This window comes from Streptomyces sp. NPDC046215, assembly GCF_040646215.1.
GTDB classification, from domain to species: Bacteria; Actinomycetota; Actinomycetes; order Streptomycetales; family Streptomycetaceae; genus Streptomyces; species Streptomyces stramineus.
On sequence record NZ_JBEYZW010000022.1, the window covers coordinates 1 to 57,671 of the forward strand.

Below are 57,671 nucleotides of genomic sequence, written 5' to 3' on the forward strand. Positions count from 1 at the left end.
TGCAGCCACACCTTGCGGCCGCGGTCCGGCGCGGCCTCGACCGGGGCGTCGGTGCGCAGGGCGATGAGCTCGGTGACCTCCGCCTGCGGCAACCACGCCGACGAGGTATCAAGGAGCCTTGGGGCCCGTACCACCGTCCTTGCCATCCTTCTCGGCGAGACGGTCGATGGCGTCCTTGGCCTTGCCGGTGCCCGACTGGATCTGGCTGCTGTACTTGCCCTTGGTCTTCTCGTCGACGACCTTGGCGGCCTTCTCGAGCCCCTGCTCGATCTTGTCCCCGTGCTGCTGCGCCAGGTCGCCGACCTTTGCCTTCGCAGGGGCGAGCTTGGCCTTGAGATTGTCCAACAGGCCCATGGCGCCTTCCCTCGTCTTTCTTGGTTCAGTACTTACTTACGGGCGCCCTCACCGGCCTCGCTGTCGGCCGCCTTCTCCGCGGACTGCTGCTTGGGAATCTCTACTCCCTCGCCCGCCGCGGCCTCCGCCTCGGCCTCGCCGGACTTCTCCGGCTCCGCCTCGGCGGCCTCGGTGGTCCCGGCGTCGTCGGCCGATTCCGCCGTCAGAGTGGCTGTCGCCGCCTCTTCCGTTGACGCTTCGGCCTTCTTACGGCGGAACTTTGAAAACACGCCCATATCTACTCCATTTACCTTACTGGTGTGAGCGAAATCCCGCGTCGTCCGGTGCGTCGTGTTGCGCCGTTCCCGGACACCGACCGTGAACCGGCTCTCGGAACCTCGCAACAGGCAACGAAACCGGCAGCGTCGCGTCACGTCGCTCGTTCGAGGGTCATGGCAAAGGTTTGCGAGACTGATCCGGTGAAAAACCCGGTGAAAAACGCAGTTCCCGCCCCGCGGGTCATCGCCGTCGTCGGCCCCACGGCGGCGGGCAAGTCCGACCTCGGCGTCGCCCTCGCCCAGCACCTGGGCGGCGAGGTCGTCAACGCCGACTCCATGCAGCTCTACCGGGGCATGGACATCGGCACCGCCAAGCTGACGCCCGAGGAGCGGCAGGGCGTGCCGCACCGCCTCCTCGACATCTGGGACGTCAAGGAGGCCGCGAGCGTCGCCGAGTACCAGCGCCTGGCCCGCGCCGAGATCGACCGGCTGCTCGCCGAGGGCCGCACCCCCGTGCTCGTCGGGGGCTCCGGGCTCTACATCAAGGGCACGATCGACGCGCTCGACTTCCCCGGTACCGACCCGGCCGTGCGGGGGCGCCTGGAGGAGGAGCTGGCCGAGCACGGCCCGGGCGTCCTGCACGCCCGGCTGGCCGCCGCCGACCCGGCCGCCGGCCGGGCCATCCTGCCGGGCAACGGACGCCGGATCGTCCGCGCCCTGGAGGTCATCGAGCTCACCGGCCGGCCCTTCACGGCCAACCTCCCCGGCGAAGAGCCCGTGTACGACGCGCTGCAGATCGGCGTCGACGTCGAACGCCCCGAGCTCGACGAGCGCATCACCGCGCGGGTGGACCGCATGTGGGAGGCCGGGCTCGTCGACGAGGTGCGCGCGCTGGAGCGCGAGGGCCTGCGCGAGGGCCGCACCGCGTCACGCGCGCTCGGCTACCAGCAGGTGCTCTCCTTCCTCGCGGGGGAGTGCACCGAGGAGGAGGCCCGCACCGAGACCGTGCGGGCCACCAAGCGGTTCGCGCGGCGGCAGGACTCGTGGTTCCGGCGGGATTCCCGGGTCCACTGGCTCAGCGGCGCGGCCGACCGGAGGGCGGAACTCCGCGGAAGTGCGCTGGCGTTGCTCGAACGGGCGGTCACAGCCTGATCACGTGATGGCATCGGGAAGCTATGCACGCCATTCCGGCATGCGTGAGCGTGCCATCATCAGGTTTCGATCGAGCCGTGAAGTCCGAGTTGGGAGGGCGCGTGGCGATGGAGGCCGGCCCTCGTGACAGACCGCAGCAGCCGCCGCAGAGCGAGCCGGAATCGCTGACTCCGGATGGCCTCGAGGACAGCGCGCCCGACGACGACACCGCGGCCGGCACCACCGCGCCCGCCTCGTTCCGCGAGCTGCGCCCTCCGCGCAGGCTGCGCGCCTGGCAGATCGCTCCCATCGTCGCCCTGGCCGCGACGGGCTCGCTGATGTTCGCCTTCCCGCTCGCCTTCGAGTTCGGCGACGGCGGGCCGGTCGTCGCCATGCTGGGGCTGCTCATCAGCTGCTGCGCCGCCGGCTGGGGCGTGACGGCCGCCCGCCGGGTCGGCTACACCTGGCCCGGGCTGCCGCCCCGGGGCTCCGGCAGCCGACCGGACTGGCGCTACGTCGCCCTGTACACCGCCGCGGTCGCCGTGGTGGTCGTGCTCGCCGTCTGGCGGGTGGCCCGCCTGCGCTAGGGCGCGTCCGGCGGCCTTCGCGGACTGCCGCCGCCCGGCACCACGGGGCACCTCCCGGCGGCAGCCGGGGGAGCGCCTGGTCGGGCCCGCGCGAGGGGCGCCCCCCCGCCTTGTGAGCGCCCGCACCGGACGCCGCTCGCGGGCCGGGGCTCACCAAGGGGCTGTCAGCGGTGCCCCGTACCATCGAACCGTGAGCACAGCACAGATCGCCTTCCTCAAGGGTCACGGCACCGAGAACGACTTCGTGATCATCCCCGACCACGAGGGGCGCATCGAGCTGTCCCCGGCCGCAGTCGCCCGCCTGTGCGACCGCCGCGCCGGCCTCGGCGCCGACGGAGTGCTGCGGGTCGTGCGGTCCGCCGCCCACCCCGAGGCGCGCGCGATGGCCGGTGAGGCCGAGTGGTTCATGGACTACCGCAACAGCGACGGCACCGTCGCCGAGATGTGCGGCAACGGCGTCCGCGTCTTCGCCCGGTACCTCCAGCGGGCGGGCCTCGCCGAAGCCGGCGATCTGGTGATCGCCACCCGCGCCGGGGTCCGGCGCGTCCACATCGCCAAGGAGAGCGCGGGCGGCGGCGTCACCGTCTCCATGGGCAGGGCGCAACTGCCCGCCGGGGACGTCACCGTCACGGTCGGCTCCCGCGTCTGGCCCGCCCGCAACGTCAACATGGGCAATCCCCACGCCGTCTCTTTCGTGGACGACCTCGCCGACGCCGGCCATCTGTACGAGGCCCCCGCTGTCGCCCCCGCCGCCGCGTACCCCGACGGCACCAACGTCGAATTCGTCGTCGACCGCGGGCCGCGCCACGTGGAGATGCGGGTGCACGAGCGCGGGTCCGGCGAGACGCGCTCCTGCGGCACGGGCGCCTGCGCGGTGATGGTCGCGGCAGCCCGCCGTGACGGCCTCGACCCCGCGGTCACCGGGCTCCCCGTCACCTACACCGTGGACGTCCCCGGCGGCCGCCTGGTGATCGGCGAGAGCCCGGACGGAACGATCGAGATGACCGGCCCCGCGGTGATCGTCGCGGAGGGCGTGTTCGACGCGTCGTGGCTGGACACGGTCCTTCTCTGACCCCCGGGTGACCCTCGCGCATTACCCCGGTCCGGCCCGTTCGCCGAACTCCTGGCTGTGTGGCTCGCTCGAATGGGTGATCCGTTTCACTCTGGGCGAGAGCGGGTGAGCAGCGCGTGATGGGCTCGGTAGCATCAAGCACCGGTCCGGAGGCGCGAGCCGACCGCCGGTCGACGCTGCCGGAGGTGCCCATGAGCGCAGAGGCCACGAACGAAGGTGTTCCCGGCCGCTGGCGCGGCCGAGCCCGCATCGACCTGAGACGCCTGGGCCGCGCGGCCCTCAGCGGATCGGGGGCGCGCGGCCGGCTCCCGGACGCCATCGACCACGTGGCCAAGGTCCACCGCGGCCACCACCCCGGCGCGGATCTCGACATCCTGCGCAGGGCCTATCTGCTCGCCGAGTCCTCGCACCGCGGGCAGACGCGCAAAAGCGGCGAGCCCTACATCACCCACCCGCTGGCCGTGACGCTGATCCTCGCCGAACTGGGCGCCGAGACGACGACGCTGACGGCCTCTCTCCTCCACGACACCGTCGAGGACACCGAGGTGACCCTCGATCAGGTGCGCAGGGAGTTCGGCGAGGAGATCCGCTTCCTCGTCGACGGCGTCACCAAGCTGGAGAAGGTCGACTACGGCGCCGCCGCCGAGCCGGAGACGTTCCGCAAGATGCTCGTCGCCACCGGCAACGACGTGCGGGTGATGTCCATCAAGCTCGCCGACCGGCTGCACAACATGCGCACGCTCGGGGTCATGCGCCCCGAGAAGCAGGTGCGGATCGCCAAGGTCACCCGCGACGTGCTGATCCCGCTCGCCGAGCGGCTGGGAGTGCAGGCCCTCAAGACCGAACTGGAGGATCTGGTCTTCGCGATCCTCCACCCCGAGGAATACGCCCGCACCCGTGAGCTCGTCCTCGCGCACGCGGGCCGGCCCGACCCCCTGCAGGCGACCGCCGGGCGCATGCGGGCGGTGCTGCGGGAAGCGGGCATCGCCGCCGACGTGCTCGTGCGCTCCCGGCACTTCGTCTCCGTCCACCGGGTGCGGCTCCAGCGGGGCGGAGTGACCGGCTCCGATCTGGGCCGGCTGCTCGTCCTCGTTGCGGAGGACGCCGACTGCTACGCGGTCCTCGGCGAGCTGCACACCTGCTTCACCCCGTTCATCTCGGAGTTCAAGGACTTCATCGCCGTACCGAAATTCAACCTCTACCAGTCGCTGCACACCGCCGTGGCGGGTCCCACCGGCGAGGCCGCGCAGGTCCTCATCCGCACCCATCAGATGCACCGCGTCGCCGAGGCGGGCGTCATCGCCCTCGGCAACCCGTACGCGGCGCCTGAGACTCCGGACGCGGCGGACGGCGAGCGCGTGGACCCCACCCGCCCCGGCTGGCTCTCCCGGCTGCTGGAGTGGCAGCGGGCCACACCCGACCCCGACACCTTCTGGACCTCCCTCCGCGACGAGCTGGCCCAGGACCGCGAGGTCACCGTCTTCCGCGCCGACGGGGGGACGCTCGGCCTGCCGGCGGGCGCGAGCTGTGTCGACGCCGCCTACGCGCTGCACGGGGACGGCGCCCACGGCTGCATCGGCGCCCGGGTCAACGGCCGGCTGGCGACCCTCAGCACGGTCCTCAGCGACGGCGACACCCTGCAACTGCTGATGTCCCGCGACGCCGTCTCCGGGCCGTCCCCCGACTGGCTCGACCACGCCCGCACGCCCGCGGCCCGCATCGCCATCGAGCGCTGGCTGGCCACCCACCCGGCACCGGACCCGGCCGTGCCGCCGGTGCCCCTGGGCCCCGGGCGCCCGTGTCCGCCGCCCCGGGCCACCGCCCCCGCCGCGGGCCGGCCCGTGGCCGTCACGACCGGAGGCGCGGAGCTGGCCGCGGCGAGCGTGCGGCTGGCGGGCTGCTGTACCCCCGTCCCACCCGACGAGGTCACCGGGTTCGCCGTGCGCGGGGGCACGGTGACCGTCCACCGGGCGCAATGCCCGGCGGTGGACCGCATGGTCACCTCGGGGCGCGAGCCGGTGGGCGTGCGCTGGAGCAGTCCGGAAGGCGCCTGCGACTACCGGGTCACGCTCTTCGCGGAGTCCTTCAGCAGGCCGCACCTGCTCGCCGACCTCACCGAGGCCATCGCCGCGGAGGGCGCGGCGGTCATCTCCGCGGCGGTCGAGCCCCCGCACGAGCAGCGGGTGCGCCACACGTACACCCTCCAGCTCGCCGACGCCGCCCGGCTACCGGAGCTGATGCGGGCGATGCGGCGGGTCCCCGGGGTCTACGACGTCGACCGGGCGGGGCGCGCGGTCGCCGGCGCACCCCTGTGAGCGCGCCGCGGGCGTGAGGCTCGTACATCCGCCCGAAACGCTCGTACGGGTGGGGTGGCGTCGTGCCGCCGACGGTGGGGGCACCCGCGCTGATAGCGGTGGACGCATGCCGCACACATCCGGGAGACGCTCCCCGAAGGCCCGGTGCTCCGCACGCCGCCGGGTCGCCCTCACCGCAGCCGCCACGGCCCTTCTCGTGGGTGCCGCGGCCCCGCCGGCCGCCACTCCGCAGGGGATCGGTGACCGCCTCTTCCCGGACCTCGGCAACCCCGGCTACGACGTCTCCGCCTACGACATCACGTTCACCTATCACGGCAACGACAAGCCGCTCGATGCCGTCACCACCGTGGAGGCCGAGGCCACCACCTGGCTGGAACGCTTCAATCTGGACTTCTCCGGCGGCACGGTCCGCTCGGTCCGCGTCAACGGGCTGCCCGCGGAGTTCACCCCGGTCAAGGAGGACCTGTCCGTCACCCCGGCCGTGCCCCTGCCGGCCCACGGCCGGTTCACCGTCACCGTGCACCACACCAGCGACCCGCGCGGGAAGGGCGGCGGCTGGGTGCCCACGAGCGACGGCCTGGCCATGGCGAACCAGGCCGACGCCGCCCACCGGGTCTTCCCCGGCAACGACCACCCGGCGGACAAGGCCCGCTTCACCTTCCGCGTCACCGCGCCCAAGGAGCTGACCGTGGTGGCCAACGGGCTGCCCGAGGGCCGGGTCACCCGGGGCGCCGCCACCACGTGGACGTACCGGAGCAGGCATCCCATGGCCACCGAACTCGCCCAGGTCTCCATCGGCCGCTCCGCCGTCCTCCGCCGCACCGGGCCGCACGGCCTGCCCCTGCGCGACGTGGTGCCCGCGGCGGACCGCGAGGCCCTGGAGAAGTGGGCGGCGAAGACGCCCGGCCAGATCAGCTGGATGGAGAAGAGGGTCGGCCGCTACCCCTTCGAGACCTACGGGATGCTGCTGGCCGACGCCTCCACCGGCTTCGAACTGGAGACGCAGACGCTCTCCCTCTTCGAGCGCGACCTGTTCGCCCGGACCGACATGCCCGCCTGGTACCTCGAATCGATCATGGTGCACGAGCTCGCCCACCAGTGGTTCGGCGACAGCGTCAGTCCCCGCACCTGGTCCGACCTCTGGCTCAACGAGGGCCACGCCAGCTGGTACGAGGCGAAGTACGCGGCGGAGCGCAGCGGCAAGAGCTTCGACGCCCGCATGCGCTTCGCCTACGAGCACTCCGACGAGTGGCGCGCCGACGGCGGCCCGCCGGCCGCACCGAAGCCGCCCGACCCCGGCCGGAAGATCAGCATCTTCCGGCCCGTCGTCTACGACGGCAGCGCGCTGGTGCTCTACGCCCTGCAGCAGAAGATCGGGGCGCCCGCGTTCGAGCGGCTGGAGCGCGAGTGGGTCACGGCCCACCGCGACGCGACGGCCACCACCGCGGACTTCACCGCGCTCGCCTCCCGGATCGCCGGCCGGGACCTGACGGGCTTCCTGCACGGCTGGCTGTACGAGCCCACGACCCCGCCCATGCCCGGCCGGCCCGACTGGAAGGCCGCACGGAAACCCGCGTGACGCTCCGGCGGCGGCGTGGGACCATCGACGGGTCGGCACGGGCGCCCCGCCCCGGGAATCTCCGGGGCCCCCGGCGCGTTGTCGACGGTGCGGCCCCTCTGACGGGGCCGGCACCTCCCAACGACGCAAAGGATCAAATGACCTCCTCTTCTTCCCTTCCCCAGGACCGGCAGAGCCTCCCGGAGAGCCTTCGGGCCGACGCCCTGATGGAAGAGGACGTCGCCTGGAGCCACGAGATCGACGGAGAGCGCGACGGCGACCAGTACGACCGCTCCGAGCGCGCGGCCCTGCGCCGTGTCGCGGGTCTCTCCACCGAGCTGGAGGACGTCACCGAGGTCGAGTACCGGCAGCTGCGCCTGGAGCGCGTGGTGCTGGTCGGCGTCTGGACGTCCGGCACGGCCCAGGACGCGGAGAACTCCCTCGCGGAGCTCGCCGCGCTCGCCGAGACCGCGGGCGCCCTGGTGCTCGACGGAGTCGTCCAGCGCCGCGACAAGCCCGACCCGGCCACCTTCATCGGCTCCGGCAAGGCGCGCGAGCTTCGGGACATCGTCCTGGAGAGCGGCGCCGACACCGTCGTCTGCGACGGCGAGCTCAGCCCCGGCCAGCTCATCGCCCTCGAAGACGTCGTCAAGGTGAAGGTGGTCGACCGGACCGCCCTCATCCTGGACATCTTCGCTCAGCACGCCAAGTCCCGAGAGGGCAAGGCGCAGGTCGCGCTCGCGCAGATGCAGTACATGCTGCCGCGCCTGCGTGGCTGGGGTGCCTCGCTGTCCCGGCAGATGGGTGGCGGCGGCGGTGGCGGCATGGCCACCCGTGGCCCCGGTGAGACCAAGATCGAAACGGACCGGCGCCGCATTCGCGAGAAGATGGCGAAGATGCGCCGGGAGATCGCGGAGATGAAGACCGGGCGCGACATCAAGCGCCAGGAACGCCGGCGGAACAAGGTGCCCTCGGTCGCCATCGCCGGGTACACCAACGCCGGCAAGTCCTCCCTGCTCAACCGCCTCACGGGCGCGGGCGTGCTGGTGGAGAACTCCCTGTTCGCCACCCTCGACCCCACCGTCCGCCGGGCCGAGACGCCCAGCGGGCGGCTCTACACCCTGGCCGACACCGTCGGCTTCGTCCGGCACCTGCCGCACCACCTCGTCGAGGCGTTCCGCTCCACCATGGAGGAGGTCGGGGACTCCGACCTGATCCTGCACGTGGTCGACGGTTCGCACCCGGCGCCGGAGGAGCAGCTGGCCGCCGTGCGCGAGGTGATCCGCGAGGTCGGGGCGGTCGACGTCCCCGAGATCGTCGTGATCAACAAGGCGGACGCGGCCGATCCGCTCGTCCTGCAGCGGCTGCTGCGCGTCGAGAAGCACTCCCTGGCCGTCTCCGCGCGGTCCGGCGAGGGCATCGAGGAGCTCCTCGGCCTGATCGACGCCGAGCTGCCCCGTCCCGCCGTGGAGATCGAGGCGCTCGTGCCGTACACGCAGGGTGCCCTGGTCGCGCGGGCGCACGCCGACGGTGAGGTGCTCTCCGAGGAGCACACCCCGGAAGGCACGCTGATCAAGGCCCGCGTCCACGAGGAGCTCGCCGCCGAGCTCCAGCGGTACGTCCCCGCGGCCCGCGGCTGACCTCGGCCGCCCGCGGATGCGCGAAGGCCCGCCCCCGTCGTCGACGGGGGCGGGCCTTGTCCGTGCGGTCAGCGGTTGGCGAACTTCCGGCTGAGCGCGTCGTAGACGCCCTTCGCCTCCGGGCCGAGCCGCGGCCCGGCCAGCCAGGTGCTGTTGGACGGGCCGATGGAGGTGTTGGAGACCAGCACCGTCTTGCCGTCGCGCACGGCGAACCAGCCGCCGCCGGAGGAACCACCGGTCATCGTGCAGCCGATGCGGTACATCGTCGGCTGGGACGGCTCGATGGTCAGCCGGCCCGGCTTGTCGATGCAGTCGTACATCTTCTGCCCGTCGAAGGGCGGCGCGGCCGGGTAGCCCCAGGCGCCCATGGAGCGGATGGACTTCACCTGCGGGGCGTCGAAGTCCACGGTGAGGGCGTTGCCCACCGTCTCTTCGAGCGACTTGCCGGAGCCGGCCTCGGGCTTCACGTGCAGCACGGCGAAGTCGTACGGGGCGCCCGCGCCACCGGTCTCGGCGCCCTGCGAGATCCACTGCCCGGACGTCTGCGCCCAGTCCGCCCACCACATGCCGTACGGAGCGACGTCCTGCACCGGCGCGGTGTTGACCTGCGAGCCGGGCAGGCCCTTGTCGTTGTAGGAGGGCACGAAGGCGATGTTGCGGAACCAGCCGCCCTTCTTGCCCGAGTGCACGCAGTGGCCCGCGGTCCACACCATGTTGGACTTGCCGGGATGTGCCGGGTCCTTGACGACCGTCGCCGAGCACACCATGTGGCCCTGGGGGCTGTCGAAGAAGACCTTCCCGACCGGCGCCGCGTTCCGGTGGTACGGCAGGGCGACCGACTTGGCCTTGACGGGGCTCGGCTCGGGGTCGGTGATGCCCTGGTCGCCGGAGGCGCCGGGGGCCGAGCCGGCGGCACCCTGCGTGGCGAGCGTCTTGTCGCTGGAGCGCGCGTCCTTCATCATCTCGGGCTTCCAGTGGCCCTTGATGATCGGATTGACGAAGTCACGGGCCTCACGCAGCCACTGGTCCTTGTCCCAGTTCTTCCACTCCCCGTTCTTCCACTTCTCCAGGTCCTTGAGCGAGGCGGGGAGGTTCTTGGGGAGCTGGAGACCGTCTGCGCCCGACTGCGTGGCGGACGCGCTGGGCTGGTCGCCGCCCGCGGCCTTGTCCTCGGTGGGGCCGCACGCGGTGGCGGTCAGCGCCAGCGCGGCCGTCAGAGCGGCGGCGGCCAGCGCAGGCCGGCGGAAGGATGGCATGGAGTGGGTTCCCCCTGATCGATCTGAAGACGGGCTTGTGCCTGCTGAGCGCGCCTGCACGGGTACTGAAAGTTGTCATGCACCGCCCCGGCGAGGGGGCGGAGCCACACTATGCCGGTGAGAGGGGGGACGGCGGACGGAGGGTCCCCGGTTCCGCCGCAAGGATCTTGACGCCGGGCCGTGTTCCGCCGCTCCCGGCGTCGTTGGTACGTACGGGGGAGAACCGACCGGCGTTCAGCAGCAGGAGGTCCCAAAGCCGTGGCCGTGACCCAGCTCCCGCCGACGGCGCCGTCGTCAGCGGCTCACCAGGGCACCGTCCGGCGGCAGTCCGCACGGGAGCCCGCGGCCCGCGCCTACGCCCGCTCCCTCCCCGTCGTCCCCGTGCGCGCCCGGGGGCTGACCATCGAGGCCGCCGACGGCCGCCGCTACCTCGACTGCCTCTCGGGGGCCGGTTCGCTGGTCCTCGGCCACCATCACCCGGTCGTGCTCGAAGCCATCCGCGCCGCCCTTGACCCGGGCCCGGCACCGGGCGTGATCACACCGGTGCAGGACGCCTTCACCGACGAGCTGTTCGCCACGCTCCCCCGGGGGCTGGCCGATACCGCGCACGTCCGGTTCTGCGGTCCCGCCCACGCCGACGCGGTGGAGGCCGCCTTCCACCTCGTACGCACCGCGACGGGCCGTACGGGGCTGCTCGCCTTCACCGGTTCCGACCACCGCGCCCCCGGCACCCGCGTGACCCGCCTGCCCTACCCGCAGGACTACCGCTGCCCCTTCGGCGTCGGCGGCCGCCTCGGCGCGCAGCTGGCGGCCCGCTGGGCCGAGAGCCTCCTCGACGACGCCTGCGGCGGTGCCGGGGCCCCGGCCGGGATGGTCGTCGAGCCCGTGCAGGGCGAGGGCGGAGTGATCCCCGCGCCGGAGGACTGGCTGCGCCGGCTGCGCGCCCTCACCGAAGCACGGTCCGTCCCGCTCATCGCCGACGAACTGCAGACCGGCGTGGGCCGCACCGGGCGGTTCTGGGCCGTCGAACACAGTGGCATCGAGCCCGACGTCATGATCCTCTCCAAGGGGATGGGCGGCAGCCTCCCGCTCGCCGTGATCGTCCACCGCGAGGGGCTCGACGCCGGCCCGCCCGGCGACCGCGCGGGTGTCTCCCGGGGCAATCAGCTGGCCATGGCGGCCGGCGCCGCGACCCTGCGCCACGTCCGGGAGAACGGCCTCGCCGAGCGGGCCGCGCTGCTCGGCGAGCGCATGCTGCGCCACCTGCGACAGCTGGCGCGCGAGCACGACTGCGTGGGCGACGTGCGGGGCCTCGGCCTGATGATCGGCGTCGAGTTCGTCGATCCGGACGGCGACCCGGCGGGCAGGGGCGAGCCCCCGGACGCCCCTCCGGGCCCCCGGCCCCCCGCACCCGCCCTGGCCGCCGCCGTGCAGCAGGAGTGCCTGCGCCGCGGCCTGATCGTCGAGCCGGGCGGCCGCCACTCCTGCGTCGTCCGCCTCCTGCCGCCCCTGACCATCACCGACGAGCAGGCACACGCGATCCTCGACCGCTTCTCCGACGCCGTCTCCGCGGCCGCCCGGAAGCACAGCCGCCCCGCCACCCCCAGCACGCCGAAGGAGGCAGGCGCCGCGTCCCCGGCCTGACACCGCCGTGACCCGCGCGCCGTACCCCGCATGAACGCAGCCCTGTCCGGAACCGATGCGTCCGCCACCGGCCGGGAGCACGAGCCCGACCGGCCGCCGGCGGCCTCCCCGGTGCCGCGCCAAGGGGGCCGCGGCGGGAACCCGGCCGCCGGCCCGGCCGCCGACCCGCTGGAGCACCCCGACCCGGGCACCGCCGCGGACGCCGCCACCGTGGAGAACCTCCTGCGCTGCTGGATCCGCGAGAACGACCTCCCCCGCCCCGACGGCGACACCCTCCGGCTGCCCCTCGCCGCGAGCGGCACCGCCCTGCGCGTCCCCCTGCGCTACTGGTCCGCGGCCGGCTGGCACCGCCTGGGCGCACCCACCCTGGCCGGCGGCCCGCCGGACGCCCCCGCCGTCGACGCCGTGACCCTGGCCGCGCTCCTCGCCCGCGAAAGCGCCCACCGGGCCGCACGCGCGGGCCAGGGCCCCCTCGCCCCCGGCGCCGAGCTCGTCGGCAGGGTCGCGGACTCCGTCCGCCGCACGGCCCAGTTCCTGGCCGACCGCCGCGAACGGCCCGCCGACCCGGCCGGAACGGCTCTCTTCCTCTACGCCGAACAGTCCCTCCTGCTCGGCCACCCCCTCCACCCCGCGCCCAAGAGCCGCGAGGGCCTCTCCGACTCCGAGTCCCGCCGCTACTCCCCGGAGACGCGGGGCTCCTTCCCCCTGCAGTGGCTGGCCGTCCACCGGTCCCTGCTCGCCACCGACTCGGCCTGGACCGAGCGCGGCCGGGCCGTCGACGCCGCCACCCTGGCCGCCCGCCTCGCCGGCCCCGCCCTGCGGCTGCCCCCGGACACCGTCCCCCTGCCCCTGCACCCCTGGCAGGCGCGCGACATCCGCAGCCGCCCGGCCGTCGCCCGGCTCCTGGACGCCGGACTCCTCCAGGACCTCGGCCCGCTCGGCGACCCCTGGCACCCCACCTCCTCCGTACGCACCGTCCACCGCCCGGGCGCGCCCGCGATGCTGAAGCTCTCCTTGGGCCTGCACCTCACCAACTCCCGGCGGGAGAACCTCCGCAAGGAGCTGTGCCGCGGCGTCGAGGTGCACCGGCTGCTGCGCAGCGGCCTGGCCGAGCGGTGGCGGGCCGCCTGCCCCGGGGGCCTGGGTTTCGACATCGTCCGCGACCCCGCCTGGCTCGCGGTCGACGCACCCGACGGCACGCCGGTGACCGGGCTCGACGCCGTCATCCGGCACAACCCCTTCGGCCCCGGAGACGACGCCGCGTGCCTCGCGGGCCTGCTCTCGCCCCGCCCCTGGCAGCTCGGCGAAGAGCGGCACGGCCACCTCACCATGCGCTCCCGCCTCGCGGAGATCGTCACCCGCCTCGCCCTGCGCACCGGCCGCCCCGCCACGGCCGTCTCCGCCGAGTGGTTCCTGCGCTACCTGGAGGCCGTCGTCCGGCCCGTGCTCTGGCTCGACGGCGAGGCGGGCATCGCCCTGGAGGCCCACCAGCAGAACACTTTGGTCCTCCTGGACCGCGACGGCTGGCCGGCCGGCGGCCGCTTCCGCGACAACCAGGGCTACTACTTCCGGGAGTCCCACCGGGCAGCCCTGGACGCACGGCTCCCCGGAATCGGCGCGGAGAGCGGCACGTTCGTCACCGACCAGGTGGCCGACGAAAGGTTCGCCTACTACTTCGGCATCAACAACATCCTCGGTCTGATCGGCGCGTTCGGCGCACAGCGCCTGGCCGACGAGCGGATCCTGCTGGCCGCCCTGCGACGGTTCCTCCAGCGCGCCGCCACCCGCTCGACCCTTCCCGCCCACCTCCTCGGGGCATCCACCCTGCGGTGCAAGGCGAATCTGCTGACCAGGCTGCGCGGCCTCGACGAACTCGTCGGCCCGGTCGCCACCCAGTCCGTCTACGTCAGCATCGCCAACCCCCTTGCCCCACCAGCCGGATGACCGGCGGCCCTCCCTTCGCGGGGAGGGCGCCGCGGTGCCGCCCGCCGACCCGGAGGACACCCTCGAACTGGAGCTGCCCGGCGAACCCGCCGCGTTCGGCCCCCGGGAGTGGCCGGCGGCACCCGGCGGCACGGGCGGCCGCACGGCCGACGACCCGCTCGACGCCCTCGCCGACTGGGGCCCCGCCCGGACCGGGGCGGGCACCTTCCGGCTCCTCCCCGCCCGGCCCGAGTGCGATCTGACGCTCATCGCCCGCTGGATGAACGACCCCGCCGTCGACGCCTTCTGGGAGCTCGCCGGCCCCGAGGACGTCACTGCCGCCCACCTCCGCGCCCAGCTCGACGGCGACGGCCGCAGCGTCCCCTGCCTAGGCCTCCTCGACGACGTTCCGATGAGCTACTGGGAGGTCTACCGCGCGGACCTCGACCCCCTCGCCCGCCACTACCCGGCCAGGCCGCACGACACCGGGATCCACCTGCTGATCGGCAGGGTCGCCGACCGGGGCCGGGGCCTCGGCACCCGGCTGCTGCGCACCGTGGCGGACCTCATCCTGGACCACCGGCCCGCCTGCGCCCGTGTCGTCTCCGAGCCCGACCTGTGGAACGTCCCCTCCGTCGCGGCCTTCCTCGGCGCGGGCTTCCGGCTGTCCGCGGAGATCGAACTGCCGGGCAAGCGAGCGGCCCTGGTGATCCGCGACCGTGCGCTGCGCGGCGTCCTCTAGGGGCGCACGGGGTTCTCGATCCGCTGTACTTTCCGTGAGGGCTGCGGTGATGTCAGTGCCGCCCCTTAGGCTGGAACAGCTATGACTGCCACCTCCTCGCCCTCCCTCGCCGACCTGCTGCACGCCGCCGTCACCGCCGTCGGCGGCACGGAGCGGCCCGGTCAGGTCACCATGGCCGAAGCCGTCGCCGAAGCCGTCGACGGCGATGCCCACCTGCTCGTCCAGGCGGGCACCGGCACCGGAAAGTCCCTCGGCTATCTGGTGCCCGCCCTCGCGCACGGCGAGCGCGTCGTCGTGGCCACGGCCACGCTCGCGCTCCAGCGGCAGCTCGTCGAGCGTGATCTTCCGCGCACGGTCGACGCCCTCCAGCCGCTGCTACGCCGCCGCCCGCAGTTCGCGATGCTCAAGGGCCGGTCGAACTACCTGTGCCTGCACCGGCTGCACGAGGGGGTGCCGCAGGAGGAGGAAGAGGGGCTGTTCGACCCCTTCGAGGCGGCGGCCCCCTCCAGCAAGCTCGGCAAGGACCTCCTGCGCCTGCGCGACTGGTCGGACGAGACCGAGACCGGTGACCGCGACGACCTCACCCCCGGAGTCTCCGACCGCGCGTGGTCCCAGGTCTCGGTCACCTCGCGCGAGTGCCTCGGGGCGTCGAAGTGCGCGTACGGTCCGGAGTGCTTCGCCGAGGCCGCCCGCGAGCGGGCCAAGCTCGCCGATGTGGTGGTCACCAACCACGCCCTGCTGGCCATCGACGCCATCGAGGGCGCGCCCGTGCTGCCCGGCCACGAGGTCCTGATCGTCGACGAGGCCCACGAGCTGGTCTCCCGGGTCACCGGCGTCGCCACCGGCGAGCTCACCCCGGGCCAGGTCAACCGCGCGGTGCGCCGGGCCGCCAAGCTCGTCGACGAGAAGGCCGCCGACGCCCTGCAGACCGCGTCCGAGAGCTTCGAGCGGCTGATGGAGCTCGCCCTTCCGGGCCGCCTGGAGGAGATCCCCGAGGACCTCCTGTACGCCTTGACGGCCCTGCGGGACGCGGCCCGCACGGTCATCTCGGCCATCGGCAACACCCGCGACAAGTCCGTCCAGGACGAGGACGTCGTCCGCAAGCAGGCGCTGGCCGCCGTGGAGAGCATCCACACGGTGGCCGAGCGCATCGTCGAGGGCTCGGAGTACGACGTCGTCTGGTACGAGCGCCACGACCGCTTCGGGGCGTCCCTGCGGGTCGCGCCGCTCTCGGTGTCCGGCCTGCTGCGGGAGAAGCTCTTCAGCGAGCGTTCCGTCGTCCTCACCTCGGCCACGCTCAAGCTCGGCGGCGATTTCAACGGCGTCGGCGCCTCCCTCGGGCTGGCCCCCGAGGGCACCGGCGGCGAGGACAGCCCGCAGTGGAAGGGCGTCGACGTCGGCTCCCCCTTCGACTACCCCAAGCAGGGGATCCTCTACGTCGCGAAGCACCTGGCCCAGCCCGGCCGGGAGGGCAGCCGCACGGACATGCTCGACGAGCTGGCCGAGCTGGTCGAGGCCGCCGGAGGCCGGACGCTCGGGCTGTTCTCGTCGATGCGGGCCGCCCAGGCAGCGGCGGAGGCGCTGCGCGGGCGGCTCGACGTCCCGATCCTGCTCCAGGGCGAGGAGACCCTCGGCGAGCTCATCCGGAACTTCGCCGCCGACCCCCGTACCTGCCTGTTCGGCACCCTGTCCCTGTGGCAGGGCGTCGATGTCCCGGGGGCGAGCTGTCAGCTCGTCGTGATGGACCGGGTGCCGTTCCCGCGCCCCGACGATCCGCTGATGAGCGCCCGGCAGAAGGCGGTGGAGGAGGCAGGCGGCAACGGCTTCATGGCCGTCGCGGCGACTCACGCGGCGCTGCTGATGGCCCAGGGAGCGGGCCGCCTCGTCCGGGCGACCGGTGATCGCGGTGTGGTCGCGGTGCTCGATCCCCGGCTGGCCACCGCCCGCTACGGCAGCTTCCTGCGCGCGTCCATGCCCGATTTCTGGTACACGACGGACCGTAATCAGGCGCGTCGCTCGCTGGCCGCCATCGACGCGGCGGCCACGGCGGACGGGAAGTAGCGGCCGGGGACGCAGGCCGGGCAGCAGCAGGCCCCGGAACCGGCGCAGTGGTTCCGGGGCCTGGTCTTGCGACGCGCCGTCAGACCCGGCGCAGTACTGCGACCACCTTGCCCAGGATCGTCGCCTCATCGCCCGGAATGGGCTGGTAGGCGGCGTTGTGCGGGAGCAGCCAGACATGGCCGTCCTCGCGCTTGAAGCGCTTGACCGTGGCCTCGCCGTCGAGCATCGCGGCCACGATGTCACCGTTCTCGGCGACGGGCTGGCGGCGCACCGTCACCCAGTCGCCGTCACAGATCGCGGCCTCGACCATGGAGTCGCCGACCACCTTCAGGACGAACAGCTCGCCGTCACCCACCAGTTGGCGGGGGAGGGGGAAGACGTCCTCGACGGACTCCTCGGCGAGGATCGGCCCACCGGCGGCGATCCGGCCGACCAGGGGGACGTAGGAGGCGGCCGGCTTCCCGGTGGTGTCGGTGGGCTGCGAGCTGGGCTGGTCCGAGCCGCGCACCTCGTAGGCGCGGGGACGGTGCGGGTCCCTGCGCAGGAACCCCTTGCGCTCCAGGGCCATGAGCTGGTGGGCCACCGACGAGGTGCTCGACAGCCCCACCGCCTGGCCGATCTCCCGCATGGAGGGCGGATAGCCCCGGCGCTGGACGGAGTCCCGGATGACTTCGATCACCCGGCGCTGCCGATCGGTGAGCCCCGAGCTGTCCGCCCGGATGCCTGGAGGTCGTCCTGGAAGCGCGCGAGCGGGCTTCGGCCCCTCGGCGTTCATGCCTGCGTCATTCATCGGGTGTGCCTGGTCGAGTCGGTTCTGGGAGCGGTCCTGGGCGGTGATGGTGGCGCTGTCTGCGGTGGTGGTCACGTCGGCCCCTCTCGAGATGTTCTCCCTAGCTGGACAACGGTAGTTGCTTTCGAAAGGTTGCGCCAAACACACGTTCGAGTGAAATATCGAAGATTGGCTGACGTGGTCGAGCGGGAGGGTGTACGGCTGAAGATCAATTCGGGCTATTACGGTACCCTTCGGAAACAGCTTCCGAGGGTTCCCCGCGGCCCGGGCCCGGCCCCGCCGGGCGCTGCCGGGCCCCGTCGGGGCCTGACGCCAGTGTGGCACCGGCGCCCCCGGCAGGCTGCGCCCGGGTCCGCTCGCGTAGGCTCGTGCCCCGTTGCAGCGGCCCGACACGCGTTCGCGGCGCTTGACCCCCTGGCACCAGATCTAGTGGTTTGATGGCGGCAGCCACCCACAGCTTGTGGTCGCGGACCATCGCCGGTCATTCCTGGTCGCGGTCATCGCCTATGCTGGGGGCTGCTTCACGAGGCCCGAACGAGGGTCTTTCGAAGCCGGAGATCGTGCACAGTCCTATGAGGGTGAGGAGGGTGGAGAGCCATGCACTGCCCCTTCTGCAGGCACCCCGACAGCCGGGTCGTCGACAGTCGGACCACCGATGACGGCTGCTCGATCCGCAGGCGCCGCCAGTGCCCCGACTGCTCGCGCAGGTTCACGACCGTAGAGACCGCGTCACTGATGGTGATCAAGCGCAGCGGGGTCACCGAGCCGTTCAGCCGCAACAAGGTCATCTCCGGGGTGCGCAAGGCGTGCCAGGGCCGCCCGGTCACCGAGGACGCCCTGGCCCAGCTCGGTCAGCGTGTCGAAGAGGCGGTGCGCGCCACGGGCAGCGCCGAGCTCTCCACGCACGACGTCGGGCTCGCCATACTCGGCCCCCTCCGGGACCTCGACCTCGTCGCGTACCTGCGGTTCGCGTCCGTGTACCAGGCGTTCGACTCGCTCGAGGACTTCGAGGCCGCCGTGGCGGAGCTGCGCGAGCAGCGGCCCGTCGCGGCCGCCGGTGACGGCGGCGCGGCCCCGGAGGTCCCCGCGCCGGCCACGGCCGCCGAGTAGCGGCGACACAAAAACAGACCAGCCCGGTGCGCCTCGCGCCCCGGGTGGAAGACAGACATCCGCGCCACGGAAGAATTGGGCGCATTAGGGCGTTTTGCCCGTAGAGGGAGGCGGCATGACCGAGACGACGAGCGGCCCGGCACGAGGTTCCCGCTCCAAGGGAAACAAGGGCGGCAAGGGTCTGCGCATCGAACGCATCCACACCACTCCCGGCGTGCATCCGTACGATGAGGTGGTCTGGGAGCGTCGTGACGTCGTCATGACCAACTGGCGCGACGGCTCGATCAACTTCGAGCAGCGGGGCGTCGAGTTCCCCGACTTCTGGTCGGTCAACGCGGTCAACATCGTCACGAGCAAGTACTTCCGTGGTGCGGTCGGCTCGCCCGAGCGCGAGTCCGGCCTCAAGCAGCTCATCGACCGCGTGGTGAAGACCTACCGCAAGGCCGGCGAGGAGCACGGTTACTTCGCCTCCCCCGCGGACGCGGAGATCTTCGAGCACGAGCTCGCGTACGCGCTGCTGCACCAGGTCTTCAGCTTCAACTCGCCGGTCTGGTTCAACGTCGGCACCGCCCAGCCCCAGCAGGTCTCCGCCTGCTTCATCCTCTCCGTCGACGACTCCATGGAGTCGATCCTCGACTGGTACAAGGAAGAGGGGATGATCTTCAAGGGCGGCTCGGGCGCCGGCCTGAACCTCTCGCGCATCCGCTCCTCCAAGGAGCTCCTCTCCTCCGGCGGCAACGCCTCCGGCCCGGTCTCCTTCATGCGCGGCGCGGACGCGTCCGCAGGAACGATCAAGTCGGGCGGCGCCACCCGCCGCGCGGCCAAGATGGTCGTGCTCGACGTGGACCACCCGGACGTCGAGGCGTTCATCGAGACCAAGGTGAAGGAAGAGGAGAAGGTCCGCGCCCTGCGCGACGCCGGCTTCGACATGGACCTGGGCGGCGACGACATCACGTCCGTCCAGTACCAGAACGCCAACAACTCCGTCCGCGTCAACGACGAGTTCATGAAGGCCGTCGAGAGCGGCTCGAAGTTCGGCCTCCGCGGCCGGATGACCGGTGAGGTCATCGAGGAGATCGACGCCAAGGGCCTCTTCCGCAAGATGGCCGAGGCGGCCTGGGCCTGTGCCGACCCCGGCATCCAGTACGACGACACGATCAACCACTGGCACACCTCGCCGGAGTCGGGCCGGATCACCGCGTCCAACCCGTGCAGCGAGTACATGCACCTGGACAACTCCTCGTGCAACCTCGCCTCGCTCAACCTCATGAAGTTCCTGCGCGACGACGACCAGGGCAACCAGTCGTTCGACGCCGAGCGCTTCGCCAAGGTCGTCGAGCTGGTCATCACGGCGATGGACATCTCCATCTGCTTCGCGGACTTCCCGACGGAGAAGATCGGCGAGACCACCCGCGCCTTCCGCCAGCTGGGCATCGGCTACGCCAACCTCGGCGCCCTGCTGATGGCGACCGGTCACGCGTACGACAGCGACGGCGGCCGCGCGCTCGCCGGCGCCATCACCTCGCTGATGACGGGCACCTCCTACCGGCGCTCCGCCGAGCTGGCCGCGGTCGTCGGCCCGTACGACGGCTACGCCCGCAACGCCGACGCCCACCGGCGCGTCATGAAGCAGCACGCCGACGCCAACGGTGTCGCCCCGCGCGCCGACGACCTCGACACCCCGGTGTGGGCCGCGGCGACCGAGGCGTGGCAGGACGTCATCCGCCTCGGTGAGAAGAACGGCTTCCGCAACGCCCAGGCGTCGGTGCTCGCCCCCACCGGCACCATCGGCCTGATGATGGACTGCGACACCACGGGCGTCGAGCCGGACCTGGCCCTGGTCAAGTTCAAGAAGCTCGTCGGCGGCGGTTCGATGCAGATCGTGAACAACACGGTGCCCAAGGCGCTCAAGCGCCTGGGCTACCAGCCGGAGCAGGTAGAGGCGATCGTCGCCCACATCGCCGAGCACGGCAATGTGATCGACGCCCCGGGCCTGCGGGCCGAGCACTACGAGGTCTTCGACTGCGCCATGGGCGAGCGCGCGATCTCCGCCATGGGCCACGTGCGCATGATGGCCGCCGCGCAGCCGTTCCTCTCGGGTGCCATCTCCAAGACGGTGAACCTGCCGGAGTCGGCCACCGTCGAGGAGGTCGAGGAGGTCTACTACGAGGGCTGGAAGCTCGGCCTGAAGGCCCTCGCGATCTACCGCGACAACTGCAAGGTCGGCCAGCCGCTCTCCGCGAAGAAGAAGGAGGAGGCGAAGGCCCCCGAGGCCGCCGTCCCCGCCGCCGTGGAGAAGGTCGTCGAGTACCGCCCGGTCCGCAAGCGGCTGCCCAAGGGCCGCCCGGGGATCACCACCTCCTTCACGGTCGGTGGCGCCGAGGGCTACATGACGGCGAACTCCTACCCGGACGACGGTCTCGGTGAGGTCTTCCTGAAGATGTCCAAGCAGGGTTCGACCCTCGCGGGCATGATGGACGCCTTCTCGATCGCCGTCTCGGTGGGTCTGCAGTACGGCGTGCCGCTGGAGACCTACGTCTCCAAGTTCACCAACATGCGCTTCGAGCCGGCCGGTATGACCGACGACCCGGACGTGCGGATGGCGCAGTCGATCGTCGACTACATCTTCCGCCGCCTGGCGCTGGACTTCCTGCCGTTCGAGACGCGCTCGGCGCTGGGCATCCACTCCGCCGAGGAGCGCCAGCGTCACCTGGACACCGGTTCGTACGAGCCGTCCGACGACGAGATGGACGTCGAGGGGCTGGCGCAGTCCGCGCCGCGCCAGGTCGCCGCCCCGAAGGCGGAGTCCCCGGCCCAGCCCGAGCCCGCGGCGGCGGTTCCGGCCCCGAAGCAGGCCCACAACTCCACCGAACTGGTGGAGATGCAGCTCGGTCTGAACGCGGACGCGCCCCTGTGCTTCTCCTGTGGCACGAAGATGCGCCGTGCGGGCAGCTGCTACCTCTGTGAGGGCTGCGGCTCCACCAGCGGCTGCAGCTGACAGCGAAGGCGGGAGGGGGCGCCGGCTCTGTGCCGGCGCCCCCTCCCGCCTTTTCCGCCCCGGGGCGGGCCCTCAGGAACGGGCGCCCATCTTCTCGGCGAATGCGGCGGGGTCGGTGTCGAAGCCCCGGAGAGTTCTGTGGAATTCCCATCCGCCGGTCTCCGCGCGGGTGAACTCCGCCACGGTCGCGGCCGTCGCTTCCCGGACCCCGGAGAAATCGTCGGCCGCGAGTTCGGTGTACCCCTCGCGAATGCGCAGGCCCGTCCCGGCGATATCGCCGAACGTCGTCCTTCCGCCCTGCTGCTGGATGGCCACGCCCACCACGACACGGGCGTAGGAAGGGGCCAGCCGGTCCAGCTCCAGGATCATGACCTCGTCGAAACCGAAGCCCTGCCCCGTGCGGCTGTCCCGGTTGAGAGTGATGGTCCCGTCGGGCGACCGGCTTCCGAAGTGCACGATGTACGCGGGCTCGCCGTGCGCGTCGTGCGCGGGATAGGTCGCCGCGACGATGTCGAGGTCGTGCGCCGGTGTGCCCGCGGGGCTGGGGTCCCACTTGAGCGCCACTTCGATTTTCGCGAGTCCTTTGTTGAGACTGCTCACCGGACTTCCCCTCCTGGGAACTGTGCGATCTCGTCCGCAACCACCAGGGACGTGGCGTCGGTTGCTTCATGCTGTCACGGGAGACGGAGGTCGGTCCCGGCTTCGGCCGCGCTGATCGCGATGTCGTTGATGGCGGCTTCCCGGCGGCTCATCAATCCGTTCGCGTCGAACTCCCACTGCTCGTTGCCGTAGCTGTGCCACCACTGGCCGTCCGCGTCGCGCCACTCGTAGCGGAACCGGACCGAGATGCGATTGCCGGTCCAGGACCAGAGGTCCTTGCTGAGCCGGTAGTCGAGCTCTTTGCGCCACTTGCGGCGGAGGAATTCCCGGATCTCCTCGCGGCCGGTGAGGAACTCGTCCCGGTTCCGCCAGACGCAGTCCTCGGTGTAGGCGAGGGCGACCCGCTCGGGGTCGCGGCTGTTCCAGGCGTCCTCGGCCGCCCGCACTTTGGCGCGGGCGCTCTCCTCGTCGAAGGGCGGCAGCGGCGGGCGCTGTGTCGTGGCTCGCTCGGGCATGGCGGGGCCTTTCCGCTGAAGGAGAGAACGATCGTTCTCTCGGTGTGCCGTAGCCTAGAGAACGAACGTTCTCTTCGCTAGTCGGGAGTGGCATGGACAACGCAGAGGTCGACGAGCGGGTGCTCGACGCCGCGGAGGCGCTCTTTTACGAACACGGCGTGCAGGCGGTCGGCATGGACCGGGTCCGGGGTGTCTCCGGGGTCTCGCTCAAGCGCCTTTACCAGCGATTCCCGTCCAAGGAGATCCTGGTGGAGACCTATTTGCGGCGGCGCGACCGACGCTGGCGCGCGGCCATGGCCGCCGCTGTCGCCGCCGCACCCGAGCGGGAGCGGCCTCTCGCGGTATTCGACTGGCTGCACGCGTGGTGCGGCGAGCCGGACTTCCGGGGGTGCGCGTTCCTCAACGCTTTCGGGGAGATGGGGACGGGCTCACCGGCCGTGGCCGGTGCCGTGCGCGACCACAAGGCCGCGATGCGGAGCTACCTCCTCGACCTGGCCCGGTCCGCCGGAGCGCGCGAGCCGGAGCACCTGGCTGATCAGCTGACCGTCCTCGTGGACGGGGCGATCGCCACGGCCGCGGTCACCGGAGATCCCGCAGCGGCACGCAGCGCGCGCGCCGCCGCCGCGGTACTGCTCTCGGCCGCCACGGCGGCCGATCAGCACCGTAAACCCGGCGGCTGCGGGCTCGCGGGGCAGGCGTCCGGCCTGTCGTCCCCTACCTGAATACTTGACGGCATATCCGACCAAGAGGAGTGAACGACGCGATGAGCGAGTCCCTGTGGGGCGGCGGAGAGCTGGACCTGGACGCCTACCTGGCGCGCATCAAGGTGACCGGCGATATCCGGCCCGATCTGGCGACACTCCGGGCCGTGCACCGCGCTCATGTGGCCGCTTTCCCCTTCGAGAATCTGGAAATCCTCCTCGGCCGGCCGATCCTGCTGGAGATCAAGGCGCTGCAGGACAAGATGGTCGCGCGGCGCCGGGGCGGCTACTGCTACGAGCAGAATCTGCTGTTTGCCGCCGCCCTGGAACGCATCGGTTTCTCCTTCACCGGAATCGGCGCGCGCGTCCGCATGGGCAGCGACAAGCTGCGCCCCGTCACCCATATGGCGCTGAAGGTCGAGGCGGACGGCGGGCACTGGCTGTGCGACGTCGGCTTCGGCGGCGAAGGGCTGCTGGAGCCGCTGCCCTTCCACAACGGGGTGCGGGTGCGGCAGGGAGACTGGACCTTCGGCATCCACCCCGAGGGGGCCGAGGGGTCTCAGGAGGCCGGGGGGTCCGCCGGATCTGCGGGGTCCGGCGAGGCGGGGATTCGCGTGCTGCGCTCCCTCCACCCGGATGGCTGGTTCGACCTGTACGCTTTCGGCCCCGAAGAGCGATTTCCGGTCGACTACGTCGTGATGAACCACTACACCTCCACGTACCCGCATTCGCCGTTCGTCTCCCGGCCGGTGGTGCAGCAGACCGGCCCCGACGCCCGGTGGAACCTCGTGGGCTCGGTGTTCTCGGTCGCGCGGCCTGACGGGTCGTCCGATCAACATGAGGTGGGGGCCCCGGAGTTGGCGGAACTGCTGGCAGAGAAGTTCCGGATCGAGCTCAGTGAGGCTGATGCGCAGACGCTCGCGCGCGTGTGCTCCGCCGGTAGCTGATTACGGGGCGCCGTTCGCACCGTACGATGGCGCGGTGCTGGTCAAGTGGATTCGCTGCACCGTGGTGGACCGCCGCGGTTTCGAGCGGGGGCAGCGGAAATGGGCGGGGTTGCTGGGCGAGCCCGGATTCCGGGGCCAGGGCGGGGGGTGGAGCCGGGGGCGCCCCCGCGTGGCGCACCTCTTCGGCTTCTGGGAGAGCAGGGCGTTCTACGACTCCTTCATGGCGCGCTCGCACGACAGGCTCGCCGCCGCGCAGACCGGCACCTACAAGGACAGCCAGGTGCGGTTGTTCGAGCACCGCTTCGATGTGAAGGTGGGCTTCCGGCCGCAGTTCGCGGACGCGGACGTGGTCCGCGTCGCGCACTGCCGGGTCCGGGAGGAGCGGGTCGAGCACTTCACCCTCATGCAGGAGAAAGTGTGGAATCCGGCCATGGCCGGATCTCCGGGAATGCTCCGGGGCGTGTTCGGGGAGGCGCCGGGCCGGGAATTCCTGGTGCTGTCCATGTGGAACTCCGAGGCGGAGCACGGCAAATACCGGGCGGAGCGGGTGGAACGGCTCGCCCTGCGCGCCCAGATCGAAGCGGACGTCGCGGCCATCGGCGGCGACATCGTCGCGTTAGAGCCGTCCTGGACGGTATGACCCGCTCCGGCCGCGCCGGCGCGCCCCGCCCGGCGATCGGGTGGCGGGGCACCGAGGCATTCGGCCCGCGTTCGATCTAGGGTGGCGGCATGTCACGGCCCCGGCGCATCGTCCTCATCCGACACGGAGAGTCGGCGGGCAACATCGACGACACCGTCTACGAACGGGAACCCGACCACGCCCTGAGTCTGACCGAGCGCGGCCGCAAGCAGGCCCGGGAAGCCGGCGTCCACCTGCGCGAGCTGTTCGGGGACGAACGGGTGTCCGCCTACGTCTCCCCCTACCGCCGCACCCACCAGACCTTCCACGCCCTCGGGCTCGATCCGGGCCGGGTCCGCGTCCGCGAGGAGCCGCGCCTGCGCGAGCAGGACTGGGGAAACTGGCAGGACCCCGCGGAGGTGCGCAAACAGAAGGTCTACCGCAACGCCTACGGGCACTTCTTCTACCGCTTCGCCCAGGGCGAGTCCGGCGCGGACGTCTACGACCGGGTCGGCGCCTTCCTGGAGAGCCTGTGGCGCAGCTTCGAGGACCCCGACCACCCGCCGAACGTCCTGCTGGTCACGCACGGGCTGACCATGAGGCTGTTCTGCATGCGGTGGCTGCACTGGACCGTCGCCGAGTTCGAGTCCCTGTCGAACCCGGGCAACGGCGAGACCCGGGCCCTGGTCCTCGGGACCGACGGCCGCTACCACCTGGACCGGCCGTTCGAGCGCTGGTACACCCCCGAACCGTACGGCTTCACCGGTTAGAGTTCGCAGCGATGACCGCTGACCGATTCCACCGAGCCCTGGGGAGCCTGCGCGGGCTGGCCCTGGGTGACGCCCTCGGCTCCCAGTTCTTCGTCCCCGCCCATTACCCCGCCCTCAAGCGCCGCGAGCTGCCGCCCGCCCCCTGGCAGTGGACCGACGACACCGAGATGGCCTGCTCCGTGCTGGCCGTGCTGGCCGAGCACGGCCGCATCGACCAGGACGCCCTCGCGCACTCCTTCGCCGAGCACCACGACTTCGACCGCGGCTACGGCCCGGCGGTCAACCGGATGCTGCGCCTGATCAGGGAGGGCGGGGACTGGCGCGAACTGGCCGCCGCCCTCTTCCAGGGCCAGGGCTCCTGGGGCAACGGCGCGGCCATGCGCATCGCCCCGCTCGGCGCCTGGTACGCGGACGACCCCGAGCAGGCGACGCACCAGGCCGAGATCTCGGCCTACACCACCCACCAGCACCGCGAGGCGGTGGCCGGGAGCATGGCGGTGGCCGCCGCGGCCGCCATCGCCGCGGGCTCCACCGGGCCCGCCCCGGAGGAGCTCCTGGACGGAGTGATCGCGCTGGTGCCGCGCAGCGCCGTCCAGGCGGGGCTGCGGCGCGCCCGCGACATGCTCGACTACGGGGACGCGAACACCGTCGCCGCCGTCCTCGGCTGCGGCCGGCGCACCAGCGCCCACGACACCGTGCCGTTCGCCCTGTGGGCCGCCGCCCGCAGCCTCAGCTCGTTCGAAACGGCGTTTTGGACGACGGCGCAGGCCGGCGGCGATGTGGACACCACGAGCGCCATCGCCGGAGGGGTCGTCGCGGCGAGCGAGCGGGGAGCGCCGCCCGCCGCGTGGCTGGAGCGTACGGAGGCTCTGCCGGGCTGGTTGCCCGCCGCCGGGGGCTGAGCGGACGAACAGGTGAGGGGGCGGGGCTACTGCGTCCGGCGCCGGGGGCGTACGCTTGCTGGCGCCATGCCGTACGAACCGCCTACCCACACCGTCGAGCGCTCCCTGCGCGCCACGACCGGAGCCAAGGTCGTCGCCGGAGTCGACGAGGTCGGCCGCGGGGCCTGGGCCGGACCGGTCACCGTGTGCGCGGCCGTCACCGGCCTGCGCCGCCCCCCGGAGGGTCTGACCGACTCCAAGCTGCTGACGCCGAAGCGGCGCACCGCGCTGGCCGCGCAGCTGGAGGAATGGGTCACCGCCCACGCCCTCGGCCACTCCTCGCCGCAGGAGATCGACGAGCTGGGCATGACGGCGGCCCTGCGCCTGGCCGCGTGCCGTGCGCTGGATGCCCTGCCCGTGCGGCCCGACGCGATCATCCTCGACGGCAAGCACGACTACCTCGGCGACCCCTGGCGGGTCCGTACGGTCATCAAGGGCGATCAGTCCTGCGTGGTCGTCGCCGCCGCCTCGGTGATCGCCAAGGTGCGGCGCGACGCCATGATGGCCGAACTGGGTGCCGACCACGCCGACTTCGGGTTCTGCGACAACGCCGGATATCCCTCGCCGGTGCACCGCGCCGCCCTGGAGGTGCTGGGCCCCACCCCGCACCACCGGCTGTCCTGGTCCTATCTGGACGCGCTGCCCAGGTGGCAGCACCTCAAGCGGGCCCGCAGCGCCCCCGAAGCACTCGCTCTGGAGGCCGGTGGCCAGCTCGGTTTCGAATTCTGAGTGGCCCGAACCGCCACCCGCCGGTCAGACTCGTACCGGTGTTTGATAAATATCAACTCATGCCTCTCTTCCCCGAGGAGCCTCAGATTCACGAGAGTGTCCCGGGTCCCCGCGCAGTTCCGGCCGCCGGCCGCAGCGCGTCGACCCCCCGCCCCGTTCCTGGTCCCCGCCCGGTCCCGATGCGGCCCGGCAGCCCCGGCTCCCCTCGCGGCCCCGTGCCGGCACCGCGCGCCCCGCGCGCCACGGTGACGGCCGCTCCGGCCGCCCCTGCTCCGGCCCCGGCGGCCGGTCCGCAGATCCAGCTGATCCCCGCCTCCGCGCAGGGTGCGCTGGACGCCGCGGACGAGGCCGTCGACCTGTTGCTCGACACCGGGCGCGAGCCCGGCGAGATCCTCGTGCTCACCACCGGTGATCCGCACCCGTGGGCGGCGCACGAACTGTCCTTCGGCGAGGCGTCCTACTGGGCGCAGCACGACGCCGGGGACGACGTCTTCTACGCGGCCGCCGACGCCACGCGGCTGCGGCCCCGCCCCGTCGTCGTCATCGCCGTCAACGGTGGCGCGGACGACGCGCTGACCGGCGCCCCGGCCCGTGCGGGCGCCCTGCTGATCGTCTGCGGTGACCCGCAGCGGGTCAACGGCCTCCTTCCGGCAGCCGTCTGAAGGGCGAATCCGGCGGTCACCCGCCCCTGGCGGGGCAGGGGTGACCGCGGGTTCGTCCCCGTCAGCGGACCGCCGCGCGGCGGTCCGCCGATATCGCCCCGGCGGAGCCGGCCGGTGGCGTCCGGTGCGCGGGTGACCGTGGGCGGCGCCCGCTGCGCCCTTCGCCGAGGATCGTCCAGCCTTTCGCCGTCAGCGTGATGTACGCGCCGCAGCGCAGGCCGTGCAGGGTGCAGGCGTCGCGCAGCCCCCACATCCAGGCGCCGTCCTCCTCGGTCCAACGGGCCTCGCCCTCACGGCAGTAGAGCAGCACGGCCGTCCGGACGGGGGTGCGGCGGCGCAGGTCGTGCGGGATCACCCGGCGCAACCGGGCGAGCAGGGCGTTGCGGAGCTCCCAGCCGTCGGCCGGGACGGACCGCCGGGCGAACGAGGCACTGGCCGCGAGCCGTTCGTCGGGATCGAGAACGGCGACGACCGCCGTCGACGGCGTCGGCACGTGGCGTTCGTGCAGTCCCGTGACCACCTCGCGGGGGTTGCGTAACAAGGGGATCCCGGCGGCGGCCCACTCGGCGGGCTCGAGCAGGCGGCCGCTCCGGGGGCCGGAGCCCGCGGGCGGCGGCGGAGCGAAGGTGAAGGCCATGATCCTCCCTTCGGCTGCGTGCCCACGTGCGGGACCGCGGTGCCGGGCGCGCGTGGGCACCACGACGGCAGTCCCGGCGGACCATGGACGGGCGGGGCGGGGGGTCGGTCCAATTCTTCCGGCCGGACCGGTGCGCGGCAACGACCGATTGACGCCACCGCCCTGTACCGGGCAGCGCGCTCCGGCTCTTCCTGCCCCGCGGCCCCGCCCGGTACCCGCTTATCCCTGCACCGCGAGTACCAGGGGGAGCACGTCCCCCGCCCCGGCCCGCCGCAGCAGCCGCGCGGCCACCGCCAGGGTCCAGCCCGTGTCGGCCAGATCGTCGACGAGCAGCACCGGGCCCCCTGCCGAGGCCAGCGCATCGGCGAGCGCCGGCGGCACGGTCAGCGCTCCGTCCAGCGCCCGCAGGCGCTGGGCGCTGTTGGTGCGCGGCAGCCGGGTGTCCGCGTCGGCGTCCCGGTACTCGACCGTGCCGAGCAGCGGCATGCGGCCGACCGCGGCGATGCGCTCGCCCAGCGACCGGACCAGCCGGGGCCGGGTGCGGGAGGCGACAGTGACCACGCCCACCGGCCGGGCGAGTGCGGCATCGCCCGACGCCCAACCACCCGGGCCGCGGGCCCAGTCGGCCAGGACGGTGACCACCGCGTCCGCCACGTCGTCCGGAACCTCCGTGTCCGGTGCCTGCGGGGCGAGGAGGGGGCGCAAGCGGTTGCCCCAGCCGATGTCGGACAGCCGGCCGAGGGCCCGGCCGGAAGCGGCCTGTTCCCCGGCGGGGATGCGGCCCTTGAGATCCACGCCGACCGCGGGCATGCCCGTCGGCCACATGCGCCGCGGCTCGACCTCGACCCCGGGGCGTCCCAGCTCGCCCCGTGAGGCGTCGAGCGCCACCGCGGACACCTCCGCGGTGAACCGCGGGGCGGCGCAGTTGTCACAGCGGCCGCAGGGGGCGGCCTGCTCGTCGTCGAGCTGCCGGCGCAGGAACTCCATCCGGCACTCGGTCGTGGTGGCGTAGTCGCGCATCGCCTGCTGCTCGGCCTCGCGCTGCCGCGCAACCCAGGCGTACCGCTCCGCGTCATACGTCCACGGCCGTCCGGTCGCCGTCCAGCCGCCGCGCACCCGGTGCACCGCGCCGTCCACGTCGAGGACCTTGAGCATGGTCTCCAGGCGGGAGCGCCGGAGCTCGACCTGCGGTTCCAGGGCGGGCAGGGACACCGGGCGGTCCGACGCGGCCAGTACGTCGAGCGTGCGGCGCACCTGCTCCTCGGAGGGGAAGGCGAGGGAGGCGAAGTACTTCCAGATGGCCTCGTCCTCACGGCCCGGGAGCAGCAGCACTTCCGCGTGCTCCACGCCACGGCCCGCGCGGCCCACCTGCTGGTAGTAGGCGATGGGGGAGGAGGGGGACCCCAGGTGGACCACGAAGCCCAGGTCGGGCTTGTCGAAGCCCATGCCCAGCGCGGAGGTGGCGACCAGGGCCTTGACGCGGTTGGCGAGGAGATCCTCCTCCGCCTGCTGCCGGTCGGCGTTCTCGGTCTTGCCGGTGTACGAGGCGACCGTGTGGCCGCGCCGGCGCAGGAACGCCGTCACCTCCTCCGCGGCGGCGACGGTCAGGGTGTAGACGATGCCGGAGCCGGGCAGCTCGTCGAGGTGGTCGGCGAGCCAGGCCAGCCGGTGCGCGGCGTCGGGGAGGCGCAGGACGCCCAGGCTGAGGCTCTCCCGGTCCAGGGGGCCGCGCAGCACCAGCGCTTCCTCGCCCTCTCCCGTGCCCAGCTGCTCGGCGACGTCGGCGGTGACCCGCGCGTTGGCCGTGGCGGTCGTCGCGAGCACCGGCACGCCGGGGGAGAGGTCGGCCAGCATGGTGCGCAGCCGGCGGTAGTCGGGCCGGAAGTCGTGCCCCCAGTCGGAGATGCAGTGGGCCTCGTCGACGACCAGCAGGCCGGTGGCGGCGGCGAGCTTGGGCAGGACCTGGTCGCGGAAATCGGGGTTGTTGAGGCGCTCGGGGCTCACCAGCAGCACATCGACCTCGCCCGCGGCCACCTCGGCCTGGACGGTGTCCCACTCCTCGGTGTTGGCCGAATTGATCGTGCGGGCGCGGATGCCCGCGCGCGCTGCCGCCTCCACCTGGTTGCGCATCAGGGCGAGCAGGGGGGAGACGATCACTGTGGGGCCGCTGCCGCGTGCGCGCAGCAGCGCCGTCGCGACGAAGTACACGGCCGACTTGCCCCAGCCCGTCCGCTGGACGACCAGCGCACGGCGGTGGTGGGCGACGAGCGCCTCGATCGCGCGCCACTGATCCTCGCGCAGTCTCGCTCTGCCCGTGGTGTCCCCGACGAGACGGGCCAGAACGGTGTCGGCCGAGATGCGGAGGTCTTCGTTGGTCATGCCCCCATGCAACACGAGGCCACTGACAAAGCGCGAACGAGACCGCGGGCCTGTGGAAAACCCCGGTGCGGGGGAGACGGGCCCATCCACAGGATTAGTACGACAAGATGCCTGTGGTTATCCACAGGGCTGGTGGGGCCCGGCGGGTCCGCGGGAGCCTCGGGCCATGACGATGCACAACGACCCGGCCCACCCGTCCACCCCCGCCGGCCCGCCGGAGCCCCACGAGGAGCAGCAGGTCACGCTCCGCAGCCCGGCCGAGCTGGCCGACGCCCTGCCGTACCTTCTCGGCTTTCATCCGACCGACAGCCTGGTCATGAGCGCGCTCCACGGCGACCAGGGCCGTTTCGGGGGCCGCCTGAGGCTCGGCATTCCCCGCGCCCCCGAGGAGTGGCCGGACATCTGCGACCAGCTCGCCGAGACCCTCCTCTCCGGCAGCAACAAGCGCGGCGCCCGGCCCGACGGCGTCGTCCTGTTCCTGTGCCAGGACCCCGCGCCCGGGGAGACCTCGCGGGAGGTGATGGAACGGCTGCGCCCGCTCGCCCAGTGCCTGCGCCTGGCCTGCGGCCGACTGGAGATGCCCGTGTACGAGGCCCTGTGCATCTCCGACGGCCGCTTCTGGTCCTACTGCTGCCCGGACGCCCGCTGCTGCCCGCCGGACGGCACGCCCCTCTCCCTCCCCGGCACCTCGGTCATGGCCGCGACCGCCACCTACGCGGGCATCGAGGTGCGCGGCACCCTGCGGGAGATGGAGGCCCGGTACGCGCCGCTCACCGGTGACCGGGCCCGGGACCAGCTGCGCGCACTGGACGTCGCGGCGGCGGAGCTGGTGCCGCGCATCCTGCGCGGCACCGAGTGCGAGACCGTGCGCCAGGAGACGCTGGATCTGGCGGGCATGGCGGCGAGCCGCTTCCACGAAGCGCCACCGCTGCCCCGGCGCACCGAGTCCGACGCGCGCGACGACTCCCTCCTCGCCGACGAGGAAGCCGCCGCGATCATCATCGGGCTCCAGGACCGCGTGACGCGCGACCGCGCGGCGGAATGGATGGAGGGGCCGCAGGCCCCGGCCTTCCTGCGGATGTGGCGGGCCCTCGCCCGCCGCTGCGTGCCCCCGTACGCCGAACACGCCGCCGCCCCCGTCACCCTCGCCGGGTGGGTCGCGTGGTCGACCGGTGACCAGCCGGCCGCCCGCGTCGCCCTCGGCAGGGCCCTGGCCCTCGACCCCGAGTACGTCTTCGCCCAGCTCCTCCACCGGGCGTGCAACGAGGGCCTGGACCCGGAGCCGCTGCGCCGGTGCCTGCGCGGAGAACGGGCCGATCGCGCGCTGCGGGACGCGGTGCGCGCGGAGGAGAGGCGCGTCGAGTCCGCGGCCGCGGCCGTGGCGGACAGCGCGCGGAAGCCGGAAAGGGCGCGCCGCCGCACCCGGCCGGGCGGGCCCGGGGGCAGCACCCGGCCCGGCGGGCCGGGCCCCATGGCCAAGGCACGCGCGCGCCGCAAGGACGGTCAGGTGAAGGCCCGCGGCGAGCAGGAGCGTCCGCAGTGAAGGCGGCGGCGAGGGGGTGCCGGGCCGGGCACCGTGACTTCGGCGGGCCCGGCGCCGTTCATCTGAGTGGCCCGCAAAAGCTGTCCGTCGTCCGGTCCGTGACACCCGCAGGGGAGCGCAGGCAAGTGCAAGGCATCGTCCCCCATGGCCAACCTGGTCAGCATGGCCAGCCGCCCCACCGTCCCGTTCCGCCACCACAGCGCGCCCCCGCCGGGCGGGTGCACGCACCGCAGCCCGTGCACACGGCGCTCATCTGCGTCGCGCTGCCCGCCATGGCCGTCTCCGCTGAGCACGGGCAGATGACCGGGCACGGGCTCGACGGTTTCTACCGCGGCGGGCGCCGGCTCCTCGCGCGGTGCGTGGTGCGGGTCGGCGGAGCGGAGCCCGTGCCCGTGCAGGGGCGGATGCTCGCCGCGGACCGGGCCCGCTTCGTGGGCACCGTACGGACCGCCGCCGACGCCGGGCCCGACCCCGCCGTCACCGTCGAACGGCTGCGGTCGGCGGAGGGCGTGGAGCGCATCGTGCTGCGCAGTGCCGCCGTCCGGCCCCTGCGCATGGGCGTCGAGGTGTCCCTGGGCACCGATCTCGCCGAGCTGGGCGCCGTCGCGGCGGGGCCGGCCGGCCCCGAGGTGCCCGCCGCGGTACACGCCGGCGGGCTGCGCTGGTCGGCGCCCGGAGTCCAGGCGGTGGTCACGGCCGACCCCCCGCCCGACGACGCCCTGGCCTCGGCCGGCCTGCTGTGCTGGGAGCTCGAACTGCCCCCCGGAGGCAGCCGCTCCATCGAGCTGCGGGTGCTGCCGGAGCAAGCGGCGGGAGGGCGACCGCCCGAGGCGGCCCACCCGCGCGGCCGCGCGGGCACGGCGCCCTGGGGGGAGGCACAGGCGGAGGGGGACGACCCGCAGGCCGGGCCGCTGCTCGCGGCCGCCCTCGGAGATCTCCGCGCCTTGCTCGTGCGCGCCCCCGGCCGGCCCGGGGACTTCCACCTCGCCGCCGGAGTGCCCTGGCGCTGCGGCCTCGCCCCGGCGGAGGCGCTGTGGGCGGCGCGGATGACCCTGCCCATAGGCGTCCGGCTGGCCGCGGGGACGCTGCGCACCCTGGCGCGCACCCAGATCGCCGGGACGGGCCCCGACGGCGGACACATCCCCGGCTCGCTGCGCCACGCGGGAGCCCACCTGCCGCCGGGCTCCACCGGGGTCGAGGCCACGCTGCTGTTCCCCGTGGTCCTCGCCGAGGCCCGGCGGTGGGGGCTGCCCGAGCGGGAGACGGAGGCGCTGCTGCCCGCCGCCGAGCGGTGTCTGGGCTGGCTGCGCTCGGCGGCAGGTGACGGCGAGTACCTGGCCGACCCGGCGCCGGGCGGCCCCCACCGCTGCGAGGTCCAGGCGCACGCGCACCGGGCGGCGCTGCTCGGCGCGGATCTGCTGGAGGCGTACGGGCGGCCCGGAGCGGACGGCTGGCGGGCCTGGGCGGCCGCGCTGCGGCGCCGGTTCCGCCAGGAGTTCTGGATCGAGGACCTCAGCGGCGGCCGCCCCGCGGCGGCGCTCACCCCCGAAGGGCACCGGATACCGCACTTGGGGTGCGCCGCCGCGCACCTGCTCGACACCGGGCTGCTCGGCGCGGGCACCTACGCCCCCGGGCTGCTCGACAAGGTGCAGACCGAGCAATTGGCCCGGCTCCTCGGCGGCCCCGCCCTGGACTCCGGCTGGGGGCTGCGCAGCCTCGGTGCGAAGGAGCCCGGGCACAACCCCTTCGGCCACCGCAGCGGCGCCGTCCGTGTCCACGAGACGGCCGTCGCCGTGGCGGGGCTGGCGGTCGCCGGGTACGAGAAGGAAGCCGGCGGGCTGCTGCGGGGCGTGCTCGATGCCGCCGAGAGCTTCGGCCACCGGCTGCCGGAGATGTACGCGGGGGAGCAGCGCACCACCGGAAGTGCCCCGCTGCCGCACCCCGCCGCCTGCCGGCCGGCCGCCGTGGCCGCGGCGGGTGTGGTGCAGTTGCTGACGGGGCTGGCCGGAGTGCGGCCCGACGTCCCGGCGGGGTCCGTGGCCGTGCGCCCGCTGCACACCGCTCCGCTCGGGGCGCTGCGGTTCACCGGGCTGCGCGTCGCCGAGCAGCCCTTCGCCGTACGGATCAGCAGGCTCGGGCTCGGCATGGTCGAGGAAGCGGCAGACGGATTGCAGCTGGGGGTGTGAGCGCGGTGCGTGCCGAGCTGTCCGAGGTGCCGTTCGAGGGGCACGGCCAAGACCCTGTTTATCGTCAGGCAGACGACTATGATCGCGTCATGCCCTACGACCCGTCGGCCTTTCCGCCCTTCGCTGTCACCGTCGACCTGGTCGTGCTCACCGTGCGGCGCCACGCGCTCTGCGCACTGGCCGTCCGCCGTGGTGAGCCGCCGTACCAGGGCCGCTGGGCGCTGCCGGGCGGTTTCGTGCGGGGCGACGAGGACCTCACGACGGCGGCCGCCCGCGAGCTGGCCGAGGAGACCGGGCTGCACGCCCACGATCCGGCGGGGCCCGTTCTGCCCAACGCCGCCCACCTCGAACAGCTGGCCACTTACGGGGACCCCAAGCGCGATCCCCGCATGCGGGTGGTCAGCGTGGCGCACCTCGCCCTCGCGCCCGATCTCCCCGCGCCGCGCCCCGGCGGTGACGCGCACAGCGTGCGCTGGGCGCCCGTCGAGGATCTGCTGGACCGGGAGGTCGGCTACGGCCGGGAAGGCGAGCAGGAGGCACCGCTCGCCTTCGACCACGCCCGGATCCTCGCGGACGGCGTCGAGCGGGCCCGTTCCAAGATCGAGTACTCCTCGCTCGCCACTGCCTTCTGCCCGCAGGAGTTCACCGTCGGCGAGCTGCGGCGGGTGTACGAGGCGGTGTGGGGCGTGGCCCTGGATCCGCGCAACTTCCACCGCAAGGTGACGGGCACCCCCGGCTTCCTCGTGCCCACCGGAGGGACGACGACGCGCCAGGGCGGGCGCCCGGCGCAGCTCTTCCGGGCCGGCGGGGCCACGCTCCTCAACCCGCCGATGCTGCGGCCGGAGGCGTAGGCCCTGCCGGCCGCCGTGGAGGCGCACCACCGCTGCGCGGCGGTGTCCTCAAGCTCCCCCGGCTAGGTAACTCCCCCAGCTACCGCTGAGGGTGCCCCCAGGAGGTGCCCCCGGGCGGGCCGGTTTCGGCCGCGCTGGCTGTTTCCGCCCGTCGGGGCGACCCCCACAGGCCCGCCCCCGGGAACACGACACTCGGCGTACAGGTGCGTTGCGTAGCAAATAGGACATAACGGGTTACGGTGCTCCGGTACGTCCCAGCGTTCTCACGCACCCCGAGGTCCGCTCCGTTCCCCCGGACCGCGGTGTGCCGCCGAGCCGTCGCACGCCCTGCGGGAGAAGCCATGATCCAGGCCATCGGACTGACCAGCGCCCCCCGCCGCAACCAGCGCCTCGCCGTCGACGACCTCACGTTCGAGGCCCGTCCCGGCCGCGTCACCGTCCTCCTCGGCGCCCCCGGAGCGGGCAAGACCAGTGCCCTGCGCCTGATGCTGCGCCTCGATCCCGGCCGGGGCGTGGCCCTCTTCCGCGGCCGCGCGCTCGACCGCGTCGACCACCCCACCCGCGAGGTCGGCGTGCTCCTCGGCGACGTCCCCGGCCACCCCGGCCGCACCGCCCGGGGCCACCTGCGCATGCTCAGCGCCGCCGTCGGCGTCCCGGCCGACCGCGTCGCCGACGTCCTCGACGTCGTCGGGCTCAGCGGCCTCGCCGACCAGCGCATCGGCGACTTCTCCCGCGGCATGGACCGCCGCCTCGGTCTCGCCGCGGCCCTCCTCGGCGACCCGCACACCCTCGTCCTCGACGAGCCCGCCCACGAGCTCTCCCCCCGCGAGACGGCCTGGCTCCACGGGCTGCTGCGCGGCTACGCCGCCCAGGGCGGTGCCGTCCTCGTCACCTCGCAGGACCCCAAGGAGGCCGCCCGGATCGCCGACCAGGTGGTCACCATCGACGAGGGCCGCCTCGTCGCCGACCAGCCGGTCGCCGAGTTCGCCCGCACCCGGCTGCGGCCCCGCGTCGCCGTCCGCTCGCCGTTCGCCGCCCGCCTCGCCCACCTCCTCACCGTCGAGGCCGACGCCGCCCGTCCGGCCCCCGGCCGGCCGGCCCTCGAAGTCGTCCGGGAGAGCGGCAGCAGGCTGTCGGTCTACGGCAGCAGCTGTGCCGCCGTCGGCGAGATCGCGCACCGGCACAACATCCTCGTCCACCGGCTGGCCGACGAGACCGGTGACACCGGCCCCGTGGCCCCCCTGCCGCGCGCCGACGGCCGCCGCTCCGAGCCCGCCGCCCTTCCCCCGGGCCCCGCCTCCGCCTCCACCGCTGTCGCCGTCGCCGTCGCCGAGCAGGCCGGTGACGACGGCGCGGAGCCCGCCGGGCAGTCCGGGGCCGGCCCCGGCTCGCCCGCCCCCACGCCTTCGCCCGGCCCGTCCGTCCGGCCGGTTCCGCCGCCGCGGCCCCTGCCCCGCCTGCCCGCCCCCGACCCCGCCTGGCCCCTGCGCTACGAGCTGCACCGCGCCACCGGCGTACGGACCGTCTGGACCGTGACGGCCGCCGCCCTCGTCGTCTCCCTCGTGGTGGCCGTGGTGCTCGCCCGCACCGGCACCCCCCAGCCGCGCCTGTTCACCGGCTGGCCCGTGCTGCTCCCGCTGCCCCCGGCGGCCTTCGGCGCCGGACTCATCGGCGCGCTCTCCTTCGGCCAGGAGTTCCGCTACCCGGCGCTGGCCCCGGACCAGGGCACCGTGCCCCGCCGCCTCGGCCTGCTGGGCGCCAAGCTCACCGTCACGGGGGCCGCGGCGGTGCTGCTCGCCTTCTCCTCGGTCGCCCTGGACGCGGCCGCCGTGGAGCTGCTCTACGGCGACGACGCCATCGCGCTCCCCGCCGACTGGGCCGTGGCGCTCGCCGGCTGGGCCGGCCTCACCCTGGGCTGCGCCTGGGCCGGGCTGCTCGCCGCCGGGCTGTTCCGCTCCACCGCCCTGGGGCTCGTGGCCGTGCTGGCGGTGCCGACCCTCGTGGTCCCCGTCCTCGGGGCGGTGCTGACCCGGCCCGCGGCCCGCTCGCTCATCGGCTTCCCGGAACGGCTGCGCTCCGCCGCCGTGGTGCAGTGGCCCTCGGAGGTGGACCAGGGCGTCTCCACGGCGCTGCGGCTCGTGTCCCAGCCGGTCGGGTGGGCGCTCGCGCTGTCCCTCGCGGGTCTGCTCGGTGCCTACGTCCTCACGATGTTCCGTGGCAGGCCACGTTGAAGAGCGCGGGCCGCACCCCGCGCGCGGGGGCGCCCGCGCCCGGGAGCCGGCGACCGACGACAGCCGACCGATCGTCACGCACCGTAGTGGAGTCACTTCGGAGAGTGCCCGATTCGGTCCCTTTTCTCGTCAATTGTGAGGTAATGGGCGATCACCCTTTCGTGTGCTTTTCACCAAAGACCTCAAGGGAGTTCGAGGTGTCGCCGACAAAGGAGGCGTGAGTACCCTTGCGCACACCATGATGACCGCGGCTCGCCCCGCAGACTCCGGCCTCACGGGCCCGGGCGAGCATGACCGCTACTCCTACGCGGAGGCCCCCGTGGCCGACCGCGGGGCACCGCCCGCCTGGGACGGCGAGGCGGAGCTGAGCCGTGCCGGCCGCCGTGCGGCCGGAAGCCGCGGCCGAGGGCTGCACGGACAGCTCGTACAGCAGCTGGGCCAGATGATCGTCTCCGGCGACCTGGGCGCGGACCGCCCGCTCGTCCCGGAGGAGATCGGACAGCGCTTCGAGGTCTCCCGCACCGTCGTCCGCGAATCCCTGCGCGTCCTCGAGGCCAAGGGCCTCGTCAGCGCCCGTCCCAACGTCGGCACCCGCGTCCGCCCGGTCAGCGACTGGAACCTCCTCGACCCGGACATCATCGAGTGGCGGGCCTTCGGGCCGCAGCGGGAGGACCAGCGCCGCGAGCTGGCCGAGCTGCGCTGGACCATCGAGCCCCTCGCCGCCCGCCTCGCCGCCGGCCACGGCCGCGAAGAGGTCCAGCAGCGCCTCACCGACATGGCCGAGATCATGGGCCACGCGCTGGCGCAGGGGGACGGGCTCACCTTCTCCCGCGCCGACGCCGAGTTCCACTCGCTGCTCCTCCAGGTCGCCGGCAACCGCATGCTGGAGCACCTCGCGGGCATCGTCTCCTCCGCCCTGCACGTCTCGGGCGCGCAGGCCGGCGGCTGTGACCGCCCCACCGAGGCGGGTGTGGGCCACCACCTCAGGATCGTCGACGCCGTGGGCGCGGGCGACGCCTCCGGCGCGGAGGCCGCGATGCGGCAGCTTCTCGTCACGCACCCCGACGTCGAGCGCGTCGTGCCCGCCCCGCGCGAGCACTGACCGCGCATCGGGAAGCGCGCCGCGGCGCGGCAAGGACGTGCCCGGGGCGCGTGAAGACGCCGAAGAGGAAGCGGACGGGCCCAGCAGGACAGGACGGACGGGGCCGTAGGGACGGGCCGCAGGCGCGGGACCGGGCCCCTGGCTCGCGCGTACGGCCGCACCGTCGGCCGTGCGCGCGAGCCGTTGCGGGCGAGGCCGTCACCAAGGCGCTCCGGGAGCTCGGTCCGGGGCGTCATAGGGTGTTCTGTCTCCTTAGATGGCCTTTAACTCCCTTATGGGGTGTGACTCGGGCCACGAGGATTGGGCGTAACGCTCTTTGAGGCAGTGCGATGACTAAAGAGGTGGTAGCGGCGGAGGGAATACAGCCCTCGGTCGAGGTGCTGAGTCCGTCTGCATCCACCACTCGCGCCGCCGGTTCATCCTTTGCCGGCGGTCGTCGGAACCGGTTCCTCGTCAGGGCGAGCCGGGGCCGGAAGCCGTTTCCATCGTTCCGAGAGGTTGTTCGTGTCGGCCAGCACATCCCGTACGCTCCCGCCGGAGATCGCCGAATCCGAGTCTCTGATGGCGCTCATCGAGCAGGGAAAGGCCGAGGGGCAGATCGCCGGCGACGACGTGCGTCGGGCCTTCGAGGCTGACCAGATTCCGCCAACCCAGTGGAAGAACGTTCTGCGCAGCCTCAACCAGGTCCTCGACGAGGAGGGTGTGACGCTGATGGTCAGTGCCGCCGAGGCGCCCAAGCGCACCCGCAAGAGCGTCGCAGCGAAGAGCCCGGCGAAGCGCACCGCCACCAAGGCCGTGGCCTCCAAGACGGTCACCTCCAGGCAGACCGCGTCCGCCTCCGCCACGTCCGCCTCCGGGGCGTACGGCGACGGCGAGGGTGACGAGGCCGTGGGCTCGCCCGCCAAGAAGGCCGCCACCAAGAAGGCGGCGGCGAAGAAGACGGTGGCGAAGAAGGCCACCGCCAAGAAGACCGCGGCGAAGAAGACCGCGTCCAAGAAGGACGCCGACGAGCTCCTCGACGACGAGATCGTCGATGAGACCCCCACCCCGGGCAAGGGCGGCGAAGAAGAAGACGAGACCGGCGAGAACAAGGGCTTCGTCCTCTCCGACGACGACGAGGACGACGCCCCCGCGCAGCAGGTCGCGGTGGCCGGTGCCACCGCCGACCCGGTCAAGGACTACCTCAAGCAGATCGGCAAGGTCCCCCTCCTCAACGCCGAGCAGGAGGTCGAGCTCGCCAAGCGCATCGAGGCGGGCCTGTTCGCCGAGGACAAGCTGGCGAACTCCGACAAGCTCGCCCCGAAGCTCAAGCGCGAGCTGGAGATCATCGCCGAGGACGGGCGCCGGGCCAAGAACCACCTGCTGGAGGCCAACCTCCGTCTGGTGGTCTCCCTGGCCAAGCGCTACACCGGCCGCGGCATGCTCTTCCTGGACCTCATCCAGGAGGGCAACCTCGGTCTGATCCGTGCGGTCGAGAAGTTCGACTACACCAAGGGCTACAAGTTCTCCACGTACGCGACCTGGTGGATCCGCCAGGCCATCACGCGCGCGATGGCCGACCAGGCCCGCACCATCCGTATCCCGGTGCACATGGTCGAGGTCATCAACAAGCTCGCGCGCGTGCAGCGCCAGATGCTCCAGGACCTGGGCCGCGAGCCCACCCCGGAGGAGCTGGCCAAGGAGCTCGACATGACCCCTGAGAAGGTCATCGAGGTCCAGAAGTACGGCCGTGAGCCGATCTCCCTCCACACCCCCCTGGGTGAGGACGGCGACAGCGAGTTCGGTGACCTCATCGAGGACTCCGAGGCGGTCGTCCCGGCCGACGCGGTCAGCTTCACCCTGTTGCAGGAGCAGCTGCACTCCGTCCTGGACACGCTCAGCGAGCGCGAGGCGGGCGTCGTCTCGATGCGCTTCGGTCTCACCGACGGTCAGCCGAAGACCCTCGACGAGATCGGCAAGGTCTACGGCGTGACGCGTGAGCGCATCCGTCAGATCGAGTCGAAGACGATGTCGAAGCTGCGGCACCCGTCCCGCTCGCAGGTCCTGCGCGACTACCTGGACTGATCGGCGCACTTCTTCGCCGTACCGAAGGCCCGGCCCCTCTCCCGAGGGGCCGGGCCTTCGGGCGTCCCCGGGGAGGCGATTTCCGGGTACGGCCGTCCGGCTCGGGATGCGGTGATCGCCGCGCGGGCTGACCCTGGGTGTGCAAGGAACTCCGCACCGTCAGGAGACTGCATGCGTTCGCTGAGCTACCCGCTGGCCGGCGCGGTCGCGCTGCTGCTGGCCTCGCCCCCTCCCGCCGCCGGGGACGGCGCGGTGCTCGGGGGGCAGGCCGTGCGGACGGCGGAGGCGCCCTGGACGGTGGCGCTGGCGAGCCGTGAGCGGTTCGGGGCCGCCCGGTCGGGGCAGTTCTGCGGCGGGGTCCTGGTGGGCCCCAGGACCGTCCTGACGGCCGCGCACTGCCTGAGCCGCGACGTGCTGGGCGTGGACGTGAGCGAGGCGAGGGACCTGAAGGTCATCGTCGGCCGGGACGACCTGCGGAGCGCGTCCGGGACGGAGATGGAGCTGCGCGACACCTGGGTCAACCCCGGTTTCGACTCCGCGAGCAACGCGGGCGACGTGGCCGTCCTCACTCTGAAGGAGCAAGTGAACCGGGCGCGGCTGATCCCGATGGCCCAGCGGGGCGACGCGGCCTACCGGCCGGGCACGCCGGCCACGGTCTACGGGTGGGGCGACACGGTCGGCAACGGCACGTACTCGGAGACCCTGCGGGCGGCGCAGGTGCTCGTCCTGGACGACGCCCTGTGCGAGTCGGCCTACCCGGGAAGTACCGAAGGCGTCTACCAGCGGTCGTCCATGCTGTGCGCCGGCATGGAGGACGGGGGCAGGGACGCCTGCCAGGGGGACAGCGGCGGGCCGCTCGTCGCGCAGGGGAAGCTGGTGGGCCTGGTGTCCTGGGGCAGCGGCTGCGGCCAGCCGGGCCACCCCGGGGTCTATACGAGGATCTCCTCGGTCGCGGCGCTGGTGCCGGACCACGGCACCGAGGGCGCGGTCGTGCCGCCCTCGAAGCCGCCCGAGCCCCCGGCCCCGCCGCAGCAGCCCCACCCTCCGGCCGTGCAGGCACCCCCGGCCGCCCGGCCGGCCGTGAGGACGCCGACCGCTCAGGCGCCCGTCTCAGCCGCTGTCGCGCCGGTCGGACGCCAGGGTGCCGGGGCCGCGCCGGGGAGGCCGTGGTGAGGGCCGTGGGGGCGTACAGGGGTCCTTCCGCTCCTGGCCGCGGGTGCCGGGAAGCGGAAGCGGGTACGAGAGCGGGCGGCCTCCCCCGAGGGGGTGGCCGCCCGCGGCTGCCCGGCCCTGGACGGCCGGACCTCGCTCGTCGTCGGATGCGATGTGTCAGCGTTCCATTGCGGACTCAACGGTCCTCGTCGGACGCGGACGCCGGAGGGGCGGTGAGCCGCTCCGTCTCGTCCTGTATCTCCGCGGCGATCTTCTTGAGTTCTGGCTCGAACTTACGCCCGTGGTGGGCGCAGAAGAGCAGTTCGCCGCCGCTCATGAGAACGACGCGCAGGTATGCCTGAGCGCCGCATCGGTCGCAGCGGTCAGCGGCCGTCAGCGGGCTCGCGGGGGTCAGAACAGTAGTCACGTCGCCTCTTCTCTAGCTCGACGAGCTGTCGTACCAGGGTCAACATCCAACCAGGCCGAAAACGTTCCCGCTCGCGGCTTTTCCTCGAAACTTCCTTCAGAGTGGGCCGGATCTTGATGGTTGGCGGCGAATGAGCCGTATTGCGTGGGCCTACGGTTTCACATCGCTGGGGGTTTTCGTCCTCCCGGCCGGCTTGCCGGGTTGTTCTTGAGGACGTGCCCGGAGCCTAAATGGTTCATGCCTCCAAGGGAACGTGATGTGCACGTCACCCCAACGAGTCATCGAACAGATGATCGATGCTGGACTAGCATGGGCCATCCCGTGGGTGGCTGCGCAAAGGCTCTACCTGGCCTCGGTACCCTCTGAGCGGCGACCCGAGCCACACCGTGCCCGAGCCGGGCCAAAAAGAAATTCAGCGAGGAGCGAACCGCGTGACCGCCGATACGTCCGTGCCGTCCACTGCGTTGCTCACCGGGGCAGACCGGGACGGATCCAACTACACCGCGCGGCACCTGCTCGTCCTCGAGGGTCTCGAGGCCGTCCGCAAGCGCCCCGGTATGTATATCGGCTCGACCGACAGCCGCGGCCTGATGCACTGCCTGTGGGAGATCATCGACAATTCCGTCGACGAGGCCCTGGGCGGCTTCTGCGACCGGATCGAGGTCGTCCTGCACGAGGACGGCTCCGTGGAGGTGCGGGACAACGGCCGCGGCATCCCCGTCGACGTCGAGCCCAAGACCGGGCTGTCCGGTGTCGAGGTCGTCATGACCAAGCTGCACGCGGGCGGCAAGTTCGGCGGCGGGTCGTACGCGGCCTCCGGCGGCCTGCACGGCGTCGGCGCCTCCGTCGTCAACGCCCTCTCCGCCCGCCTCGACGTCGAGGTCGACCGCAACAGCCGCACCCACGCGATCAGCTTCCGCCGCGGGGTACCCGGGATCTTCACCGAGTCCGGCCCCGACGCCCCCTTCGACCCCGCCAACGGCCTCCTCAAGGGCAAGAAGGTCCCCAAGGCCCGCACCGGCACCCGCATCCGCTACTGGGCGGACCGCCAGATCTTCCTCAAGGACGCCAAGCTCTCCCTGGAGAACCTCTACGGGCGCGCCCGGCAGACCGCGTTCCTGGTGCCCGGCCTGACCATCGTCGTCCGCGACGAGCGCGGCGTCGAGAGCGCGGAGGCCACCGAGGAGACCTTCCGCTACGACGGCGGCATCAGCGAGTTCTGCGAGTACCTCGCGCAGGACAAGGCCGTCTGCGACGTGCTGCGGCTGACCGGGCAGGGCACCTTCAAGGAGACCGTCCCGGTCCTGGACGACCGCGGTCACATGACGCCCACCGAGGTCACCCGCGAGCTCGGGGTGGACATCGCGCTGCGCTGGGGCACCGGCTACGACAGCACGGTGAAGTCGTTCGTCAACATCATCGCCACCCCCAAGGGCGGCACGCACGTGGCCGGATTCGAGCGCTCGATCACCAAGACCGTCAACGAGGTGCTCCGCTCGTCGAAGCTGCTGCGGGTCGCCGAGGACGACGTCGTCAAGGACGACGCCATGGAGGGGCTCACCGCGGTCGTGACCGTGCGGCTGGCGGAGCCGCAGTTCGAGGGGCAGACCAAGGAGGTGCTGGGCACCTCGGCCGCCACCCGGATCGTGGCGAACGTGGTGGCCAAGGAGCTCAAGGCGTTCCTCGCCTCCACCAAGCGTGACGCCAAGCAGCAGGCGCGCGCGGTGATGGAGAAGGTCGTCGCCGCGGCCCGCACCCGCATCGCGGCCCGGCAGCACAAGGAGGCCCAGCGGCGGAAGACGGCCCTGGAGTCGTCCTCGCTGCCGGCCAAGCTGGCCGACTGCCGCAGTGACGACGTCGAGCGCAGCGAGCTGTTCATCGTCGAGGGCGACTCCGCGCTCGGCACGGCGAAACTGGCACGGAACTCCGAGTTCCAGGCGCTGCTGCCCATCCGCGGCAAGATCCTCAATGTCCAGAAGTCGTCGGTCTCGGACATGCTCAAGAACGCCGAGTGCGGCGCGATCATCCAGGTGATAGGAGCCGGGTCCGGCCGGACCTTCGACATCGACGCGGCACGCTACGGGAAGGTCATCTTCCTGGCCGACGCCGATGTCGACGGCGCGCACATCCGCTGTCTGCTGCTGACCCTCTTCCAGCGGTACATGCGGCCCATGGTCGAGGAGGGCCGGGTCTTCTCGGCGGTGCCGCCGCTGCACCGGGTCGAGCTCACCCGCCCCAAGAAGGGGCAGGACAAGTACATCTACACCTACTCCGACGGCGAGCTGCGCCAGACGCTGATGGACCTGGACCGCAAGAACATCCCCTACAAGGACGGCATCCAGCGGTACAAGGGCCTCGGTGAGATGGACGCCGACCAGCTCGCGGAGACCACCATGTCCCCGCGCCACCGCACGCTGCGGCGCATCAACATCAGCGACCTGGAGGCCGCGGAGCGCGCCTTCGACCTCCTGATGGGCAACGAGGTGGCACCGCGCAAGGAGTTCATCACCAGCTCCGCGGCCACCCTGGACCGCTCGCGCATCGACGTCTGACGGGCTGCCCGCCCAGCCCTGCCGGCCCGGCGGTCCGGCTCAGCGGACCGCCCAGGCGTAACGGTGTTCCGGACGGCCCGTCTCCCCGTACTTCAGGGTGAGACGGAGCCGGCCGGACTCCTCCAGCCGTTTGAGATAGCGCTGCGCGGTGGAGCGGCTCAGCCCTGCCCGCGCGGCGACCTCGTGCGCCGACAAGGGGCGCGCCGCGTCCGAGAGCACCCGCCGGATGAGCTCGGCCGTCGGGGCGGAGTGCCCCTTGGGCAGCGGGGTGCTCGTCGCCGCCGTGCGCAGGGTGCCGAAGATCCGGTCGACCTGGTCCTGCCCCGCCTCGTCCGCGTCGTCCAGGGTCCGGCGCAGTTGCGCGTACGCCTCCAGCCTCACCCGCAGCCCGGCGAAGGTGAACGGCTTGACGAGGTACTGCAGGGCGCCGTACGACATCGCCGCCTGCACGGTCGCGATGTCGCGCGACGCCGTCACCATGATCACGTCGGTGAGATGGCCCCGCTGCCGGACGCGGCGCACCAGGGACAGGCCCGTCTCGTCCGGCAGGAAGTGGTCCAGCAGGACCAGATCGATCCCGCCCCGCTCCAGCACGGCCATGGCCTGGGCCGCGGTGTGCGCGGTGGCGCCGACGCGGAAGCCCGGCACCCGGGTGACGTACGCGGCGTTGATCTCGGCCACGCGGAAGTCGTCGTCCACGACCAGGACCTCGATCATCTGTTGACCCCTTCGAGCGAGCGCAGTGCTTCCGGCAGTACTACGGTGAACACCGCGCCGCCGCCTTCCCGTTCACCGGCGTGTGCCGAGCCCCCGTACCGCTCCGCCAGCCGCCGTACGAGCGAGAGGCCGAGGCCCCGGCGGCGGTGCGGCGGCGGCTCTTTGGTGGACCAGCCGTCGGCGAAGACCAGCTCCCCGGCGCCGGGCGGCACGCCCGGCCCGTTGTCCGAGATCCGCACCACGACGGTGGATCCCACAGCCCGTAGCTCCACTTCCACGAACGCCTCTCTCCCGCTGGTTTTCTCCTCCGGCGGGCGCGTGGCCCCCGCCGCGTCCAGTGCGTTGTCCACGAGGTTGCCCAGCACGGTGACCAGGTCGCGGGGGTCCACCACGCGGTCGGGCAGCGAGGTCGCCGGGCTCACCCGCAGGGCCACCCCGCGCTCCGCCGCGACCGCGCTCTTGCCCACCAGCAGGGCACCGACCAGCGGGTCGTGCACCCGCTCGGTGACCTCCTCGGCGGTGGCCCGGTGCGCGCCCGTCACCTCGGCCAGGAAGGCGGCCGCCTGCTCGTGCAGGCCCAGCTCCAGCAGTCCGACGAGGGTGTGCAGCCGGTTGGCGTGCTCGTGGTCCTGGGCGCGCAGCGCGTCCGTGAGGCCCCGGGTGCCGTCCAGCTCCCGGCGGAGGTGCTCCAGCTCGGTGCGGTCGCGCAGGGTGGCCACGGTGCCCCCGTCGGCGGTGTCCATGCGGTTGGCGACCAGGACGCGCCCGTCCCGGACGGTGAGCAGGTCCGTGCCGGTCACCCGCCCGGCCAGGACGTCGGTGGTGCGCCCCGGCGGCAGCACGCTGTCGAGGGGCCTGCCGGTGGCGTCGGGGCCGAGCCCGAGCAGCCGCTGGGCCTCGTCGTTGACGAGCCGTACCCTCCCGCGCCGGTCGAGGGCGACGACGCCCTCGCGGATGCCGTGCAGGATGGCCTCGCGCTCCTCCAGGAGGGCGGATATCTCGGAGAGTTCGATGCCGTGGGTGCGCTTGCGCAGCCGCCGGGAGACGGCCAGCGCCGCCAGGGCACCGGCCGCGAGCGCGGCGCCCGCGTAGAGCAGGATGCCGGGCACGGCCTGCACCAGCAGGGCGTGCACGTGGTCGTAGGCGATGCCCACGGACACGGCCCCGACCACGGCGCCCCCGGTGTCCCGCAGGGGCACCTTGCCCCGCGCGGAGCGGCCGAGGGTGCCCTCCCCGACGCCCGTCCACTCGCGCCCGCCGAGGGCCTGCCCGGGGTCGGTGCTGACGCGCCGGCCGATCCGGGAGGGGGTGGTGTGGGAGTAGCGGATGCCCCGGGTGTCGACGACCACGACGTAGCTGGCGCCGGTGGCCAGCCGGACGCGCTCGGCTCCCGCCTGCACCGGGCCCCCGGCGGCGGGCCGGCTCGTCAGCAGGTCGCGGGCCAGGCCGGGCTGGGCGGCGGTGGTCTGGGCGATGGCCAGGGCCCGGCGCTCCGCCTGGTCGTTCAACTGGGCGCCCAGCGGGGCGAGGAAGAGCCCGGTGGCGAGCCCGGTGACACCCGTGATGATCAGCAGGTGGACGAGCAGAACCTGCGCGAAGACGCGGCGGGGCCACCGGGGGCGCATGCGAGTCCCTTTCGTGTCGTCACCCGACCGTGCCGGAGCATGCTCCGCCGCGGCGGCTTTCCGATACTGCAGCGTCAGCAGAACGTATCCCCAACGGGCCCCGTCCCCCGGTTCCGTGGCGCATTCGTTGTTCTACCGCGAGCAGAACGAGCAGAACAGGGTTCGCGCGCTCAAGCCGCACAGCGCCCACAAGCCTGCCGGGCCGGCCGCCGCCGGCCCTAGCCTCCAGCACCGGCCGCCCCGCGGGACGGCGGGGCCGGTGAGCCGGGCACACGGGCGAGCGAGGAGCGACGAGGATGACCATCGGCAGGAACGGCCAAGGCGCGCCGGACGGTGCCCCCGCGATCGAACTGCGCGGGGCGAGCAAGGTCTTCAGGACGCCCTCGGGGGCGGGCCACACCGCCGTGCGGGATCTCGATCTGACCGTGGCCCGGGGCGAGTTCGTGGCGGTCGTCGGGCCGACCGGGTGCGGGAAGTCGACCACGCTCACCCTGGTCAGCGGCCTGGAGGAGCCCACCGAGGGCGAGGTGCTGATCGGTGGCGAGCCGGTTACCGGGATCAGGCCGGAGGTCGGCTTCGTCTTCCAGCAGGACGCGGTCTTCCCCTGGCGCACGGTCCTGTCCAACGTGATGGCCGGGCCGCGCTTCCGGGGCGTGCCGAAGGCACAGGCGCGGGAGCGGGCCCGCGACTGGCTCGGGCGGGTGGGGCTCGCCTCCTTCGCCGACCGCTATCCGCACCAGCTCTCCGGCGGCCAGCGCAAGCGGGTGGCGCTCGCCCAGACGCTGGTGGGCGACCCGTCGATCCTGCTCATGGACGAACCGTTCTCCGCGCTCGACGTGCAGACCCGGGCGCTGATGTCGGACGAGCTCCTGGAGCTGTGGGGCGGTGCCCGCCCCGGCGGGGCGGCCGCGTCGGTCGTGTTCGTCACCCACGACCTGGAGGAGGCCATCGCGCTCGCCGACAAGGTCGTGGTGATGACGGCGGGCCCGGCCACCGTCAAGCAGGTCTTTCCCGTCCCGCTGGAGCGCCCGCGCAAGGTCGAGTCCGTCCGCCTGGAAGCGGCGTTCATCGAGATCTACCGCGAGATCTGGTCCTCGCTCGGTGAAGAGGTCCGCATCACCCGTGAGCGGGGTGCCTCCCGTGTCGCCTGAGTCCTTCGCCGCCCCCGTGGCGGCCGCCGAGCGCGTCACCGGCCGCGGCGAGGCCCGGGCGCGGGCCGCCCGGCACCGCAGGCTGCTCGTCCACACGGCACGGGTGCTGGTGCTCGCCGTGGCCGTGGGCGCCTGGGAGGTGCTGGCCCGCGCCGAGGTCATCGACCCGTTCAACTTCTCGATGCCGTCGCGGATCTGGGACCAGATCGTCCAGTGGACCCTGCACGGCACCGCGCAGGGCTCGCTCGGCGAACAGATCTGGTACACGCTCTACGAGGCCCTGTGCGGCTGGGGCATCGGGGTGTCCGCCGGTGTGGTGTTCGGCATCACGCTGGGCCGCGTGCCCTTCCTCGCCGACGTCCTCGGCCCGTACATCAAGGTCCTCAACGCGCTGCCGCGCATCGTCCTCGCGCCGATCTTCCTGATCTGGTTCGGCCTCGGACCGGCGTCCAAGGTCGCCTCGGCGGTGGTACTGGTCTTCTTCCCCGTCTTCTTCAACGCCTTCCAGGGCGCCCGCGAGGTGGACCGCCACCTGGTCGCCAACGCCCGCGTCCTGGGCGCGTCCAACCGCCGGGTGACGTTCCAGGTCGTCATCCCCTCGGCGACCTCCTGGATCTTCACCAGCCTCCATGTGAGCTTCGGCTTCGCGCTGATCGGCGCCATCGTCGGCGAGTACATCGGCGCCACCCACGGCATCGGACTCCTGGTCTCCGCCTCCCAGGGCACCTTCAACTCGGCGGGCGTGTACGCCGCCATGGTCATCCTCGCCGTCGTCGCGCTGCTCGCGGAGGGGCTGCTGACCTTCGCCGAGAAGCGGCTCTTCCGCTGGAAGCCGCCGCAGCCGGGCGCGGACCGCTGAAGCCCCCCACCCGAACCTCCGACCCCGAGGAACAGCCGATGCGTACGTTCAGCAAGCTCGCCAGGGTCCGCGCGGCGGCCGTGGCGGGAGCGCTCTGCCTCTCCCTCGCCGGCTGCGCCGACGAGGTCTCCTCCAACGGCGCGGAGCAGGCCCCGGGAGCGGCCGGCGGCGACACCGTCAAGATCATGGTCGGTGGTCTGGACAAGGTCATCTACCTGCCCGCGGTCCTCACCCAGCGGCTGGGCCACTTCCGGGAGCAGGGCGTGTCCGTCCAGCTGCTGACCGAACAGGCCGGTGTCCAGGCCACCACCTCGCTCGTCGCCGGCGACGTCCAGGGCGTCGTCGGCTTCTACGACCACACGCTCGGCCTTCAGGTGAAGGGCAAGCGGGTGGAGTCCGTCGTGCAGCTGGCGCAGACGCCGGGGGAGGTGGAAGTCGTCTCCAAGAAGGCCGCGTCCCGTATCGCCTCGCCCAAGGACTTCAAGGGCAGGAAGCTGGGCGTCACCGGCCTCGGGTCGTCCACCGATTTCCTGACGAAGTACCTGGCGGTGAAGAACGGGGTGAAGGTCAGCGAGTTCACCCCGGTGGCCGTCGGCGCCGGGCAGACCTTCATCTCCGCCCTCCAGCAGGGGGCCATCGACGGCGGCATGACCACCGACCCGACGGTCGCGCAGGTGCTCGCCAAGGACCTGGGCACGGTCCTCGTCGACATGCGCACCCCCGAGGGGTCGCGGGCCGCGCTCGGCGGGCTCTACCCCGCGTCCAGCCTGTACATGAACACCGACTGGGTGAACAGCCACAAGGACGTCGTGCAGAAGCTCGCCAACGCATTCGTCAAGACCCTCAAGTGGATGTCCGAGCACACCCCCGAGGAGATCGCCGCGAAGATGCCCGCCGACTACGCCAAGGGCGGCAAGGAGCTCTACGCGCAGGCGGTGAAGAGCACGCTGCCGATGTTCACCAAGGACGGCGTGATGCCGGCCGACGGGCCGCGGACCGTGCTGGAGGTGCTCCGGTCCTTCCACCCCGACCTCAAGAACGGCGAGGTGGACCTGGCGAAGACCTACACCACGGAGTTCGTCAGGAAAGCGGGGCTGGTCAGGAAAGCGGGGTGACGGACACGACGTCCATCCGCGCCGGGACGCCGGGCGCCCGGCCGCAGCTCTCCGGGCGGGGCGGCTCCGCGGCGCCCTGCTCGACCGCGACCCGCCAGGCCCGGCCGTCGGCGTGGGCGACGGTCACCGACCAGTGCGGGGCCGCGCCCTCGGTCCGCGGCACGTCCAGGGCGTCCGCGCCGTCCTCGCCGGTCAGCTCGCGCACGGCCAGCTCCGCCGCCTGGGCCGGGCGCTCCCAGGCCGAGCGGCCGCGGCAGTCCGCGGTCACCACGCGGCCGTCGCGGGCCGCCTCCAGGACCTCCTTGACCTCGTGGGCGCCGACCCGGCCGTAGGCGTAGCCGTACGGCAGCACGAAGAGGGTCGGCGAGAAGCGGTGGCCACCGATATGGGTGATCTCCCATGCCTCGACGCCGCCCGCGGCGGCCAGCTCCGCGGCGAGCGGGCGGCCGAGCAGGGCGCAGCAGCGGTCGCGCTTGCCATTGGTGCAGACGAACACCAGCGGATCCCCCTGGTAGGCGTCCCCCAGGCCGCCGTGCTCGCCCGCGCCCAGGGCCGGGAAGTCCAGCGCGGTCAGGACGGCCGGGTCGGGGACGGCGGCCGTACGGATCCAGGAGCGGCCCGGTGCGGTGTGGGCCACGATCACCCGCTGGGTGGCGGGGGTGTGGCAGTCGGCGTGCCGGCCCGGGCGCCGGATCAGGGCGATCCGTACGCCGGTGCCCGCGGCCGCCTCCTCCAGGGCCCGGCCCACGGCGGGGTCGAGGTGGCTGGAGGTGAGGGCGTTCGCACCCCAGGGCCCCGGCTGTTCGAGCAGCAGCCAGGTCCGGGCGGTGGCCGCGGTACCGGCCAACGGCTCGGACAACTGGAGGGAGGCAGTCGCACACAGACTCACATAGGCAAGCCTAACCTGAGTTGGAGTCATGGGCATCGATGATCGGACAGCCACCACAGTGGCCGATGAGGCTGATGGTGCCAGACCACCCGGCCCGGGCCGGGAGGTGGCGCGCCCATATCCTGAACCGGGCGGAGCATCCGCACACCACCCGCCCGCAGGGCCGGCCCGCCGCGGCCGGCTCCCCGCCGACGCCCGACGCGTGAGGGAGGCGCCCCCTTGGCGAAACGACAGATCCCGGTCATCGTGCTCGCAGGTTTCCTGGGTTCCGGCAAGACCACCCTGCTCAACCACCTGCTGAGCCGGAGCGGAGGCAGCCGGATCGGTGTCGTCGTCAACGACTTCGGCAGCATCGAGATCGACGCGATGAGCGTCGCCGGCCAGGTCGACTCCATGGTCTCCCTCGGCAACGGCTGCCTGTGCTGCGCCGTCGACACCAGCGAGCTCGACGTCTTCCTGGAGCGGCTCGCCCGCCCGGCCGCGCGGATCGACGTCATCGTCATCGAGGCCAGCGGCCTGGCCGAGCCGCAGGAACTCATCCGCATGATCCTGGCCAGCGACAACAAGAACATCGTCTACGGCGGCCTGGTCGAGGTCGTCGACGCCGCGGAATTCCCCCGCACCCGCGCCCGGCACCCCGAACTCGACCGGCACGTGGCCCTCGCCGACCTCGTCGTCCTCAACAAGGCCGACCGGGTGGGGGAGGAGGAGCACCGGGCCGTCCTCGACGAGCTCGGGCGGCTCGCCCCCGGCCGGGCCGTCGTCCCCGCCTCCTACGGGCGCGTGGACCCCGAGCTGCTCTTCGACCGCAAGCCGCCGGAGCGCGAGGAGGCGATACGCCAGCTCTCCTTCGAGGACCTCGTGCGGGAGGAGGAGTGCCACGACCACGACGGCCACCTCCACAGCGCCTACGACAGCGTGGCCTTCACCTCGCCCGCGCCCATGGACCCGCGCAGGCTCATGGAGTTCCTCGACCACAGGCCCGACGGCCTCTACCGCATCAAGGGCTTCGTCCACTTCGCGGTGACCGGGCACCGCGGCAAGCGGTACGCGCTCCACGCCGTCGGCGACTTCCTGCGCTTCTACCCCGCGCCCTGGGGGCGCGGGGAGGAGCGGGCCACCCGGCTCGTCCTGATCGGCACGGGCATCGACACCGAGGCCCTGCGAGCCGGCCTGGAGGCGTGCCGGGTGACGGAGCCGGCGCGGGACGCCGAGGAGCACACGATGTGGGGCGTCCTGCGGTACGTGCACGCCTGACCCGACCGGCCGGCCCCGTGCCGCCGGCATGGCGGGCCCGCCACGTCAGCGAGAACGGGGCCCGCCGGCGGGGGCGGTCACCGTGCTCACACGGGGCCCGCCACCACCGCCACGGCCTTCGTCAGCGGGGTGCCCGAGCCGTCCCGGCGCGGGTCCGGCTCCGGCAGGTCCGCCGGGGAGCCGTTCGCGGTCGCGGCACGGGCCGGCGCGGCACCCGCCCAGGCCACGACCAGGGCGTCCTCACCCTTGAGGAAGCGCTGGCAGCGCACACCGCCCGTCGCCCTGCCCTTGCGCGGGTACTGGTCGAACGGCGTCAGCTTCGCCGACGTCTCCGAGGCGCCCAGCAGCGTCCCCACCGCGCCCGCGACGGTGAACACCACCGCGTCCACCGCGGGGTCCACGGCGGTGAAGGAGATCACCTTCGCGCCGGCGGAGAGCTTGATGCCGGCCATACCGCCCGCCGGCCGGCCCTGCGGCCGCACCTGCCCCGCCGGATAGCGCAGCAGCTGGGCGTCGTCGGTGATGAAGACCAGATCCTCCTCACCGGTGCGCAGCTCCACCGCGCCGACGATCCGGTCACCCTCCTTGAGGGAGATGACCTCCAGCTCCTCCTTGTTCGCCGGATAGTCCGGCACCACGCGCTTGACGACGCCCTGCTCCGTGCCGATCGCCAGGCCCGGCGAGGACTCGTCCAGCGTGGTGAGACAGATCACCCGCTCGCCGTCGTCCAGCGACAGGAACTCCGACACCGGAGCGCCGCCCGAGAGATTGGGCGCCGACGCCGTCTCCGGGAGCTGCGGCAGGTCGATCACCGGCATCCGCAGCAGCCGCCCGGCGGACGTCACCGCGCCCACATCGGCCCGGGCCGTGGCCGGGACCGCCGAGACGATCACATCGTGCTTGACGCGCTTGGCCCCCCGGTCGCCGCCCTCGCCCTCGAACGGCGCGCCTCCGGCCGTCCGGGCCAGCAGGCCGGTGGACGACAGCAGCACCCGGCAGGGGTCGTCCGCGACCTCCAGGGGCACCGCCGACGCCGGCGCGCCGGCCGACTCCAGCAGCACCGTGCGCCGGTCCGTGCCGAACTTCTTCGCCACGTCGGCCAGTTCGCCGGAGACGAGCTTGCGCAGCTCGGAGTCGGAGTCCAGGATGCGCGTCAGCTCCTCGATCTCCGCGTTGAGCCGGTCGCGCTCCGACTCCAGCTCCACGCGGTCGAACTTCGTCAGACGGCGCAGCGGGGTGTCGAGGATGTACTGCGTCTGGATCTCGGAGAGCGAGAACCGCGCGATGAGGGCCTCCTTGGCCTGCGCGGCGTTATCACTCGATCGAATGATCCTGATGACTTCGTCGATGTCGAGGAGCGCCACCAGCAGCCCCTCGACCAGGTGCAGCCGGTCCCGCCGCTTGCCGCGCCGGAACTCGCTGCGCCGGCGCACCACGTCGAAGCGGTGGTCGACGTAGACCTCCAGCAGCTCCTTGAGGCCGAGCGTCAGGGGCTGTCCGTCCACCAGCGCCACGTTGTTGATGCCGAAGGACTCCTCCATCGGCGTCAGCTTGTAGAGCTGCTCCAGGACGGCCTCGGGGTTGAAGCCGTTCTTGATCTCGATGACGAGCCGCAGCCCGTGCGAGCGGTCGGTGAGGTCCTTGACGTCGGCGATGCCCTGGATCTTCTTCGAGCCGACCAGGTCCTTGATCTTGGAGATCACCTTCTCCGGGCCGACCGAGTAGGGCAGCTCCGTGACCACGAGCCCCTTGCGACGGGCCGTCACATTCTCCACGGCGACCGTCGCGCGGATCTTGAACGTGCCGCGGCCCGTCTCGTAGGCGTCGCGGACCCCGCTCAGCCCGACGATCCGGCCGCCCGTGGGCAGGTCGGGGCCGGGGATGTACTTCATCAGGGTGTCGAGATCGGCGGCCGGGTGCCGGATCAGGTGCCGGGCGGCGGCGATGACCTCGCCCAGATTGTGCGGCGGCATGTTCGTCGCCATACCGACGGCGATCCCGGACGAGCCGTTGACCAGCAGGTTCGGATACGCGGCGGGCAGGGCGACCGGCTCCTGCTCGCTGCCGTCGTAGTTCGGCGCGAAATCGACGGTGTCCTCGTCGATCGACTCCGTCATCAGCGACGTCGCCGAGGCCATCCTCGCCTCGGTGTACCGCATCGCGGCGGGCGGGTCGTCATTGCCCAGCGAGCCGAAGTTGCCGTGGCCGTCGACGAGCGGCACCCGCATCGAGAACGGCTGGGCCATGCGCACCAGGGCGTCGTAGATGGAGGCGTCACCGTGCGGGTGCAGCTTGCCCATCACCTCGCCGACGACACGGGCGCACTTGACGTACGAGCGCTCGGGGCGCAGGCCCATCTCGTTCATCTGGAAGAGGATGCGGCGCTGGACGGGCTTGAGGCCGTCGCGCGCATCGGGCAGGGCCCGGGAATAGATGACCGAGTACGCGTACTCGAGGAAGGAGCCCTGCATCTCGTCGACGACGTCGATGTCGAGGATGCGCTCCTCGAAGTTCTCCGGCGGCGGGGTCTTCGTGCTGCGGCGGGCCATCGCGGCTGCGGCTCCTTCGATCGATTGCCGAGGCATGGGTGAGGCAGGGGTCTGACGCGGACCATTGTGGACCGCCCCACTGACATCCCCGACCGCGACCCGTCCGTAAGAGCGCACCGCTCCGGGAACTTCGCCAGATGTCAGCGCGCTTGCATACAGTGACAGGACTGTTCATCACGCGAGTCATCGCGAACCGTCGCGAGATTGCAAGCGATCGAAGGGACGTACATGCCCATGGGTCACACGGCCACGCAACAGGCCGGTTCCAGCGGCCTGAAAGCGACCGAGCACCGCCTGGCCAACGGCCTGCGGGTCGTGCTCTCCGAGGACCACCTGACCCCGGTCGCCGCCGTCTGCCTCTGGTACGACGTCGGCTCGCGCCACGAAGTCAAGGGCCGTACCGGACTCGCCCACCTCTTCGAGCACCTTATGTTCCAGGGCTCGGCCCAGGTCAAGGGCAACGGCCACTTCGAGCTGGTGCAGGGGGCCGGCGGCTCGCTGAACGGCACCACCAGCTTCGAGCGGACCAACTACTTCGAGACCATGCCCGCCCACCAGCTCGAGCTGGCCCTGTGGCTGGAAGCCGACCGGATGGGCTCGCTGCTCACCGCCCTCGACGAGGAGTCGATGGAAAACCAGCGGGACGTCGTCAAGAACGAGCGCCGCCAGCGGTACGACAATGTGCCCTACGGCACAGCCTTCGAGAAGCTGACCGCCAAGGTCTTCCCCGACGGCCACCCCTACCACCACACCCCGATCGGCTCCATGGCCGACCTGGACGCCGCCTCGCTGGAGGACGCCCGCGCGTTCTTCCGCACGTACTACGCCCCCGGCAACGCCGTGCTGTCCGTGGTCGGCGACATCGACCCCGAGCAGACCCTGGCCTGGATCGAGAAGTACTTCGGCTCCATCCCCGCCCACGACGCCAAGCAGCCCCCGCGCGACGGCTCCCTCCCCGACGTCATCGGCACGGAGCTGCGCGAGGTCGTCCGCGAAGAGGTCCCCGCGCGCGCCCTGATGGCCGCCTACCGGCTGCCGCAGGACGGCACCCGCGAGGCCGACGCCGCCGACCTCGCCCTCACCGTCCTCGGCGGCGGCGAGTCCTCCCGGCTCCACAACCGCCTGGTCCGCCGCGACCGCACCGCCGTCGCCGCGGGCTTCGGCATGCTGCGGCTCGCCGGCGCCCCCTCGCTCGGCTGGCTGGACGTCAAGACCTCCGGCGGGGTCGAGGTGCCCGCCATCGAGGCCGCCGTCGACGAGGAGCTGGCCCGCTTCGCCGCCGAGGGCCCGACCGCCGAGGAGATGGAGCGCGCCCAGGCCCAGCTGGAGCGCGAGTGGCTCGACCGCCTCTCCACCGTCAGCGGCCGCGCCGACGAACTGTGCCGCTTCGCCGTGCTGTTCGGCGACCCGCAGCTCGCCCTCACCGCCGTCCAGCGCGCCCTGGACATCACCCCGGAGGAGGTGCAGCAGGTCGCCAAGGCCCGGCTGCGCCCCGACAACCGCGCCGTGCTGGTCTACGAGCCCACGGCCCCCGACGAAGCAGCCGACGCCGACGTGACCGACGCGGCAGTCCCGGACGAGGAGACGGCCAAGTGAGCGACACCGTGGCCACCGGCACCCCGATGGACCTCCACCCCCGGCCGCAGGCCGGCGAGGCGACCCCCTGGGCCTTCCCCGCCCCCGAGCGCGGCGAGCTGCCCAACGGCCTCACCCTGCTGCGCTGCCACCGCCCCGGCCAGCAGATCGTCGCCGTCGAGGTGAACCTCGGCGCGCCCCTGGACGCCGAGCCGGAGGGCCTCGACGGCGTCGCCACCATCATGGCGCGGGCCCTCACCGAGGGCACCGACAAGCACACCGCCGAGGAGTTCACGGCCGCGCTGGAGCGCTGCGGCGCCAGCCTGGACGCGCACGCCGACCACCCCGGCATCCGGGTCTCCCTGGAGGTCCCGGCCTCCCGGCTCCCCAAGGCGCTCGGCCTGCTCGCCGACGCCCTGCGCGCCCCCGCCTTCCCCGACAGCGAGATCGAGCGCCTCGTCCGCAACCGCCTGGACGAGATCCCGCACGAGCTGGCCAACCCCTCCCGCCGGGCCGCCATGGCCCTCTCGCGGGCGCTCTTCCCCGCCGACTCGCGGATGTCCCGGCCCCGCCAGGGCACGGAGGAGACCGTCGCCCGCATCGACGCCGCCGCCGTGCGGGCCTTCTACGCGGCCCACGTCCGGCCCGCCACCGCCACGGCCGTCGTCGTCGGCGACTTCACCGGCATCGACCTCGACGCGGCCCTCGCCGAGACGCTCGGCGCCTGGACCGGCCCGGCCGCCGAGCCCCGCCCGGTGCCGCCGATCACCGCCGACGACACCGGGCGCGTCGTCATCGTCGACCGCCCCGGCGCGGTCCAGACGCAGGTGCTCATCGGCCGGATCGGCGCCGACCGGCACGACCGCGTCTGGCCGGCCCAGGTGCTCG

46 protein-coding genes (1 of these 46 running past the window's edge) are annotated in these 57,671 nt (G+C 72.8%); 33 read left to right on the plus strand and 13 right to left on the minus strand.

The genetic code is table 11. The features are described from left to right. Positions 1-108: 108 nt before the first annotated feature. Together ABZ951_RS12510 and ABZ951_RS12515 are read right to left on the minus strand one after the other, a co-directional pair. Positions 109-354 carry an antitoxin gene (locus tag ABZ951_RS12510; RefSeq protein ID WP_344089954.1) on the minus strand — a complete coding sequence of 82 codons (246 nt, stop codon included), beginning with the start codon at positions 352-354 and terminating at the stop codon, positions 109-111. A 32-nt stretch (positions 355-386) separates the two neighbouring features. Then, positions 387-629: a hypothetical protein gene (locus tag ABZ951_RS12515; protein WP_344089952.1), complete on the minus strand. Its 243-nt coding sequence runs from the start codon at positions 627-629 to the stop codon at positions 387-389. Between the two features lie 195 nt (positions 630-824). Between ABZ951_RS12515 and miaA the strand changes: the two genes are divergently transcribed. The 6 genes from miaA (at position 825) to hflX (ending at position 8,914) form a co-directional block, all read left to right on the plus strand. Further along, positions 825-1,763 carry a tRNA (adenosine(37)-N6)-dimethylallyltransferase MiaA gene (gene miaA, locus ABZ951_RS12520; protein WP_344089949.1) on the plus strand — a complete coding sequence of 313 codons (939 nt, stop codon included), beginning with the start codon at positions 825-827 and terminating at the stop codon, positions 1,761-1,763. A gap of 107 nt (positions 1,764-1,870) precedes the next feature. Then, positions 1,871-2,329: a hypothetical protein gene (locus tag ABZ951_RS12525; protein WP_344090032.1), complete on the plus strand. Its 459-nt coding sequence runs from the start codon at positions 1,871-1,873 to the stop codon at positions 2,327-2,329. Positions 2,330-2,519: 190 nt separating this feature from the next. Next, positions 2,520-3,401: a diaminopimelate epimerase gene (dapF, locus tag ABZ951_RS12530; protein ID WP_344089947.1), complete on the plus strand. Its 882-nt coding sequence runs from the start codon at positions 2,520-2,522 to the stop codon at positions 3,399-3,401. Between the two features lie 191 nt (positions 3,402-3,592). Then, positions 3,593-5,716, plus strand: a complete 2,124-nt coding sequence (locus ABZ951_RS12535) for an HD domain-containing protein (RefSeq protein WP_344089945.1) — start codon at positions 3,593-3,595, stop codon at positions 5,714-5,716. Between the two features lie 106 nt (positions 5,717-5,822). Further along, entirely contained in the window at positions 5,823-7,295 is a 1,473-nt protein-coding gene (locus ABZ951_RS12540) for a M1 family metallopeptidase (RefSeq protein ID WP_344089943.1), read from the plus strand. 137 nt (positions 7,296-7,432) lie between these two features. After that, positions 7,433-8,914, plus strand: coding sequence for a GTPase HflX (gene hflX, locus ABZ951_RS12545; RefSeq protein ID WP_344089941.1), 1,482 nt, complete (start codon positions 7,433-7,435; stop codon positions 8,912-8,914). A 68-nt stretch (positions 8,915-8,982) separates the two neighbouring features. On the opposite strand, the gene ABZ951_RS12550 is transcribed toward hflX, so the two are convergent. After that, complete coding sequence (locus ABZ951_RS12550) at positions 8,983-10,170, minus strand: hypothetical protein (protein WP_344089939.1); 1,188 nt, start codon at positions 10,168-10,170, stop codon at positions 8,983-8,985. Positions 10,171-10,428: 258 nt separating this feature from the next. Here ABZ951_RS12550 and ABZ951_RS12555 point away from each other — a divergent pair, with 258 nt between their 5' ends. The 4 genes from ABZ951_RS12555 (at position 10,429) to ABZ951_RS12570 (ending at position 16,540) form a co-directional block, all read left to right on the plus strand. Beyond that, complete coding sequence (locus ABZ951_RS12555) at positions 10,429-11,814, plus strand: aminotransferase class III-fold pyridoxal phosphate-dependent enzyme (protein ID WP_344089937.1); 1,386 nt, start codon at positions 10,429-10,431, stop codon at positions 11,812-11,814. A 30-nt stretch (positions 11,815-11,844) separates the two neighbouring features. After that, a complete protein-coding gene (locus tag ABZ951_RS12560; RefSeq protein ID WP_344089935.1) occupies positions 11,845-13,758 on the plus strand; it encodes an IucA/IucC family protein in 1,914 nt (637 codons plus the stop codon). A 34-nt stretch (positions 13,759-13,792) separates the two neighbouring features. Then, positions 13,793-14,479 (plus strand): GNAT family N-acetyltransferase, encoded by a 687-nt coding sequence (locus ABZ951_RS12565; protein ID WP_344089933.1) that lies wholly within the window; start codon positions 13,793-13,795, stop codon positions 14,477-14,479. Positions 14,480-14,560: 81 nt separating this feature from the next. Continuing rightward, the gene (locus ABZ951_RS12570) at positions 14,561-16,540 is read left to right on the plus strand and encodes an ATP-dependent DNA helicase (protein WP_344089931.1); all 1,980 of its coding nucleotides are present in this window, start codon (positions 14,561-14,563) and stop codon (positions 16,538-16,540) included. 79 nt (positions 16,541-16,619) lie between these two features. Here the strand turns inward: ABZ951_RS12570 and lexA are convergent, their stop codons facing one another. Further along, positions 16,620-17,405, minus strand: a complete 786-nt coding sequence (gene lexA, locus ABZ951_RS12575; RefSeq protein ID WP_344089929.1) for a transcriptional repressor LexA — start codon at positions 17,403-17,405, stop codon at positions 16,620-16,622. A gap of 522 nt (positions 17,406-17,927) precedes the next feature. On the opposite strand from lexA, the gene nrdR reads away from it, so the two are divergent. Both nrdR and ABZ951_RS12585 read left to right on the plus strand, forming a co-directional pair. After that, on the plus strand, positions 17,928-18,440 hold the full coding sequence (gene nrdR, locus ABZ951_RS12580; protein ID WP_344089927.1) for a transcriptional regulator NrdR: 513 nt from the start codon (positions 17,928-17,930) through the stop codon (positions 18,438-18,440). A 115-nt stretch (positions 18,441-18,555) separates the two neighbouring features. Continuing rightward, positions 18,556-21,438, plus strand: a complete 2,883-nt coding sequence (locus ABZ951_RS12585) for a vitamin B12-dependent ribonucleotide reductase (protein WP_344089925.1) — start codon at positions 18,556-18,558, stop codon at positions 21,436-21,438. Between the two features lie 72 nt (positions 21,439-21,510). Here the strand turns inward: ABZ951_RS12585 and ABZ951_RS12590 are convergent, their stop codons facing one another. Together ABZ951_RS12590 and ABZ951_RS12595 are read right to left on the minus strand one after the other, a co-directional pair. After that, entirely contained in the window at positions 21,511-22,038 is a 528-nt protein-coding gene (locus ABZ951_RS12590) for a TerD family protein (RefSeq protein ID WP_344089923.1), read from the minus strand. Positions 22,039-22,112: 74 nt separating this feature from the next. After that, entirely contained in the window at positions 22,113-22,553 is a 441-nt protein-coding gene (locus ABZ951_RS12595; RefSeq protein WP_344089921.1) for a nuclear transport factor 2 family protein, read from the minus strand. 92 nt (positions 22,554-22,645) lie between these two features. Here ABZ951_RS12595 and ABZ951_RS12600 point away from each other — a divergent pair, with 92 nt between their 5' ends. The 7 genes from ABZ951_RS12600 (at position 22,646) to ABZ951_RS12630 (ending at position 27,922) form a co-directional block, all read left to right on the plus strand. Continuing rightward, positions 22,646-23,275, plus strand: a complete 630-nt coding sequence (locus ABZ951_RS12600; protein WP_344089918.1) for a TetR/AcrR family transcriptional regulator — start codon at positions 22,646-22,648, stop codon at positions 23,273-23,275. A gap of 41 nt (positions 23,276-23,316) precedes the next feature. Beyond that, positions 23,317-24,201 (plus strand): arylamine N-acetyltransferase, encoded by an 885-nt coding sequence (locus ABZ951_RS12605; protein WP_344089916.1) that lies wholly within the window; start codon positions 23,317-23,319, stop codon positions 24,199-24,201. A gap of 34 nt (positions 24,202-24,235) precedes the next feature. After that, positions 24,236-24,841 (plus strand): YdbC family protein, encoded by a 606-nt coding sequence (locus tag ABZ951_RS12610; protein WP_344089914.1) that lies wholly within the window; start codon positions 24,236-24,238, stop codon positions 24,839-24,841. An 89-nt stretch (positions 24,842-24,930) separates the two neighbouring features. Next, the gene (locus ABZ951_RS12615; RefSeq protein WP_344089912.1) at positions 24,931-25,590 is read left to right on the plus strand and encodes a histidine phosphatase family protein; all 660 of its coding nucleotides are present in this window, start codon (positions 24,931-24,933) and stop codon (positions 25,588-25,590) included. 11 nt (positions 25,591-25,601) lie between these two features. Beyond that, positions 25,602-26,492 (plus strand): ADP-ribosylglycohydrolase family protein, encoded by an 891-nt coding sequence (locus ABZ951_RS12620; protein WP_344089910.1) that lies wholly within the window; start codon positions 25,602-25,604, stop codon positions 26,490-26,492. 66 nt (positions 26,493-26,558) lie between these two features. Further along, positions 26,559-27,260, plus strand: a complete 702-nt coding sequence (locus ABZ951_RS12625; RefSeq protein WP_344089908.1) for a ribonuclease HII — start codon at positions 26,559-26,561, stop codon at positions 27,258-27,260. Positions 27,261-27,319: 59 nt separating this feature from the next. Next, on the plus strand, positions 27,320-27,922 hold the full coding sequence (locus ABZ951_RS12630) for a hypothetical protein (protein ID WP_344089906.1): 603 nt from the start codon (positions 27,320-27,322) through the stop codon (positions 27,920-27,922). A gap of 61 nt (positions 27,923-27,983) precedes the next feature. Here ABZ951_RS12630 and ABZ951_RS12635 read toward each other — a convergent pair whose 3' ends face one another. Both ABZ951_RS12635 and ABZ951_RS12640 read right to left on the minus strand, forming a co-directional pair. Next, positions 27,984-28,559 (minus strand): hypothetical protein, encoded by a 576-nt coding sequence (locus tag ABZ951_RS12635; protein ID WP_344089904.1) that lies wholly within the window; start codon positions 28,557-28,559, stop codon positions 27,984-27,986. A 219-nt stretch (positions 28,560-28,778) separates the two neighbouring features. Beyond that, positions 28,779-30,938 (minus strand): RecQ family ATP-dependent DNA helicase, encoded by a 2,160-nt coding sequence (locus ABZ951_RS12640; protein ID WP_344089902.1) that lies wholly within the window; start codon positions 30,936-30,938, stop codon positions 28,779-28,781. A gap of 172 nt (positions 30,939-31,110) precedes the next feature. On the opposite strand from ABZ951_RS12640, the gene ABZ951_RS12645 reads away from it, so the two are divergent. From ABZ951_RS12645 to ABZ951_RS12675, 7 genes are all read left to right on the plus strand, one after another. Beyond that, a complete protein-coding gene (locus ABZ951_RS12645; protein ID WP_344090029.1) occupies positions 31,111-32,481 on the plus strand; it encodes a DUF4192 domain-containing protein in 1,371 nt (456 codons plus the stop codon). Positions 32,482-32,753: 272 nt separating this feature from the next. Beyond that, entirely contained in the window at positions 32,754-34,667 is a 1,914-nt protein-coding gene (locus ABZ951_RS12650; protein WP_344090027.1) for a glycogen debranching N-terminal domain-containing protein, read from the plus strand. A gap of 89 nt (positions 34,668-34,756) precedes the next feature. Then, the gene (locus ABZ951_RS12655) at positions 34,757-35,518 is read left to right on the plus strand and encodes an NUDIX domain-containing protein (protein WP_344089901.1); all 762 of its coding nucleotides are present in this window, start codon (positions 34,757-34,759) and stop codon (positions 35,516-35,518) included. 341 nt (positions 35,519-35,859) lie between these two features. After that, positions 35,860-37,749: an ATP-binding cassette domain-containing protein gene (locus ABZ951_RS12660; RefSeq protein WP_361279791.1), complete on the plus strand. Its 1,890-nt coding sequence runs from the start codon at positions 35,860-35,862 to the stop codon at positions 37,747-37,749. 163 nt (positions 37,750-37,912) lie between these two features. Then, complete coding sequence (locus ABZ951_RS12665) at positions 37,913-38,851, plus strand: FadR/GntR family transcriptional regulator (RefSeq protein WP_344095989.1); 939 nt, start codon at positions 37,913-37,915, stop codon at positions 38,849-38,851. A gap of 504 nt (positions 38,852-39,355) precedes the next feature. Then, positions 39,356-40,915: an RNA polymerase sigma factor gene (locus ABZ951_RS12670; RefSeq protein WP_344095991.1), complete on the plus strand. Its 1,560-nt coding sequence runs from the start codon at positions 39,356-39,358 to the stop codon at positions 40,913-40,915. Positions 40,916-41,086: 171 nt separating this feature from the next. Beyond that, entirely contained in the window at positions 41,087-42,088 is a 1,002-nt protein-coding gene (locus ABZ951_RS12675; protein WP_344095993.1) for a serine protease, read from the plus strand. A gap of 175 nt (positions 42,089-42,263) precedes the next feature. Here ABZ951_RS12675 and ABZ951_RS12680 read toward each other — a convergent pair whose 3' ends face one another. Further along, positions 42,264-42,494: a hypothetical protein gene (locus tag ABZ951_RS12680; RefSeq protein ID WP_095582226.1), complete on the minus strand. Its 231-nt coding sequence runs from the start codon at positions 42,492-42,494 to the stop codon at positions 42,264-42,266. A gap of 431 nt (positions 42,495-42,925) precedes the next feature. Between ABZ951_RS12680 and ABZ951_RS12685 the strand changes: the two genes are divergently transcribed. Further along, entirely contained in the window at positions 42,926-45,046 is a 2,121-nt protein-coding gene (locus ABZ951_RS12685; protein ID WP_344095997.1) for a DNA topoisomerase IV subunit B, read from the plus strand. A 39-nt stretch (positions 45,047-45,085) separates the two neighbouring features. On the opposite strand, the gene ABZ951_RS12690 is transcribed toward ABZ951_RS12685, so the two are convergent. Both ABZ951_RS12690 and ABZ951_RS12695 read right to left on the minus strand, forming a co-directional pair. Beyond that, the gene (locus tag ABZ951_RS12690; protein WP_344095999.1) at positions 45,086-45,763 is read right to left on the minus strand and encodes a response regulator; all 678 of its coding nucleotides are present in this window, start codon (positions 45,761-45,763) and stop codon (positions 45,086-45,088) included. Continuing rightward, the gene (locus ABZ951_RS12695) at positions 45,760-47,388 is read right to left on the minus strand and encodes a sensor histidine kinase (RefSeq protein WP_344096001.1); all 1,629 of its coding nucleotides are present in this window, start codon (positions 47,386-47,388) and stop codon (positions 45,760-45,762) included. Before ABZ951_RS12695 ends, ABZ951_RS12690 begins: the two co-directional genes overlap by 4 nt. A 296-nt stretch (positions 47,389-47,684) precedes the next feature. Here ABZ951_RS12695 and ABZ951_RS12700 point away from each other — a divergent pair, with 296 nt between their 5' ends. The 3 genes from ABZ951_RS12700 to ABZ951_RS12710 are packed head-to-tail and all read left to right on the plus strand — an operon-like array spanning position 47,685 to position 50,513. After that, positions 47,685-48,539 (plus strand): ABC transporter ATP-binding protein, encoded by an 855-nt coding sequence (locus tag ABZ951_RS12700; protein ID WP_344096004.1) that lies wholly within the window; start codon positions 47,685-47,687, stop codon positions 48,537-48,539. Beyond that, positions 48,529-49,398 (plus strand): ABC transporter permease, encoded by an 870-nt coding sequence (locus tag ABZ951_RS12705; protein ID WP_344096006.1) that lies wholly within the window; start codon positions 48,529-48,531, stop codon positions 49,396-49,398. The genes ABZ951_RS12700 and ABZ951_RS12705 overlap by 11 nt, the downstream gene beginning before the upstream one ends. Positions 49,399-49,436: 38 nt before the next feature. Further along, on the plus strand, positions 49,437-50,513 hold the full coding sequence (locus ABZ951_RS12710; protein WP_344096009.1) for an ABC transporter substrate-binding protein: 1,077 nt from the start codon (positions 49,437-49,439) through the stop codon (positions 50,511-50,513). On the opposite strand, the gene ABZ951_RS12715 is transcribed toward ABZ951_RS12710, so the two are convergent. Then, positions 50,497-51,402 (minus strand): sucrase ferredoxin, encoded by a 906-nt coding sequence (locus ABZ951_RS12715; protein ID WP_344096011.1) that lies wholly within the window; start codon positions 51,400-51,402, stop codon positions 50,497-50,499. The two genes, ABZ951_RS12710 and ABZ951_RS12715, sit on opposite strands and share 17 nt — an antisense overlap. A gap of 219 nt (positions 51,403-51,621) precedes the next feature. Between ABZ951_RS12715 and ABZ951_RS12720 the strand changes: the two genes are divergently transcribed. After that, on the plus strand, positions 51,622-52,659 hold the full coding sequence (locus ABZ951_RS12720; RefSeq protein ID WP_344096014.1) for a GTP-binding protein: 1,038 nt from the start codon (positions 51,622-51,624) through the stop codon (positions 52,657-52,659). A gap of 86 nt (positions 52,660-52,745) precedes the next feature. On the opposite strand, the gene ABZ951_RS12725 is transcribed toward ABZ951_RS12720, so the two are convergent. Then, a complete protein-coding gene (locus ABZ951_RS12725; protein ID WP_344096016.1) occupies positions 52,746-55,208 on the minus strand; it encodes a DNA topoisomerase IV subunit A in 2,463 nt (820 codons plus the stop codon). A 228-nt stretch (positions 55,209-55,436) separates the two neighbouring features. On the opposite strand from ABZ951_RS12725, the gene ABZ951_RS12730 reads away from it, so the two are divergent. Next, positions 55,437-56,804, plus strand: coding sequence for a pitrilysin family protein (locus ABZ951_RS12730; RefSeq protein ID WP_344096018.1), 1,368 nt, complete (start codon positions 55,437-55,439; stop codon positions 56,802-56,804). Between the two features lie 26 nt (positions 56,805-56,830). Continuing rightward, positions 56,831-57,671, plus strand: partial view of a pitrilysin family protein gene (locus tag ABZ951_RS12735; RefSeq protein ID WP_344096025.1) — the 5' portion only. 527 nt of this gene lie beyond the right edge of the window; 841 of the gene's 1,368 nt are visible here — the first part of the coding sequence; its start codon is at positions 56,831-56,833; its stop codon lies off the right edge, out of view.

Excerpts from the sequence above, each read along its gene's own strand:
- ABZ951_RS12510 (WP_344089954.1), bottom strand. The coding sequence starts at position 354 with ATGGGCCTGTTGGACAATCTCAAGGCCAAGCTCGCCCCTGCGAAGGCA.
- ABZ951_RS12515 (WP_344089952.1), bottom strand. The coding sequence starts at position 629 with ATGGGCGTGTTTTCAAAGTTCCGCCGTAAGAAGGCCGAAGCGTCAACG.
- ABZ951_RS12525 (WP_344090032.1), top strand. The coding sequence starts at position 1,871 with ATGGAGGCCGGCCCTCGTGACAGACCGCAGCAGCCGCCGCAGAGCGAG.
- ABZ951_RS12535 (WP_344089945.1), top strand. The coding sequence starts at position 3,593 with ATGAGCGCAGAGGCCACGAACGAAGGTGTTCCCGGCCGCTGGCGCGGC.
- ABZ951_RS12540 (WP_344089943.1), top strand. The coding sequence starts at position 5,823 with ATGCCGCACACATCCGGGAGACGCTCCCCGAAGGCCCGGTGCTCCGCA.
- hflX (WP_344089941.1), top strand. The coding sequence starts at position 7,433 with ATGACCTCCTCTTCTTCCCTTCCCCAGGACCGGCAGAGCCTCCCGGAG.
- ABZ951_RS12550 (WP_344089939.1), bottom strand. The coding sequence starts at position 10,170 with ATGCCATCCTTCCGCCGGCCTGCGCTGGCCGCCGCCGCTCTGACGGCC.
- ABZ951_RS12560 (WP_344089935.1), top strand. The coding sequence starts at position 11,845 with ATGAACGCAGCCCTGTCCGGAACCGATGCGTCCGCCACCGGCCGGGAG.
- ABZ951_RS12570 (WP_344089931.1), top strand. The coding sequence starts at position 14,561 with ATGACTGCCACCTCCTCGCCCTCCCTCGCCGACCTGCTGCACGCCGCC.
- nrdR (WP_344089927.1), top strand. The coding sequence starts at position 17,928 with ATGCACTGCCCCTTCTGCAGGCACCCCGACAGCCGGGTCGTCGACAGT.
- ABZ951_RS12585 (WP_344089925.1), top strand. The coding sequence starts at position 18,556 with ATGACCGAGACGACGAGCGGCCCGGCACGAGGTTCCCGCTCCAAGGGA.
- ABZ951_RS12595 (WP_344089921.1), bottom strand. The coding sequence starts at position 22,553 with ATGCCCGAGCGAGCCACGACACAGCGCCCGCCGCTGCCGCCCTTCGAC.
- ABZ951_RS12600 (WP_344089918.1), top strand. The coding sequence starts at position 22,646 with ATGGACAACGCAGAGGTCGACGAGCGGGTGCTCGACGCCGCGGAGGCG.
- ABZ951_RS12605 (WP_344089916.1), top strand. The coding sequence starts at position 23,317 with ATGAGCGAGTCCCTGTGGGGCGGCGGAGAGCTGGACCTGGACGCCTAC.
- ABZ951_RS12615 (WP_344089912.1), top strand. The coding sequence starts at position 24,931 with ATGTCACGGCCCCGGCGCATCGTCCTCATCCGACACGGAGAGTCGGCG.
- ABZ951_RS12620 (WP_344089910.1), top strand. The coding sequence starts at position 25,602 with ATGACCGCTGACCGATTCCACCGAGCCCTGGGGAGCCTGCGCGGGCTG.
- ABZ951_RS12625 (WP_344089908.1), top strand. The coding sequence starts at position 26,559 with ATGCCGTACGAACCGCCTACCCACACCGTCGAGCGCTCCCTGCGCGCC.
- ABZ951_RS12630 (WP_344089906.1), top strand. The coding sequence starts at position 27,320 with ATGCCTCTCTTCCCCGAGGAGCCTCAGATTCACGAGAGTGTCCCGGGT.
- ABZ951_RS12635 (WP_344089904.1), bottom strand. The coding sequence starts at position 28,559 with ATGGCCTTCACCTTCGCTCCGCCGCCGCCCGCGGGCTCCGGCCCCCGG.
- ABZ951_RS12640 (WP_344089902.1), bottom strand. The coding sequence starts at position 30,938 with ATGACCAACGAAGACCTCCGCATCTCGGCCGACACCGTTCTGGCCCGT.
- ABZ951_RS12645 (WP_344090029.1), top strand. The coding sequence starts at position 31,111 with ATGCACAACGACCCGGCCCACCCGTCCACCCCCGCCGGCCCGCCGGAG.
- ABZ951_RS12650 (WP_344090027.1), top strand. The coding sequence starts at position 32,754 with ATGGCCGTCTCCGCTGAGCACGGGCAGATGACCGGGCACGGGCTCGAC.
- ABZ951_RS12655 (WP_344089901.1), top strand. The coding sequence starts at position 34,757 with ATGCCCTACGACCCGTCGGCCTTTCCGCCCTTCGCTGTCACCGTCGAC.
- ABZ951_RS12660 (WP_361279791.1), top strand. The coding sequence starts at position 35,860 with ATGATCCAGGCCATCGGACTGACCAGCGCCCCCCGCCGCAACCAGCGC.
- ABZ951_RS12675 (WP_344095993.1), top strand. The coding sequence starts at position 41,087 with ATGCGTTCGCTGAGCTACCCGCTGGCCGGCGCGGTCGCGCTGCTGCTG.
- ABZ951_RS12690 (WP_344095999.1), bottom strand. The coding sequence starts at position 45,763 with ATGATCGAGGTCCTGGTCGTGGACGACGACTTCCGCGTGGCCGAGATC.
- ABZ951_RS12695 (WP_344096001.1), bottom strand. The coding sequence starts at position 47,388 with ATGCGCCCCCGGTGGCCCCGCCGCGTCTTCGCGCAGGTTCTGCTCGTC.
- ABZ951_RS12700 (WP_344096004.1), top strand. The coding sequence starts at position 47,685 with ATGACCATCGGCAGGAACGGCCAAGGCGCGCCGGACGGTGCCCCCGCG.
- ABZ951_RS12710 (WP_344096009.1), top strand. The coding sequence starts at position 49,437 with ATGCGTACGTTCAGCAAGCTCGCCAGGGTCCGCGCGGCGGCCGTGGCG.
- ABZ951_RS12725 (WP_344096016.1), bottom strand. The coding sequence starts at position 55,208 with ATGGCCCGCCGCAGCACGAAGACCCCGCCGCCGGAGAACTTCGAGGAG.
- ABZ951_RS12730 (WP_344096018.1), top strand. The coding sequence starts at position 55,437 with ATGCCCATGGGTCACACGGCCACGCAACAGGCCGGTTCCAGCGGCCTG.